Here is a 57,671-nt window from a genome sequence, read left to right on the forward strand (position 1 = left end):
AGAACCTATAATGCGACGACGCGGCATAAATACTCCAATATACTAAAAATAATATTAATTATTAAAAAATATTCATAAAACAATTCTAAATATCATATATTATACTTTCGGTTTTTTTACCCCGTATTTAGAACGACTTTTTTTTCTTTCTTTTACTCCTGCACAATCCAAAGCACCTCTGACAATATGATAACGAACTCCTGGTAAATCTTTTACTCGACCACCACGTATTAAAATAACAGAATGCTCTTGTAAATTATGCCCTTCACCACCAATATATGCAGTAACTTCAAATCCATTAGTCAGTCTTACACGACATACTTTACGCAATGCTGAGTTTGGTTTTTTAGGGGTAGTCGTATATACTCTAATACAAACACCACGCTTTTGAGGGCTACCAGTAAGAGCAGGAACATTACTTTTTACTATTTTATGTGAACGAGGTTTACGGACCAATTGATTTATTGTGGCCATAAAAACTCCTATTTTATAATTAATTATTTTGAATAAATATCAGTATAGTCAGACAAGCATTGATTATATTGAATTTTAAGATTGGACTTATCACTATGAAAATAGACAGAGAAAATATTGATTACCACGTCATCTGTTGCTTGTTTTTCACTGTTAATGAAACAAAATATATATAATCTATTAATCGAAAATGACTAGAAATATGATTATATAATCCACGAGCATAAACGTCTTCTTTAATTACATAGAGAGCACAATCAGAAGATATTATTCTTTTTAAGAAAATGTTATCAGTTAATGCAATTAATACTCCGTCTTGTAATGCTAAAAAATCATCTTGGCTCTCTAACATATCAAGCAATAATGAAACATTTGTTTTGAAAGGAGATTGTATTAAAGTGTGTAACATTTTTTATACCTTAAAAATTAATAATAGCATCACAATTGTTTAATTTAACACGTAAAACATCTATTTCTACAGTTTTTATTTTTAATATAAAATTAATATTGTCATATATGCCTCTTTCTTTTAGAGATTTTTTACAACAATAAAAATTGTTTATATCGTATAAAGATAAAATAGAAAAGGCAGAATTGTAATTACGTGCTAAAATATTTTCTGTTTTATGATTCTTTATTAATTGAAACACTCCATCTCCAATAAAAAATACATTAATCTTAGTAATAAGAGCGGAAACACCTAAAATAGCATCTAACCCCTCTCTACCAAAACTTGTACCATGTGGAGAATAAGAAAAGACAAAAGCAATCAATTTCATAAAGATATACGCTTTTTTTAAAATTAAAATTGTATAATACGATCACATTTTTGCATAGAATCTGCTAATTCTAAAAGTCCACTTAATTGAAAAAAAATTGCTAAATTACCTTTTTGAATATTTTTTTTTGAAATGCTTTCATCTTCTATTACACCTCTTCTTAAAGCAGCACTTGTACATACATATAATTTTACTTGGTATTTTTTATGTAATGATTGCCATGCTTGTATTAAATTAAATTCATCAACAGCAGGAGTGGTCATGCTATTCGCATTATACACACCATCACAATAAAAAAAAACACTATGTAGTATTTGATTTAATGCAAGAAGAGATTTACAGAACAAAAATGCACTACTTGCATTTTGTGTTCCATAAGCAGCACCATGAACTAATATTGTATAATTTATTTTAGACATATTACGCCTGTATTACATATAAAAATTTCAAAAATAAAATACAATATCTTATAAAATAAATAATATATTTATAATTTTATGCTGGATTAACCGCATTTAATACTTCAATTTCAAAAATTATAGTAGAATTTCTTGGTATTCCATTCATTCCTTGTATTCCGTATGCTAATTTTGGTGGCACAACTAATTTTATCTTACCACCTTTTTGAACATATTTTAAACCTTCTTGCCAACCTAATATAACGTCTTTTAATAAAAATGAAACCGGTTCATTTTTAATATGAGAATTATAAAATTCTACACCGTTAACCAGAGCAGCTTTATAATGTACTGTAACTTTGGTATTATTTGTTAAATGTATTCCAGACCCTTGTTTCTCTATTAAATATAATAGCCCTGTTGATGTTTTTTGAACATCTTTAATAGCAGAAAATTTCTTCATATAGTTCTGACCCTGAACCATATTTTTTTCAGCTTCTTTTTCAATTTGTATCTGTGTAAAATTCTTTATTTTTTTTTCTATCTCTTGAAGATGAAAAGCAATATCATTATTAGATAATTTTAATTTATTCAAAATAAAATCTTGAACCCCTGATAAAAGTTTTAACTTATCTATATTGATACCGATTTGTTTTTGTTTTTCAAAAGATTGATTGATGTAATCACCTAATGAAACACCTAGTGAATAACTTAATTTTTCATCATCATTTTTAAAGAAATTATTTATTGTGATATTATTTTCTAATGGTGTATGTGATAAAGAAGATGAACCAGAAAATGATTGTGGAATATATAATACGATAAACAGAAACATTATTCGCTTTAATAATAAAGTCATCATCACTCCGATTATTGAAAAAAAAATATTCTATAATATTTATTTTTTAATGCGTTACTATATCATTCTAAGCATTTTTAATAAAATAAATAAATTTTTGTAAAAATAAAAAATACGGACAATAATTGAATATGTGTATTAAACTAAAAAAAATAATCATTTTTATAATAATATGATATGTATCAGATAACAAAAAATTTTTTAATTGATTCTATTTATCTATAACATTTTATAAAAAATTTTATAAATTAAATGATCTTAAAAAATAAAAATTTTAAAAATATTTTAAATTTTTTAAATTATATTTTATATTATTTTATAAAAATTAAAATAAAAAAAATACTACTTCTCATATATAAAATATAATAATGTTTATTGTTATAATAATATAAAAAATTCGTAATAATATTTTATATACTATATCGAAAAATCATTTTTTTATACATATAAAAAACTAAAAAATTCAATTCATTTTAAAATAGTTGATTATTAAATACAGAATTTTTATTTTCATTTACAAGATATATTTCAAATATGAAGATAATTAAGTATATCAAAATGATATAAAATACTCCATTGATCTTAAATAAAAAAATAATGTTTTCATAAACATATTTAATTATTAATTTTATACTTAAATTTTTTAAAAAATAAATATTTTTTTTAATTAAATAAATGAATGACAAAAAATAAATTTATAATTTAAAAAAATATTTTCCATTCAACAAATTTAAAAAATAAATTAAAAATAAAATAATATATTTATCATTATCATGATATTAAAACATTTTATTTATACTAATATATAAAATTTTTTTAATTATTTTGTATTGATATATAATAATAAAAAATACAATGATATATTAATAAATTTAATATAATTTTTATATAAAATGTAAAATAATAATTATTTTAAAAAATTATATAAAACAACATGTTAAAAATAAAATTTTGCATATTTTAATCATTTTAACATATAAAATATATTTAAAAATCAGGTTATAAAATAATGAAAAATATTAATCAAACGGGACTTACATGGATTAGTTTTTTTTCATATGCTTTTACTGGAGCATTAATCGTTGTGACTGGTATGATTATGGGTAATATTGCAAATTATTTTCATATTTCTATATCAGAAATGAGCAATATATTTACATTTTTAAATGCAGGTATATTGATTTCTATTGTCTTTAATTCATGGTTAATGAAAATTGTATCATTAAAAATACAAATTATATTTGGATTCATACTTACTATCATAGCAATATTAGGCATATTATATTCCCATAGTATACTACTATTTTCTATAAATTTGTTTATACTTGGCATGGTCAGTGGAATGACTATGTCTATTGGAACATTTATTATAACGAATTTGTATTCGGGTTCAAAAAGAGGTTCAAAATTACTGATTACTGATTCCTTTTTCAGTATGTCTGGTATGATATTTCCAATTATTACGGCTTATTTATTAGAAAAAAATATATTATGGTATTGGATTTACGTTTTGATAGGTAGTATTTATGCATTTATTACTATTCTGGCTCTGAATTTAAAATTTCCAATATTAAAAAAAGAAAATCACCATGAATCTAAAAATACAGAAAAATGGGGACTCAATATATTTTTATTATCAATGGCAGCATTATTTTATATCCTAGGTCAATTAGGATTTATTTCCTGGATTCCTCAATATACAACTGAAATTATGAATATTAATATGCAACATGCCGCTCATTTAGTGAGTAATTTCTGGATGTCATATATGATTGGTATGTGGTTTTTTAGTTTTATAATTATGTTTTTTCATTTAAACCATATTTTTATATTTCTCACTGGAATGTCAACAATATTAATGTACTACTTTATTCAAAGCACTAGTTATTTAATATTAGAATATATGATTATTGGTTTGGGATTTTTTTCTAGTGCTATTTATACAATTATTATCACTTTAGCTTCTTTACAAACAGAAAAGCCTTCTCCTCCAATAATAAACACTATTTTAGTATGTGGAACCGTTGGTACATTACTTACATTTGTTATCACTAGTCCTATTGTACAAAAATATGGTTTATACATAACTTTAATGAGTACAAACGTATTTTATGCCATAGTATTTTTTCTATCTATATTAATTTATTTAAACAATTTACTATTAAGAAAAATGTAAAATATATTTTATATAAGTAATACAATAAAACCTATACAATAATAATTTTCTTTTAAATAAACTAGAAAAAATAAAAAATTTTAGTTTATTTAAAAGAAGAAAAAAAATTTAATTTTGAATATATTTTATGTAATGTTAAATCAGCTTGTAATCTTGCTTTTAAAGCTCCTTCATATGCTACTTTTTCCAAATAAGAAGTATTGTTACGATAATACAAAAACGACTCTTTTATAGGAGATAAAAAATTATATAATTCTTCTGCAATAATATTTTTGAATTCCGAATACATAATTCCGTCTAATTCTTTTTCTAAAAAAGTGATTTCTTTATTGGTAATAGCAGATAAAATTTCTAATAAATTAGAAATACCGGCTTTTTTCTGCAAATTATAGTATATTTTAGAAGGTTTTTCTGAATCGGTTACCGCATTTTTAATTTTTAAAAAAATTGATTTCTTTTGCTCTAATAAAAAAATAACATTATTTTTATTTAAATCTGATTTAGACATTTTTTTTGTTGGTTCCAATAAAGACATGATTTTAGAACCAGACTGATGAATACACGGTTTTGGGATAGTAAAAACATTTCCATATAAAAAATTACAACGTTTAGCTATATCACGCACTAACTCTAAATGTTGCTTTTGATCTTGCCCAATAGGAACAAAAGTTGTTTGATATAATAAAATATCTGATGCCATTAATATTGGATAAGTAAATAAACCTACATTTATTTTTTTTATATAATTTTTATCAATTTTTGTCTTAAATTGCGTCATTCTAGATAATTCACCAAAATGACTGAAACAATTAAGAATCCAATTAAGTTGACAATGTTGATGAACATGAGACTGAATAAATATAATACTTTTTTCAGGATCTATTCCACATGCTAAATATAAAGCTAAAGTATCTAGCACTGATTCTTTAAAAAAAATTTCTTTATTAAATGTAGTTAATGCATGCAAATCAGCAATACAATATAAACATTGATAATGATTCTGAAGATTCGACCAATGACGCATAGTTCCAATGTAATTGCCAATAGTTAATTGCCCAGAAGGTTGCACTGCACTAAATAATATAGGTTTCAATTTTATTATTTACCTTAATAAATATTAAAAATTAATGAACATCTCTATAACAAGAACACTGTAATTCTTGACGAATTTTATTAACAATTATTTTATAATTAGGATATTTAAAAAAACCTGATCCAATTACAAAAACATTTGCACCGGCATGAGCTATCGAAGAAATATTATCTATCTTTATTCCTCCATCTACTTCTAACAAAATATCAAATGCACTTGCATCAATACGCTTTCGAACTTCATGTAATTTATTTATAGTGGATGATAAAAAAATTTGATCACCGAATCCCGGACTAACAGACATTAATAAAATTAAATCTAAATTTTCTATTGTATAATCCAGAAAACACAAAGGAGTGGAAGGATTAAAAGCCATTCCTACTTTACATCCATGATCTTTAATCAAATTAATTGTGCGATTAATATCTTTAGTAGATTCAGGATGAAAAGTAATAAATGTGGCTCCGGCCTTAGCAAACGGCAGAATTAAATTATCTACAGGCTGCACCATTAAATGCACATCGATAGGAATAGTAATATTATAATTACGCAGTGCTTGCAAAATCATGGGGCCCATTGTTAAATTAGGCACGTAATGATTATCCATAACATCAAAATGTATTAAATCACTACCAGCATCTATTGCATTCTGTGTATCTTCTCCTAAGCGCGCAAAATCAGCTGATAAAATAGATGGAGCTAAAAAAAATTTTTTCATTATATTTTCCTATTGTGTTTCATCTAAAAAAATAAAATGATTATTTTATTATAATAAAAACATTAATATTATTAAATATAATAATTTATATACTTTTTACATAATTTTTTAGTAAATAATATATATTTTGAGATTATATTATTTTAATAAAATATATATTACTTATAAAAAGTATATATTAGGCATTTGAAACAAATATTATATCATGATATTGTGTTAAAAAATTTTATATCTAATATATAAAATAGTTATTATTTTATCATCAAATAAAATAAGTCATATATAATACGATTACTTATGAATTAAAAATATATATAATATTTTTATATATAAATTTTTTAACTTTTATAAAGCAGATCTTAAAATTTTTATTGCACATCTTTAATGGCAGTTAATATAATATTTTTATCTATACCAGAAAAAATATCGGCTTTACCAATAGATAATGGTAATACTAATCGAATATCACCTGAAATAACTTTTTTATCTCTTATCATATGAGGTAAATAAGACGCAGCAGACATATTTTTTGGACCTTTTACAGGCAATCCAGCTTTTTTTAATAAAGAAAAAATTCTTGTAAAATCATTTTTACTTAAATAACCTAATAGTTCAGAAGTGCGCGCAGCCATAATAATACCTGCTGATATTGCTTCTCCATGTAACCAACTACCATAACCGGTATGAACTTCAATAGCATGACCATATGTATGCCCAAGATTTAATAATGCTCTCAAATTATTTTCTCTTTCATCAGAAGTAATTAATTTAGCTTTCAATTCACAACATCTTTTTATACAATAAGACAAATGTTCATGATTTAATGTTAATAATTTTGTAATATTTCCTTCTAACCAACTAAAAAAATCTGCGTCTAAAATAATTGCATATTTAATAACTTCAGCGATACCAGAAGTTAATTCATTAAGCGGCAGTGTATTCAGACAATCAATGTCAATAATCACAGAAGACGGTTGCCAAAAAGATCCTATCATATTCTTACCAAGTAAATGATTTACAGCAGTTTTACCACCAACTGAAGCATCTACTTGCGACAATAGAGTTGTTGGAATTTGAATAAAACGAACTCCACGTTGATATACAGCAGCTGAAAATCCAGTTAAATCGCCTATTACCCCCCCTCCTAATGCAATTAAAGTAGTATCACGAGCATGCTTCTTTTCTAATAAAGAGGAAATAATTAATTCCATTTCATTGAGTGTTTTATATTGTTCACCATCAGATAAAATCACTTGATCAACTCTTATACCAGATTTTCTTAAATGATAAAAAATTTTATCCTTTAAAAGATTAGCTAATGTTTTGTTGGTAACTAGCATTGCTTGATCACCTGGTTTTAAAGGCCAAAAAATATTATCTTCTTGAAGAATTCCAGATCCTATACTAATAGGATAGCTCCGGTCTCCTAGAGCAACTTGAATTTTTTCCAAAATTTTATACCTCATTAATTATTTATTCTAAACTGTATTTTCAAATTTTTTCTAGTAACTGAATAATATGATAAGAAACGGATTTAGCACTTTTATTATCCGTTGTCACTTTAATATCAGCTATTTCTTCATATAATACATTACGTTCAGACGCTAAATTTTCTAATATTAAACGATTGGAAGTATTAAATTTTAGTAAAGGCCTGGTTTTATCTCGTTTAGTCCGTAATAATTGTTTTTCAATTGTGGTTTCTAAATATATAACAATACCACGAGATGATAAAACATTACGATTATCTTTAAATTTGACTGACCCCCCGCCTGTGGCTAAAACGATACCATTTTTTTGAGTTAATTCATGTATAACTTTTCGTTCTCTTTCACGAAAACCACTTTCGCCTTCTAGATCAAAAACCCAATTTATATCTGCGCCAGTGCGTTTTTCAATTTCTTGATCGGAATCATAAAATTCCATATGAAGTTGCTGAGATAACTGACGACCAATAGTACTTTTTCCAGCACCCATTGGTCCAATTAGAAAAATATTTCGTTTTTCTGCCATTTTTTTTATTACTAATTGCCAAGATAATATGTTAATAACACCAATGCTCAGCAATATATGCTGGCAGGACGTAAGAAAACAAAAAAACCTATTTTATTAATTTCTGATAAATATAAATTTTTATTCGCTTTTCTTATACAGAATTATCATAAATAAAAAAATAAAAAAAGTATACATCGATATTTTATAAAATAAAAAATTTTATATGAAAAAACTCTATAAGAGTTATTCTCATGATTTCTATATTTTTACTACTAAAGAAGTTATTATTGAATAACTACTTGACGTATTTTATTTTTTTATATTATTATATTATTTATTTTAAATATATATATTCATGGTGAGGTGTCCGAGAGGCTTAAGGAGCACGCCTGGAAAGCGTGTATATGGAAACGTATCAAGGGTTCGAATCCCTTTCTCACCGAAACTTCATAAAACATATTAAATTTTTAATATTCTAATAAAGTAGATTCTAAAGCAATTTTAATCATATTATCAAAACCTGATTCTCGGTCTTTTACTTCAACTGCCTCTTTTTTTATTATATGATCTGAAACAGTACAAATAGATAAAGCTTTTGCATTTAACTCCAAAGCTACTGCATAAATTCCTGCAGTTTCCATATCAATACCTAATATATTATACTTTTTTAAAATATTTAATACTTCTCTATCATCATTATAAAATAAGTCTGTTGTAAAAAAATTACCAACAGAACATTGTATGTTCATTTTTTTAGCAATAGATACCGCATTATTTAATATTTCAAAATTTGCAATAGCTGCAAAATCATAGTTATTAAAACTTATTCTATTTATATTTGAATCAGTACAAGCACCCATGCTAATTAAAATATCACGTAATTTAATATTATTACTTACAGCCCCACAAGTACCTACTCTAATAATATTTTTTACATTATATTCTAAAATTAATTCTCTCACATATAAGACTGCAGAGGGCATTCCTATGCCGTGACTCATAATAGAAACTTTTTTATTTTTAAAATATCCAGTGTAAGCCAACATTAAGCGAATATTGTTTATTTTTTTAGCATCATACAAATAATTTTCAGCGATATATCTAGCTCTGATTGGATCACCGCACATCAATACCGTTTCTGAAAAAGCATTTTTTTTACTATCAATATGAGGAGTAGACACTAATTGATTTCCTTTTATAAAAAACTATTCATTTTCAACTTCTTCAAGCATATTTGTTCCATATTCCATATCAGATAATCTAAAATATTTTGCAATAGTTTGCGCTATATCACAAAAAGTTTTTCGATGACCTAATGAACTAATTTTTATGTTTGGAGAGTATAATAATATGGGAACATATTCTCGAGTATGATCTGTGCCTTTCCAAGTTGGATCACAACCATGATCTGCAGTAATAATAAGTAAATCGTCTTTTTTAACATTTTTAATTATATCAGGCAATCTAGAATCAAAAAATTCTAAACCTTTAGCATAACCAGAAACGTCTCGACGATGCCCCCATAAAGAATCAAAATCTACAAAATTAGTGCAAACGATGGTATTATTTTGTGCCAATTTCATTTCATTTATAGTTGTATTACACAATTCTGCTAATCCATTCGCTTTTACTGATTTACTAATTCCTACATTCGCATAAATATCAGATATTTTTCCAATTCCTATAACTTGTCCTTTTTTTTCTTGAATCAATTTTTCCATAACCGTTTTTTGAAAAGGCTTAATAGATAAATCACGTCTATTGCCGGTGCGTTGAAAACTTAATTTAGTATCACCAATAAAAGGTCTGGCGATCACTCTTGCAATGTTATAATTATACTCATTTAAACGTGCACGAATCACATCACATAAATGATAAAGATTAGATAAACCAAATATATCTTCATGACAAGCTACTTGAAAAACAGAATCTGATGAAGTATATATAATCGGTTTTCTTGTTTGAATATGTTTTTCACCATAATCAATCAAAATATCTGTACCGGATGCATGACAATTTCCAAGAAAACCTGGCAACTGTAATTTAATTTGAATTTCTTTTAAAAATTTTGAAGGAAAACTATTATTTTTTTTTTGAAAATATAGCCACTCACTTAAAACCGGAACTCCTGCAATTTCCCAATGTCCTGAAGTGGTATCTTTACCAGAAGAAATTTCACTAGCATATCCATAACTGGCTATAATATTCTGGGGATGATTTATACCTAATGGCAATTGACCGGTTGATTGCTTAAAAGATTCTATTAAACCTAATTTTGATAAATTAGGAAGATATAAATTGCCTTGACGTTGATTATTAGCTTTTCCAAAAAAACATGCTTCCGCTATATGCCCTAAAGTATTAGATCCAACATCGTTAAATTTTTCAGCATCACTACTCGAACCTATACCAAAAGAATCTAAAATCATTAAAAAAACTCGTTTCATTTTTTATCTCATAACATGATATAAAATCAATTTTATTAATATATTTATTAAAATTATAAATTTTCTATTGTGCGATTAAAAAGAATCTCTGGATATTTTTCAATCATTATATTTAAATTAATTATACTAGGTGCAAGATATATAAAATTATTGGAGCTATCTAAAGCTACATAAAAACTATGTTGTTTAATAAATAAATCAATATTATCAGTATTTTTAGAAGAAATCCAACGCGCAAGAATAATATTCACTTTTTTATACATAGCATCTATTTTGTATTCTATTCGTAATCGTTCGATTACTACATCAAATTGCAATACACCAATAGCTCCTAAAATTATATCATTATTATTTAAAGGATAAAAAACTTGAACTGCTCCTTCTTCTGATAATTGAATCAATCCTTTTTTTAATTGTTTTTTTTGAAGTGGATTATATAAAATAATGGAACGAAACATTTCTGGAGCAAAACTAGGAATACCAAGAAACTTAATTTCTTCACCTTGTGTAAAAGTATCTCCAATTTTAATGGTTCCATGATTATGTAAGCCAATAACATCACCAGGATAAGCTTTTTCTATTAAAAATCTATCACCTGCTAAAAAAGAAAAGGCATCAGAAATAATAATATTTTTTTTTCTTCTAACATGTCTTAATTTAATGCCTTTTTTATACTGTCCTGATACTATTCTCATAAATGCTATACGATCGCGGTGTTTCAAATCCATATTTGCTTGAATTTTAAATATAAAACCAGTAAAATTTTTTTCTTTAGGATCAACTTTACGCATATTACTTTGGCGATACAAGGGAGGAGGGGCCCATTTAATTAAACTTGTTAAAACATGATTAATACCAAAATTTTTTAATGCACTACCAAAAAAAACAGGTGTCAGACTGCCTTGTAAAAAGCAATTTTTATCAAATGCAGGATATATTTGATGAATTAATTGTAATTCTTCACATATTTGTAATGATATATTTAGATCCATTTTTTTATTTAAAAAAATATCAGATAATTTTGAAAAATGTTCTACAGGAAGAATATTATTTTTTTTATTAATCATTTTGACATATAAATGCATCGCTTTATCATAAATATGATATACACCTTGAAAATTTTTACCACAACTAATAGGCCATGTAATAGGTAAACAAGTTAATTTTAATTCTTTTTCGATTTGATCTAAAAGATCTATAGCATTAAGACTATCACGATCTAATTTATTAATAAAAGTAATAATAGGAGTCTTATTTAACTGAGTAATACTAATTAACTTACGCGTTCTTTCTTCTATTCCTTTTGCAGCATCAATGACAACTAAACAACAATCTACAGCTGTAAGAATACGATATGTATCCTCTGAAAAATCTTCATGTCCAGGAGTATCTAATAAGTTTATTAAAATATTTTTATAAGTAAATTGCATAATAGAAGTAGTAACAGAGATACCTCGCGCTTTTTCAATGCTCATCCAATCCGATTTTGCAAATTTTTTATTACCTCGCCCTTTAATAGTCCCGGAAGTCCGAATCATTTTACCTAAAAAAAGCATTTTTTCAGTAATAGTGGTTTTTCCAGCATCAGGATGAGAAATAATCGCAAACGTACGTCTTCTATTTAATTCTATTTCATCATTTATATTAAACATATATACTCATTAAAAATATTTTAATATGACGTTTATTTATATATAGTATGTATAAATATTTTGATTAATATACGGATTAAAAAATTATATGATATAATTACACATAAAATTTTTTATTATTTGTTTTAAATAATTATATTAAAATATAAATATCGTATTATATTTTATAATAAAATATATGTCATATAAGAATAATATTTACAAAAATGTTATAATTAATATATTGTATTAAAGATAATAAATACAAGATAAAATAATTAAAAAATATCATATTAAAGATTGAAAAAAACTAACCGAATAATTTATTATACATAATAACAAATATAATTTTAAATCAATGATAAATATTAATAGAAAGAATGATTTCCATGAAAATGTTCTGTACTATCCACAATTTTTTTTAATTCAGGAAAATTTAACATTAATTTTTTTTCAATCATTTCTTTTAAGGTAATTTTACTCATCGAACAACCATTACAACCACCATAAAACCGTATAAACACAATATTATCTTGATCAATTTTTAATAATTCAACACGACCACGATGAGATAATAAATAAGGATTAATTTCTTTCTGTAAAAAATTTTCAACTTTTTTCTCTAATACAGAATATTTTTTTAAATTATTAGTTTTTGCATAAGGTGCTTTGAAAGTTAATTGCGACCCTAATTTATCGGTAATAAGGTCAATTTCGGCATTCTTGAAATATGGTGAAAGAGATCTGTCAACATAAATATAAAAATTTTTATATTTTAATTTAATATCTGATAACTCAACTTCATGCTGTAAACAATACGCAACACCACATTCAGCATAAGAAGTTCCAGGATTTGTAATAAATGCACGTATATGAGTTCCAATGGGTTCTGTTGATAAAAGTGATAAAAAATGATTTTGTGCATTCAAAGAAACAGTAATCATAATAAATTTATTTATATAATATGGATAAAAAAATAATTAATAATTTTACTTATATATTAAAGTAAATACAAGTAGAAGATTACATTTTAAAAAATAAAAAATATGAAAAATTTTTCTTGGAAAATTACAGGAACTGGCAAAATTAATTTAATTCTATTACATGGCTGGGGAATAAACTCAAAAATATGGTATTATATTGTACAAGAATTAAAAATTTTTTTTAAAATACATTTAATTGATTTTCCTGGATTCGGAAAAAACAAAAATTTACACCCCTTGCATATTGACGATATTATCAATTTATTACATACTTATATGCCAAAAAATGCTATCTGGATAGGATGGTCTATAGGTGGTCTCATTGCAAGTCAATACGCATTGAAATACCCTATGAATATTTTAGGAATTATTACTGTATCTTCTTCACCTTGTTTTTTATCAAAGAAAAATTGGCCTGGGATAAAAAAAAATTTTTTAGATATTTTATGTAAAAATCTGATAACAAATTATTATAAAACAATAAACAATTTTTTATCTTATAATACTATTCATACATTGCAATCGACGCAAGAAATAAATATATTAAAAAATATATTGCTTTCACAACCAAAACCTTCTTTAAATACAATAAAATATGGTTTAAACACATTATGTACAAGTGATTTGTGTTTACAAATAAGATATATTAAAAAACCTTTTTTACGAATATATGGCAATCTTGATGTTTTGGTACCTATAAAAATAGCATATATATTAAATAATCAATGTTTATATTCCAGCTCTATTATCATAAATAATGCCAGTCATTTACCTTTTATTTCACATAAAAAAATTTTTTGTTTATATTTGTTAAAATTTGTAAAAAAAATTACTGACTAACATCGTAATATGGCCCCAAACAATATTGGGGCTTGTAAAATCATAAAATTAAAAAAATAATTTTAAAATGGAATGTCGTCATCAAAATCTATTTCCGAAGATGTATTTAATAATGATTTATCATCTTTATATTGCTCTTCATGTTTTAACGTATTATTTTTTTCTAATTTTTTAGATTTCAATCTTTTAGTTTGACTATCATTGGATGCAAAAGAATTTGAACTGGTATTTCGATTACCAAGCATTTGCATTGTACCTCCAATATTAACAATTACTTCTGTAGTATATCGTTCTAAGCCATTTTGATCTTGCCACTTTCTTGTTTGCAAAGATCCTTCAATATAAACTTGAGAACCTTTTCGAAGATATTCGCCAGCGATTTCGGCTAATTTTCCAAATAAAACAATCCTATGCCACTCAGTTTTTTCTTTGTTCTCCCCAGAATTTTTGTCTTTCCAATTTTCGGAAGTAGCTAGCGTCATATTAACAACGGCATTTCCATTTGGCATATAACGCACTTCAGGATCTTGTCCCAAGTGACCGATTAAAATAACTTTATTTACACCTCGACTCGCCATAATACAAACTCCATTTCTAAAACTTTAATATTTATATATTGACAATAAAATTTTAAAATTAATTAATATACAAAAAACATCAATATATAATATATACTAAAATAGTTTTTATAATAAAACATTAAATTTTACATTATGAGAATATTTTATTTAAAATATTTCACATTTCTATTATATGAATTCTATAAATAAATTTTATAATCATGAATACACTAAAAAAAAAGTAAATACAAATTATCACCGTTTTTCTATTGCACCTATGTTGAATTATACAGATAAAGACTGTCGGTATTTTTATCGTCAAATGACAAAAAAATCTTTACTATATACTGAAATGATTACTACTAATTCTATTTTAAATAAAAAAATAGAAAAATTAATATATAATCGTCCTGTTGAAAACCCAATTTCCATACAGTTGGCCGGTAGAAATCCTATAGATTTTGCAAAATGCGCTCAAATTGCTAGCATGATGGGATATAATGAAATAAATTTAAATATTGGTTGTCCTTCTATAAATATGCAAAAAGCCGGCTATGGTGTATGTTTAATGAAAGAACCACATGTAGTTATAAGCTGTATCAATGCCATTGATAATACTGTTAACCTTCCTATTAGCATTAAAATTCGAACTGGTGTTGATGATAAAATCAGTTATTTTTTTCTTAAAGACTTTATTAACAAAATTTCTACAAATACTAATTGTAAAATTTTTATTATTCATGCTCGTGCAGCATGGTTATTAGGAATAAATACAAGACAAAATAGAAATTTACCCAAATTGCAATATCATTTTGTATATCAAATTAAACAGGATTTTCCACATTTAAAAATTGTTATCAATGGAGGAATCAATTCTCTAAAAGAAGCAATAATGCATTTATCCCATGTTGACGGAGTTATGCTTGGACGTGCAATTTACAAAAATCCCTCCATTTTAACAACTGTAGATCAAAAAATATTTTATTGTAAAAATAAAAATTACGATATTATTCAATCTATAAAAAATATGCTTCCTTATATTGAAAAAAATATACTTATAAAAAAGTTTAATAAAAAAATTTTTAAACATATGTCAGGCGCATTTTATAACTCACCAGGCTCACAGATATGGAAAAAAAAAATAAACGCACTACAAAAAGAAAATAACATAAAATCAGAAATCAATAAAACACTAGCATTAATATCTATTTTATACAATTAATTACACTATTTAAATTAGTATTATTAAAAATAATATTACAAGATATAGAAATCAATATAAATGCTGTTTACAAAATATAACGGTTGTAATGTTACGATGTAATTTCAAGATCATTTAATAAATACTGGTATATGCAATAAATATGGCTAAAAATAAATTATATATAAATCAAATTAACAGATTAAAAATTCCGCCTCATTCTTTAGAAGCTGAACAATCTGTTTTAGGTGGTTTAATGTTAGATAATGAACAATGGGATATTGTATCAGAGCATGTGGTTGCAGATGATTTTTTTAGCAAACCCCATCGTTTAATATTTCAAGAAATGCAAAAATTATTAGATCTTGGACATCCTATTGATTTAATTACACTTTCTGAATCTTTAGAACAAAAAGGCAAATTAGAAAGTGTAGGTCGATTTTCTTACTTGGCTGAATTATCAAAAAATACTCCCAGCACAGCAAATATTACAGCATATGCGGATATAGTAAGAGAACGTGCAATAGTAAGAGAAATGATATCAGTGGCTAATAAAATAGCAAATGCAGGATATGATACAAAAGGTCGAAAAAGTGAGGAACTTTTAGATTATGCTGAATCTAGTGTTTTTAAAATTGCAGAAAAAAGATTTAAAAAAGATTCTGGACCAAAAAATGTTGAACAAATACTTGATCAAACAGTGGCTAGTATTGAAAAATTATTTTTATCACCTCATGATGGGGTTACAGGAATTAATACAGGTTACCATGATTTAAATAAAAAAACATCAGGCTTACAACCATCTGAATTAATTATCATTGCTGCTAGACCTTCTATGGGAAAAACAACATTTGCTATGAATTTATGTGAAAATGCTGCGATGATTTATGACAAACCCGTCTTAATTTTTAGTTTAGAAATGCCTGGAGAACAGATAATGATGCGTATGCTTGCATCTTTATCAAGAGTTAATCAAACACGCATTCGCACAGGAAAACTCAATGATGAAGATTGGTCACGTATGTCAGGTACAATTAATGTATTATTAAAAAAGAAAAATATTTATATTGATGATTCTTCCGCTTTAACTCCTAGTGAAGTGCGTTCTCGAGCCCGTCGTATCTATCGCGAACATAATGGATTGACTTTAATTATGGTTGATTATTTACAATTAATGAGAGTACCATCTCTATCCGATAATCGTACGTTAGAAATTGCGGAAATTTCAAGAATGTTAAAATCACTAGCTAAAGAATTGCAAGTTCCTGTCATCGCATTATCACAATTGAATCGTTCTTTAGAGCAAAGATCAGATAAAAGACCAGTTAATTCAGATTTAAGAGAGTCAGGTTCACTAGAACAAGATGCTGATTTAATTATGTTTATATATCGTGATGAGATTTATCATGAAAATAGCGATTTTAAAGGAGTGGCTGAAATTATTATAGGAAAACAAAGAAATGGACCTATTGGTACAGTATGCTTAACATTTAATGGGCATTGGTCTCGATTTGATAATTATTCAGGTTCTAAATATGATTAAAATCATATCACATATAAGAAATATTTTCGAATATTATAAAAGATAATAAATATAATTTTAGTTGACTAAAAAGTATTAGTTTTGAATAATAACATATATTAAATATCTATTGTTAATGATTATGATAATACAAAAAAATAAAAAAATGCGCTTAAAAATTGGTATAGTGATGGATTCTATTTCTTCCATTAATATTGAAAAAGACTCTAGTTTTGCCATTTTACTTGAAGCACAAAATAGAGGTCATGATATTTATTATATGGAGATAAATGATTTGTATTTATTCAATGAACAAGCTTTTTCTAAAGTACGTTTATTACAAATTAAAAAAAATAAAAATAAATGGTTTGAATTTACAAAACAGAAAGATATTAAACTAAATGATCTACATGCTATTTTTATGCGTAAAGATCCTCCATTTAATACTGAGTTTATTTATGCTACTTACATCCTTGAAAATGCTGAAAAAAATGGTGTTATGATTATTAATAAACCTCAAAGTTTACGAAACTATAATGAAAAAATATTTATATCATTCTTTCCCGAACTGATTCCTAATACTTTAGTTACAAGGAATATAAACAGAATACAAACATTTTGGCAAAAAAACAAAGACATTATTTTAAAACCACTTGATGCCATGGGAGGCAATAGCATTTTTCGGATTCAGAAAAATGATCCAAATTTTTCTGTTATCGCAGAAACTATGACTCATTACGAAAAAAAATACTGTATGGCACAAACTTATCTGCCAGATATTAAATATGGTGATAAAAGAATTTTAATCATTAATGGAAATCCTATACCTTGGTGTCTCAATAGAATTCCAAAAAAGGGTGAAACAAGAGCTAATCTAGCAGCTGGTGGATTGCCACAAATACAAAAATTAACTGAAAAAGATTGGGAAATTTCTCATCTTGTCTCCCCTTTTTTGAAAAAAAAAGGATTAATTTTTGTCGGATTAGATGTTATCGGGGATAAATTAACAGAAATAAATATTACTAGTCCTACAGGAATTTGTGAAATTGAATCAAAAAAAAATATTTCTATTACAGGTATGCTAATTGATTATATAGAAAAAAAAATACATAAAAGATAAAATTATGATAATATTAGCATTTGATTTTGGAACAAAAAAAATGGGAGTAGCTGTAGGAGAGCAAATAATTAAAAAAGCTCGCGCATTAAGTGTATTATCTATGAAAAATGGACAGCCCGATTGGATAATTATAAAAAAATTATTAAAATATTGGGATCCTAAAATAATTATTGTTGGTCTTCCGTTAAATATTAATGGTACAAAACAAAATATTACACAACAATCAGAAATATTTGCCTGTAAAATACAACACAAATTCAATATACCTGTAGAAATGCATGATGAACGCTTTACAACAGTTGAAGCAAGATCTATTATTTTTAAAAAAGGAGGGTTTAAAGCATTAAAAAAAAAACGAATAGATTCTACAGCAGCCGTTATTATATTAGAAAGTTGGTTAGAAAAATTTTCTTAATAATAATATATCATTATCTTTTTAACAACATGTAAATAAAATGAATAATATACAACATAATCTTAATACTTTAAAAAAAAAATTAAGAATATTATTATTAAAAACAATATCACACCTAAAAAAATTACAATTGTAGCAGTAAGTAAAAAACAAGATATTATTCAAATAAAAAAAGCTATTGCATTGGGACAGTATCAATTTGGAGAAAACTATATTCAAGAAAGTGTAGAAAAAATTCATCAATTAAAAGATAATAAAAAAATTGTTTGGCATTTTATTGGAAAATTACAATCTAATAAAACAAAAATAGTTGCTGAAAATTTTTCTTGGTGCCAGTCTATTGATCGAAAAAAAATAGCTGTTTTATTAAATAAGTATCGATCACACAATATGCCTCCTATTAATGTTTTAATACAAATCAATATTTCTAATGAATGCACAAAAAATGGTATTAATTCTGCGGACTGCTATTCTCTTGCTCAAATGATTTCATTGATGCCGAATTTAAAATTACGCGGCATTATGGCTCTTCCTTCAAAAAAAAAAAATATTATAGATAAAAAAATAGATTATACAAAAATTAGTATAATTTTTCACAAATTACAAAAAAAATATAGTTCAATAGATACTTTATCATTGGGTACTAGCTTTGATATAGAAGAATCATTAATAGCTAATAGTAATATGATAAGAATTGGACATGCTATTTTTAATCATAAAAAATAAAAGATATATTCTCGATAGGACAGTAAAACAAAAATATGTTTAAATTAATACCTATGAGTCTTTATATACATATTCCTTGGTGCTTAAAAAAATGTGAATACTGTGATTTTAATGTATATGTGAAAAAAAATGATATTCCAGAGCATGAATATATACAACATTTGTTACAAGATTTAGAAATAGATTTAAAATTAATTGATAATAGAGAAATACAAACTATTTTCATAGGTGGAGGTACACCAAGTTTGTTTCAAAATAAATTTATACAAAAATTAATTCAGGGCATTAAAAAAAGAGCATTACTATCTAATTCCATTGAAATTAGTATAGAAGCGAATCCAAAAAAAATTGAAACAAAAAATTTTATTCATTATCGAGAATCGGGAATTAATCGATTATCTTTGGGTATACAAACATTTAATGAAAAATATCTTAAAGTACTTGGAAGAGCATATAATACAGAAGAAGCAATTGACTCTCTAGAAATAGCGCAAAAAGTGTTCAATAATGTCAACATAGATATTATGTATGGATTACCATCACAATCCTTTAATGATGCATTGTTAGATGTACATCATGCTATTCATTATAATCCATCACATATATCTTGGTATCAACTTATGATAGAACCCAATACAATTTTTTACGCAAAAAAAATATCTGTACCTAAAGAAAATATGATACTAAAAACGTGTTATCAGGGAGATAAATTACTTAAAAAATCAGGTTATAAAAAATATGAAATATCATCTTATTCAAAACCTAATTATATATGTAAACATAATCTAAATTACTGGAGTTTTGGAGATTATATAGGAATAGGGTGTGGTGCTCACGGCAAAATTACAACAAAAAATGGTACAATTATTAGAACAGTAAAAAATAAAAACCCCTATGGTTTTATGCAAGGTAATTATACGGTCTCTGCACATACAGTTTCTCGTAAAGATATTATATTTGAATATTTTATGAATACTTTTAGATTATATAATCCCATCTCAAAAAAAAAATTTACAGAGCAAACAAAAATATGCGAAAAAAAAATAAAAAAATATATTGATATAGCCATTCAAGAAGGGTATTTAATTGATACATTAAAGTATTGGAATACAACAAAAAAGGGGAAAAAATTTCTTAACTCACTACTAGAAATTTTTTTATCTTAAATGATTCATTTTAATCAGTCAAAATTTTAAACATTAAATCAAAAATTGTATTACCTAAAAGAAATCCTTTTTTCTCAAATTTAGTCACAGGTCGATAAGCAGGACGATGAATAAAATCATTAGTATCTGATATATTAATACATTCAGGAAAATTTTGCATCATCCTTAATATGTCATCAGCATATGATTTTGAATCAGTTGCAATATGTAAAAAACCACCATTTTTAATTTTTTTTAAAATCAATATTAAAAATGTTGTTTGTATCATTCTTCTTTTTCGATGACGCATTTTTGGCCAAGGATCAGGAAAAAAAATTTGAATCGTATGTAATGTATGATCAAAAATCATTCTACTTAAAACTTCAATAGCATCATAATAAATAATTTTTAAATTAGTGAGATTAGCAGAAAAAGAATAATTTAAACACGAACCTATACCTGGTTTATGAACTTCAATACCTAAAAAATTAATATTAGGATAATTTATGGCAGTGTCTACTAAAGATTTACCTGTACCAAATCCAATTTCTAATATAATTGGATGATAGTTATTATATATAGAATTCAAATTTAATGGTTCAGATTGAAAATCTATACCAAAAAATGACCAATATTTTTTTATAGATTTTAATTGAGAAGAGGTTATGCGACCTTTTCGGCATACAAAACTGCGAATTTGACGCAAAAATTTACCATTATTATTATATTGAGGAGTTATAATATTATTTTTCATATGTAATAAAATTTGATTGAAAGTAAAATATGTCTATATAATGTTTTATTTAAAAATAGAGCTATATTATAATGACAAAATATGTTTTTTCACAGTTAATTTTAAATTGGTATCATATCAATGGAAGAAAAAATCTTCCATGGCAAAAAAATAAAACATTATATACAGTATGGATATCAGAAGTAATGTTACAGCAGACTACTGTTAATGCTGTTATTCCATATTTTAAAAAATTCATGTCAAGATTTCCTAATATTAAAAATTTAAGTAAAAGTTCATTAGATGACATATTATATTTATGGAGTGGATTAGGATACTATGCTAGAGCCATCAACATATACAAATCAGCAAAAATAATTAAAAATAAATATAACAATAAATTTCCTGAACAGTTTTCAGAAGTTATAAAATTACCAGGAATAGGAAAAACAACAGCCGGCGCTATTTTATCATTATCATTAAATTTTTTTTTTCCTATTTTAGATGGAAACATAAAAAGAATTATAAGACGATACTATGGCATAGAAACACTTTTAAGCAATGCAGAAACAGAAAAAAAACTATGGAAAATTATTCAATCCATTACACCTATACATCATACTAATAAATTTAACCAAGGTATGATGGACATAGGATCTTTACTATGCAAACCTATATCACCAAAATGTGATATTTGTCCATTAAATAGATTTTGTATCGCATTTAAAAAGAAAAATTGGAGACAGTATACTATTCATAAAAAAAAAAACAACAATAATAAAAAAAAATCTTGGTTTGTTATCATTAAAAATGATCATTATATATGGCTAGAAAGAAATATAAAAAACAACATTTGGAAAAATCTTTTTTGCTTTCCAAATTTTGAAAAAAAAAATAAAGCGATACAATGGTTAAAAGAAAATAATATAAAACAAACACATAAAAGGATAGAATCTTTTTTTCATGAGTTTAGTCATTTTAAATTGCATATTCAAGGTCTTATAATTGAATTATCTTTCAAAAAAAACATTTTCTATAATAATCAAGGTATTTGGTATAATATAAAAAAACCTCAACATATAGGATTATCTCATCCTATACAAAAAATTATTAACAATATGAAAATATAAAGGATAAAAAATGAACCGCATTATTTTTTGTGAATTTTTGCAAAAAGAATCTGAAGGACAAGATTTTCAATGTTATCCAGGATCTATCGGAAAAAAAATTTATGAAACCATTTCCAAACATGCTTGGAAACAATGGTTATCTCATCAAACCATTCTAATCAATGAAAATAAACTAAATATGTTTAATATCGAAGATCGTAAAAAAATAGAAAAAAAAATGGAATTATTTTTATTTAAAAAAAAATAAAAATTTTATGTATTAAAAATTTTTGTAATAAAAAGATTATATAATATTCTAATTCATTACTTGAAAAATATTTATTTATTTTTCAGGATAATTTTTAGTAATATAAAAAAAATAATTTAATATTTCTTGCAGTAATAAAATTTTATTTTTATCATGCAAATATTCTTGATATAAAAGATTTATTTTGTTTTTGTATTCTTTTAAAAATTGATTATTAAATATGTTTCGACAATGATCAAACCATAACTTTTTTTCATTATCACATAAAGAATAAAAAAAATTACGCGCACGATAACGAAAAAAAATTTCTTTTAAACGACTGTCATGAAAATTAATAAAACTGTTTTTTAAAGAATTAACATGAGTATTTCTTATTTGATTAATTAAAATTTTATCATAAGAATCAAAAAAAGCATTATATATTTGAGTATCCACATTTACAGAAAGTTCATTTTTATTTTTTTTAGATAAAAATGCTTGAATTTTTTTAAAAATATTAATATTTTTTTTTAATAAATTAATATTTTTCTTATATATTGAATAATTCCAATTTAACCGATCGAAATCTATTATACGCAATACTTGAATAGGTGCTAACATTGGGCAACGATTAAAATATAATAACTTTATTCCTAAGTTAAATAATTTTTTTAATATATCCACTTCTAATTTAGTATTGTTAACTAGAATAATTAACTCTTGAACGTTTGCAAATAAATCAATAGAAATTAATATATTAGAATTATTTTTATCCCAAATAATAGGCATAATACAACTAATATTATTACGTACTGCACCAAAAACAGATGAAATATAAACTAAAGGTGTTAATTCCGGAATATTGATTAATGTGTATAATTTTTTTTTTACTCTATGTGTAAAAAAAAAATTAAACAATTTAGGTTGTTTTTTTTTTACTAATTTTGCTATTTCAATGGTAGCATAAACATCTGAAATAGCATTATGAGCATTAAGGTGCGTAATATCATTTAATCTAGTAAGATCAGATAACTTAAAACTAGGTAATCCTAACTTATTTTTAGGCCATTGAATACCATTAGGCCTTAATGCATAACATGCTCGTAATAAACTCAATATATCCCATCGAGTATTATTATTTTTCCAACTCCATTCATAAGGATCAAAAAAATTTCGATAAAATATATTACGAGTAATTTCATCATCAAAATTAATATTATTATAACCTAATATGCACGTATTAGATTGCATAAAAATTTTATAGATTTTTTTAGAAAAATAATATTCATTAACACCGTTTTTTTTTGTATACTGAGGAGTAATTTGAGTAATAAGAATAGATTCCGGATCAGGTAAATAATCATCTGGAGGAAAACAGTAAAAACAATTTGGATTATCAATGATATTTAAGTTCATATCTGTTCTAATACATGCAAATTGAGCTGGTTTATCTAAATATGGATTTGTTCCAAATGTTTCATAATCATAAAATAAAAAAGTTTGTAAATTATTGAATTTCATTTATTATTGTTTATGTCTGAATAATATTTACGCATAAAATTAATTATTTATTTCTTTAAAATACACTATATCGTATATTAAATATAAAGGTATTTCTAAAATATGACTGATATCAAAAAATCATTTAAAAACGTATTAGATTTTGTGCATAAATTTAGAAGAAAAAATAAAATAAAAAGAGAAATTTGTGACATCGAAAAAAAAATTAGAGATAATCAGACTAGAATTTTGCTTTTACATAATATGAATCAATATATCACTCTAGATATGAATCCTGAAGAAATCAAAAAAATCATTTTTACTATGAAAAATGATTATGAAGATAGAGTAGATGACTATATTATTAAAATTGCTGAATTATCGACAGAAAAAAAGATTTTATCAAAAGATTTAAAATTAATGATTAAGTAAATATTTTTTCTCCTCCGACTGGATTCGAACCAGTGACATACGGATTAACAGTCCGCCGTTCTACCAACTGAACTACAGAGGAATATAAATAGATATAGCAAAAATTTGTTCATATGTCAATTATATATAAATATAATTTTATTAAAATAAAAAACAAAAGAGTACTAGATTATTAGAAGAAATTGTTCTATAGTAAACATAGAAAAAAAATTAACGGCCCCTTAGCTCAGTGGTAAGAGCAAGCGACTCATAATCGCTGGGTCGCTGGTTCAAATCCAGCAGGGGCCAATAAAACATTTAAAAATTTTTATTTAACAAATATTTTACGGATAAAAATGGACGATAAAGAAAAATGTATTGAATTTTCTTTAAAAAAGAAAGCTTTAACATTTGGAAAATTTAAACTTAAATCAGGGAGAATTAGTCCGTATTTTTTTAATTCCGGTTTAATATCTAATGGAAAAAATATTTTAAAGATAGGATTATTTTATGCCAATATTATAATACATTCAAAAATAAAATTTGATATCTTATTTGGTACAGCATATAAGGGAATTCCCATAGTCATAGCCACTTCTATCGCATTGAGCCATTATTATAACATTAATATTCCATATGCTTTTAATAGAAAAGAAAAAAAAATATACGGCGAAAAAGGCATATTGATAGGAAAAAAAATAAAAAATAAAAAAGTGATTATATTAGATGATGTCATAACATCAGGGGTATCTATATATCAATCTTGTAATATTATAGAAGAACAAGGTGGAAAAATTTCTTCCATATTTGTTTTATTAGATCGAAAAGAAAAAAGAGACAGAATACCATGTAACAATACAAAAAATTATAATAATTATAAAATTCATTCGATCATGACAATAGAAGAAATAATATCACATCTTATAAAAAATAAAAAAATGATACAACATATACCAGATTTAAAAAAATATATTCAACAATATGGTATAAATGAAAAATTTATAATATAATTATATTTTAGACTCCAGAATGACCAAATCCTTTATTAGCACGTATACTTTCTTTAAAATCCTCTACTATATTAAAATTAGGACGTATTATTGGCACAAATACTATTTGAGCTATTCTATCACCTGGCATAATACAAAAATCTTTTATACTACGATTCCACATAGATATCATAATTTCACCCTGATAATCTGAATCTACTAAACCGACTAAATTACCTAATACAATACCTTTTTTATGCCCTAAGCCAGATCTCGGTAAAATTAATGCTGTAATATATGGATTCGAAATATGTATAGCTATTCCTGTAGGAACTAAAATAGTTTTTTTTGATTTTAATTTAATCTTCTGTTTAATACAAGCTCGTAAATCTAAACCAGATGAACCGGTTGTTGCATATGTCGGCAATAAAGAGAAATTTTTTATACATGAATTTATAATTTTTATTTCAATTGTATTCATAATAATATTTTTATTTTCTTAAAATCATATAAAATTTATTGTGCACGTGCACAAAAACCAGGATTAATAAAAGAAGAAGATAATTTATAAGTTAATTCTTTTTCTGTCCATGTTTTTACTATACCACCAGAAGCAATGACGATAGCATGACCAGCCGCTGTATCCCAAATACTTGTATTTCCAAATCGAGGATATATTTGAGCTTGACCATCTGCTATATAACAAAATTTTAATGAAGAACCTATTTTTTTAACAGTATGTTTACCTAGATTATTTAAATAATTATCTGTTTTTTTATCAAAATGTGAACGACTAACAACTACTAATGGTGGTGTAGAATTAACAGCTTGAATTTTTTTTCTAATACCATGTATTTCTTTCCACGCTTTTTGATACATAGAAAAATATAAAAAATCAAAAAAAGGAGCATATATTACACCAATTACTGGAATATTATTTTTTACTAAGCTAATATTGACTGTAAAATCTCCATTATTATTCAAAAACTCTTTTGTTCCATCTAATGGATCAATCAACCAATAATCTTGATAATTATAATATGATGAAATATTATCTGAATCTTCTTCTGATATGATAGGAATATTAGGTGTTATTAATAAAAGCGTTTTTTTAATGATATTATTTGCTTCATAATCTACATTCGTTACTGGAGTATTATCAGTTTTATAAAAAATTTTTATTAATTTTTTATGCAGATAAAAATTCATAATTAGATGACCAGTATCACGAGCTAATTTGCAAATTTTTTCTAATATTATCATTTTTATATTATCCATATATATATATATTACTTAAGAAATAATATAAAATTAATTTTTTGATATAATTCGAACGATAAATGTTTCAAATATTTTAAGGTGAGGTTGAAATATTACTTCATGCTCTCCAATTGTTCGTAAAGTACCACGAGGTAATTTAATCTCTTTTTTATTAAGTTTAAAACCTAATAATGTTAATTCTTTAATAATACTTTTAGAACCTATTGAACCAAAAATTTTTCCTTTATTACCCGCTTTGGATAATATCGTAATAGATTGTATATTTTTAATCTTTTCAGCTCTTTCTTTAGCTATTATCAATTTATTAATCTTCTCTTTTTCTAAAGCTAAACGTTGTGCTTCAAAAGACTCAATATTTTTTTTATTAGCTAAAATAGCTTTTCCTTGAGGAATTAAAAAATTTCTTGCATAACCAGATTTGACTTTTACACGAGAACCTGGATGTCCTAATTTATTTATTTTGGATAGAAGAATGATATCCATTATTATTCTCTTTTTTTAGTATTATATTGATATAATTTAATGATGTTGATCAGTATATGGAATTAAAGAGAGATATCGCGCTCTTTTAATAGCTTTGGCTAATTGCCTTTGATATTTTGCTCTTGTACCTGTAATACGACTAGGAACAATTTTCCCATTTTCTGTGATATAATTCTTTAATATTGTAATATCTTTATAATCTATTTCTTTAATTCCCTCTGCAGTGAAACGACAAAATTTACGACGACGAAAATAGCGTGCCATTAATTTTTCTCCGATATTAAAATTATAGAAGTAAGAAATGTAATAAATTTTATGTTAAATAATATATTATTTTTTAATACAGGAAAATTACTATTCACTATGGATTGGACTTTTATCCTTTTTATCATCTTTATTTTTCATCATGGGTGAAGATTCTACTATAGCTTTTTTAACATACATTATCATATTTCGGATAATAGCATTGTTAAAACGAAAATCTCTTTCCAATTGATGAATAATTTCAGGAAATACTTCTATATTCATTAAAATATAATGTGCTTTATGTAATTTATTAATCGAATAAGATAACTGACGTCTTCCCCAATCTTCTAATCGATGTATAATTCCGGAATTATCATGAATAATTTTTTTATAATTTTCAATTATTATTGGAACTTTTTCACTTTGATCGGGATGAACCATAAAAATGATTTCGTAATGACGCATAAAACAAGATCCTTATAACATATATTTTTTAAAATAGTTGCTCATAAAATATTTAAAAAAATTTTTAAAAATATCTTAAGTATTATATATGGTATTTTAATTTTCATAAAAAATCAATATAATTTCATATGTTTACAGGTAAACTTTAATAAGATATGCATAAAGATAATTCTATTTTACGCTCATGCGAATTTATTGCTATTACCTTAACGTCTAATGAATCGCCAAGGCGATAAGTTTTTTTATGAGACTTACCAATTAATCTTAAACGAAGAGAATCAAAATAATAATAATCATCACTTAATGTTTTAATATGTACTAATCCATCAATAAATAATGAATTTAAACGCACAAATAATCCAAATGAAGTAACATTAGAAATCACACCTTTTAATATATGACCAATTTTTTTCTGCATAAAATCGCATTTTAACCAATCAATTACATCACGAACGGCATTATCCGCACGTCTTTCTGTCATAGAACAATGAATACCTAATCTTTCAGCTTCTTTCAAATTAATTAAATTAATATTATAGATATGATTTTTATTAAAAAATATTTTTTTTTCTTTTAAAATTAAAAATTTAATAACTCTATGTACTAAAAGATCTGGATATCGTCTTATTGGAGAAGTAAAGTGCACATAACTTGATAAACATAATCCAAAATGTCCGCGATTTTCTGGAGAATATACAGCTTGCTTCATAGATCGTAATAACATATTTTGAATTATCTCATAATCAGAGCGATAAGATGATTTTTTCAACAAATTAGAATAATGAATAGATTCTGGTATATCGCCGCCACATAATTTTAATCCTAATTCTTTTAAAAAAAAACGAAAACTAATAATGTTATTATTACTTGGTTTATCATGATTACGAAATAAAACAGGATATTTATATTTTTTTACTAAGAATGATGAAGCAATATTCGCTAATATCATACAAGATTCAATAAATTTATGTACATCATGGCGAATATTTTGATAAATTTTATGAATTCGTAAATTAGAATCTAAAATAAATTTTGGTTCTATATTTTCAAAATCAATATTTTTTTTATCAAATTTATACATATTAAATACTTTTTGTAAATGAAAAAGATTTATAATATATTTTAATTCTTTTTTATACTTTGTGCAGAGTAATACATCACCATTCCATATTTTTAAAATCTGATTATAAGTGAATCGTCCATGGGAAGATATTATTGCTTCATAATGTTTATAACTTATTAACGCGCCTTTAGAAGATAAATGCATTTGACACACCAAGCATAAACGTTCTACATGAGGATTCAAAGAGCATAAATCTATTGATATTTTTTCGGGTAACATGGGAATTACTCGTGAGGGAAAATATATAGAATTTCCTCTCTCTGATGCTATTTTATCTAATGCAGTGTTTGGTTTCACATAAGCGCTAACATCTGCAATAGCCACCCATAAATCCCATTCTTCTTCGGTATTAATTTTTTTTTTACAAAAAATAGCATCGTCAAAATCGCGAGCATCTTCATCATCAATAGTAAAAAATGGAAGATGTCTTAAGTCTGCACGATTTTTTCTATCATTATGACTAATAGTATTTTTTATATTTAATAATTGATTCCTAACTTCTAAGGACCATTGATCTGGAATAGAATGTGTACGTAATGCTATTTCTATAGCTAAATTCGTACCCATTTTTTCTCCTAATATTTCTACTATTAATCCCTCCGCTTGATACTTATTGCGAGGATATTTTTTTAATTGTACTACCACAATAGATCCATCGAGAATATCTTTTTTCACATTAGTTATAACATAAATTTTAAAATTAAAACGAACGTCATCTGGAATAACAAAATTTTTTTTATTATTGACATAATATCTACCCACTATTAAATTATTATTGGGTTTTAATATTTTTAATATTTTTGCTGAACTACGCCCTTTTCTGTCAGTATCAATAATATAAGCTGACACAACATCACCATGAATACATAGTTTCATTTGTTCTACTGATAACCAAAGATCATCTTGCAATGTTTCTGTTCGTAGAAAACCATAACCATCTCTATGACCTATTACTGTTCCATGTATAATTTGTAGTTTTTCTGGAATGGTATAACATTTGTTACTAATATAAACAATTTGTCTATCTCTTTCCATAGCTCTTAACCTTCGACGCAACGCTTTTCGTCCTTCTTTATTATTTATATTAAAAATGTTTTCTAATTTTTTTAGAGTAATAAAATCTATATTTTTTTTTAACCAGGATATAATATATTCACGACTCGGGATGGGATTTTTATATTTTTTAGCTTCTCTTTTTTGGTAGGGATCTACTACCATACGCACTTCTCCATTAATATTATTATATAATATATATATAAAAGACATTATGAAATAATAAGAGCAATTTCGATTTCTATTACAAATAGTAATAAAATGAATATTTTATTTGCAATATTTAATATTGCATTTTTATAAATACTTTATAAATAAAATTATTATAAATATATCTTGAAAATTTTAAATAGGAGTAAAATCTTTAATAAAAATAGTATGCAAACGATCAGGACCAGTCGAAATGATACTAATAGGAGTATTTGTTAATTCTTCTATACGATGTATGTACCTTTGAGCTTCATTAGGAAGATCTTTTAACTTTGTGACACCTTTTGTTTTTTGCATCCATCCTGGATGTGTTTCATATATTGGACGCATATTTTGCAAATGATACATAGAAGGATATTTAATAACTTCTAAAGTTTGAATATTTTTATATGCTATACAAATTTTTATTTCTTTTAATCCATCCAATACATCTAATTTAGTTAAACATAAAGATGATAAAGAATTTAAATATATTGCACGACATAATAGAACTATATCCAACCAACCGGTACGTCTCTTACGTCCAGTCGTAGAGCCAAATTCGTGACCGTAATAAGATAAATGTTTGTCAACATCATCAAATAATTCTGTAGGAAATGGACCATTTCCTACTCGAGTAGAGTATGCTTTTGTTATTCCTAATATATAATCTAAATGTTTTGGACCCACCCCTGTTCCGGTCATAATTCCACCTACAGTACTATTAGATGAAGTAACATATGGATATGTTCCATGATCTACATCTAAAAAACTACCTTGAGCTCCTTCAAAAATAATATTTTTTCTATTTTTAACTGTATTGTGAAGCATATCTGTAGTATCTTGAATCATATCATGACAAAAATCTATTACCGGTAATAATTCTTTAATAATATCTTTATAATACATCATAGGCTGATTATAAAAGGATATAAATTGATGATTATAATAATCTAATATTTTTTCTAATTTGACAGATAGTATTTTTATATCCTTCAAATCACCACATAGTATAGAACAACGTGATATTTTATCTTCATATGCCGGGCCAATTCCTCGCCCAGTTGTACCTAATGCATTCAATCCTAATTTTTTTTCGCGAGCTATATCCATCGCGACATGATATTTTAATATTAAAGGTGACATATCAGAAATAAAAAGACGATTTTTTATATGAAAACCAAGGTTTTCTAACATATCTACTTCTTGAAACAATGCGAAAGGAGATAATACTACACCATGAGCAATAATACCAATAACATCATCACGTAATAATCCCGATGGAACTAAATGAAGAACAATTTTTTTTCCATCTATTACCAATGTATGACCTGCATTATGTCCACCTTGATATCTTACCACATATGAATTTTTTGAAGTTAAAACATCAACTATTTTACCTTTTCCTTCATCACCCCATTGCGTGCCTAATATAACTATATTTTTATTCATCTTATATACCTATTATACTACAATTATATTTTTAAAAATTAATTTATAATGTTCGTTATTGTTGTCATATGTTGAAAAAATTCATTATTTAAATTAATAAACATGACATTTTCATTATTCTTAAAACTATTTTCATATGCGCGTAAACTACGTATAAAAAAATAAAAATCAGGCTCTTTATTAAAATTTTCTGCAAATAATTGCATTACTTTTGCTTCAGCAGCACCTTTAATGAAAAAAGCTTGTTTTTGTGCTTCTGACAAAATTATAGACATTTTATGATCTATTATTACATGTAATTTTTTTATATGTTCTTTGTTTTGAATTTTTTTGTTCAGTGCTATTGCTTTTTGTTTGGAGTACATATGACTATATATAAATTTATACATTATATCCGGTAGGTTGATTTTTTGAATTCGTATATCAACTAATTTAATCCCAATTTCTTTTATATTATGTATAGAAATTGGCAAAAATTTATCAGAATCAAGTAATTTATTATTAAATGCATTAATAATATATTTATTTAATTGTTGTTCAGAATTAGAAATCACTTCTTTCATACTTAAAGAGCTCACATAAGATTGTAATTGATTATTAATTTGTCGTTTTAAAAATAATTCTATTTGCGAAGAATTTTTTTCTTTAATATTATTATAATAACGACTAAAATCAACAATTCTCCATTTTATATAATAATTTAAAATTAATTCTTTTTTTTCTTTAGTAATAAAATGTTCTTTTTGATTATCAATAGTATGAATACGTGCATCTAATATCTTAATTGTATCTAAAATTGGCCATTTAAAATGTAATCCAGGCGTATATACAATATTTTCACTAGAATAATTTTGTATAATATTATTAAATGGTAATACAATACCGCGTTCACCTTCTTGTACAATAAAAAAAGAAAAATATAATAAAAATAATAACAAACTAGACAGGCTAACGAAAATTTTACTCATATTCATTTTTTCTCTAATTTTCCAATATCACTACGTATAGAATTTATACGACGTTGTTCTACAATATTATTAGACGGCAGCGGAGAAAAATGATGATGATGTTTATTTTTTACAAAAAAATTCACATCTACTTTATTAGGGTTTGTATAATATCTGATAGGCTTGTTAATAGATTTTGTATTATTGAAAAATTGATCCAAAGACAACAATAATACTGGATTATTTTTTTGATCGATAAAAATTTTTTTGGTGTTGCTTAATATTCTTTCCATAGATTCTAAGTAAAGACGCTTTAAAGTAATATTTTTAGCTTTTTTATATTCAGGTAATATCTGAGAAAAATGTGATACTTCTTTTTCTGCTTCTAATATGATATGTGCTGAATATGTTTTCGCATCTTCTAAAATATGTTTAACTTGCGCATTGGTTTGTAATTCTATTTTTTGATAGTATGTTTTTGCTTCATGTATATACTGGTTATGATTTTCATAGGCAACTATAACATCATTAAAAGAAGATTTTAAAAATTTGGGAGGCTCAATAACTTGCGTATTCACATCTAATATTCTTATCCCCATTTTATAGGGTTTTATTATTTCTTCAATGTTTTTTTGTATATTATTTTTTATCCACACTCGGTCTTCAGTTAAAATTTGATTCATAGTAGTATGACTAATAACGTTACGAATTGCACTCTCAGTTGCTTGACGTAAACTATTATCTGGATACAATACAGAAAAAAAATAATCTTCTGGATTAATGATTTTATATTTAATATTCATTTCTGTATAAACAACATTATCATCAGCCGTTAATATAGAGCTTTTAGTTATTAATTCACGTATAATAGTTGTATCAACAATTTTTACATTTTTTATAAATATAGGTCTCCAATGCAATCCCGGTTGAACTATATTACTAAATTTTCCTAAAGTAGTAATTACACCTCGTTCATTATCTTTAATAATATAAAAACCATAAAAACACCAAATAAAAAAAATAATAAATAACATTATCCCAATTGGATTACCATTTTTTTTTGAAGATTGCAAAGAATTATTGGTATTAATAATAGTACCACTAATTTTATATAAAAAACTTTTCATATCTGATAAATGAGTTTTTTTAACTATTTTTTTTTCGTCAGTACGATTAGAAGATTTTTTATTACTACTATTATTTTGACCCCACGGATCAATATCAGACTTACAATTATTTGGTTTTTTCCAGGCCATCTTATGCCTCATATAAAATTAGTTTTTGTAAAACTATCATTAATTTATTTTTTTAATATATAATATATTGTCTATTTATTGACAATATTAAAAAATATAAATAATAAATATATAGTTTATTAAAAATTTTTAAAAATATTTTTTTAAATTCATTCATAAAAAATTATGAATAACACTTGATAATTTTTTTGTTAAAAATGTTTAAAAATTTTTTAATAGATAAATCAAAATTTTGATTATCTAATATATAAATATTTTTCCATTTTTTCAGCCAAGTCAATTGATGTTTAGCCAATTTCCGTGTAGATCTTATAATTTCGTAAACCATTTCTTGATGACTGATTTTATATTCTAAATATTGCCACATTTGACGATAACCTATACATCGAATAGATTGTAATTTTATATGCAAATCTCCTCTATAAAATAATAACTCGACTTCTTTTTGAAAACCTGTAAATAACATTTGATCTAAACGAAAATTAATTTGCTTATACAACCACTCTTTACTTGGTGGCATAAGAGCAAATTGTAAAACAGTATATGGTAATATATAACTATTATTTTGTGTTAATTCAGTAATAGTTTTTCCAGTAATAAAAAATACCTCTAATGCTCTTAATAATCTCTGAATATCATTATGATGAATACGCACAGCAGAAATAGGATCAATTAACTTTAACTGTTTGTGTAAACAATCTTTATTTTTAACTATATGCAAAATATGTTCACGAATTTTTTGATTAGATTTAGGTAGAGCAGATAATCCGTATAACAATGCTTGATAATAAAACATTGTTCCACCGACAAGACAAGGTATTTTCCCAGATTGAATAATTTTTATAATGATTTTTAAAACATCTTTTTGAAATTCTGCAACAGAATAACTTTCAATAGGATCTTTAATATTTAATAAATGATGAGGGTGTTTCAATAAATCAGAATCATTTGGTTTTGATGTTCCAATATTCATATCGCGATAAATTAAAGCTGAATCGACACTTATTAATTCTATTGGTAAATATGATCTAAGATTAATAGCAAATTTACTTTTTCCACAAGCCGTTGGTCCCATCAAAAAAAAATTATGGGCTTAATATTTTTTTGTATTATATTCATATATTTTAAATACGTTATATTAAATTATTAAAAAATATTTTCATTAATAAAAATATTTTATCTAATAGAAAAAATTCATGCTTAAAAAAAATTGGAAAACTGGAACAGTATTGTTAATACACATTACAATACGTATTTTAACTATGTAATATAGATATATCTTTTCAGCGTATAAAATTATTAATTTTTTATTAATATCTATGATGTACAAAATAAATTCATTGTTTAAAAAGTATTTTATACTGCATTATTCAAAATAATTTACCAGTATATTATAGATAAAATAATATAATATGGTTATAATTTTATCATGAAAAAAAATATTGATATTCTGTCAGAATAGAATCTACTACATAACTATATTGTTTTAATTGACAAATGTTTAAAATCGTTTTTTGTATTCCGTCTTTTTTTATTAAAAAATTTATTTTCATTGATTCTCTATCATTCTTATTATGATAATGAAAAACGCTTGCAATACCTTTGATTAAATTTTTATAAGGTAAATTATATTCTATAGCACCTAAAAGAGGTTTTATTAACCTCTCTTGTTTTTCTAATTTTTGCAATGGATTACGTCCTATGCGTTCTAATGAATCTATCAAAAATGCATTTTCAAAACGACAAAAAATTGTATTAATATAAGAAAGATGATCATTTTTATTAAAATGATACCGATTAATTAAGACATTACCACTTTCTTGCATTGCGCTTTTAACAATATTTCGAATATCGTGATCTGATATAGCCTCTTTTATTGTTTTATATTTTTTTAATAATCCTAAATATGCAGCTATAGCATGTCCCGTATTCAAAGTAAATAATTTTCTTTCTATATATGCAATTAAATTATTACTAAATTTCATATTAATAATATCAGGTATCTTTCCTTTAAATTGATTAGGATTTACTATCCATTCTTGAAAATTCTCCGCCATTAAAAACAAAATATCTTTTTCTTTATGTTGAACAGAAGGTATAATACTATCGATACTACAATCTACAAAACCAATATATTTTTGTATATAGGCATGATATTCTATGGGTATATTTGAAAGAATCATTTTTTTTAAATAAGAGCTCGATAGTGCTTTATTTTCACAAGCAATGATATTCAATGGCATTTGAGATGATGTATTAATTTTATATATTATACCCTGCGTAATTATCATAGAAATTTTTTCTAAAATATTAAAACCCACTGCGGTTGTAATTAAATTCGTATTAGCAATAATTTTATAAATATCAGGATTTTCTACATGAATTGCGCTAATTTTTTTAACACATTGTATTTCATCTTTATATTTATCTACGATTCTAATATTATACTGTTTATAATAATTAATTGCATCTACTAACTCTAAATTAACATCAGCAAAAATTACATTAAAACCAGATTCCGATAACAATTTACCAATTAAACCACGCCCAATATTTCCCGCTCCAAAATGAAGTGATTGCATAAAAAACCTTAATTAGATTTAAAATTAATAAAATAAAATTTTTTTATAAAGTCAAATAAGATAAGACTTCTTCTATATTTTGCGTTTTAGATAATTGTTTAATAATTTTTGCGTTATCTAAAGCATTAGTAATTTTACTCACAACCGTAATATGCTCATTGTTTCTAGCTGCAATTCCAATTACAATATAAGCAACATCATCAATTTCATCTCCAAAATGAACTCCTTGTGGAAATTGACAAAAAATAATTCCTGTTTTTAAAATAGAATCTTTTGACTGAATAGTACCATGTGGTAATGCTATAGATTCTCCAATCCATGTAGAAGAAATTTTTTCACGCTCCAACATAGCATTAATATAATTTTCTTGAACATAACCTTGTTCAAATAAATACCTACCTACTAATGTAATAGCCTCTTCTTTATTATTAGCATATTGATTTAAAAAAATATTTTTTTTGCTAATTGTAAAAAGGAATTTCGGTTTAACTAAATCAAGTATATTATCTGTGTTGTCTGCATTATTAAATATAGGCTTGTTTTTTAATAATATTTGAATCAAGCTATCATAAAAATCGTGATTAAGAAAATTTTTTAAAGATAAGTGTTGAGCATCTGGTGCGTATATTTTAGCACGTTGAGTTAAATGATAATGTGTAATTATTAAATCTGCCGTCTTAGGTAATAAATTAATAGCTGTATTAGATACAGAAATATAAGTCAAATTTGCCTCATAAATCTTTTTTCGTAGGATACTAGCACCTAAAGCACTTGAACCCATACCAGCATCGCAAGCTACAATAATTTTTTTAATATTTTTACATAAAATATTTTCAAAAGAATTATGATCTATATATTTTTTTATATTTATATGGCTACTGCAAGACGTATTCAGATTTTTGTTTTTATTAAACTGTATTTGTAATAATATTACAGAACTAATATAAGATACTAAAAAAGAACAAAAAATAGATATTATATTAACTAAATATAATCCTTTAGGAGTCATTGCTAAGATAGATAAAATAGATCCAGGAGAAACTGCTGAAATCAAACCACCTTGTAAAGTCACCAGAGAGAAGACTCCTGTAACACCACCTAAAATAAGAGCAATAATTAATTTTGGTTTAATTAAGACATAAGGAAAATAAATTTCGTGGACTCCACCTAAAAATTCTATAAAAGCTGCTCCTCCAGCAGTTTTTGATAAGTCTCCTTTGCCATAAAAAAACCATGCCATCAATATTCCCAATCCCGGCCCTGGATTAGATTCAATTAAGAAAAAGATAGAACTATTTTTTTCTATTACCTCTTGAATACCTAAAGGTGAAAGAACTCCGTGATTAATAGCATTATTTAAAAAAAATATTTTTGCGGGTTCTATAATAATTGAAATAATAGGTAAAAAGTGATAATCTGTAAAAATTTTAATTGCTAAACTTAAAAAATGAGCAATAAATTCAATAAAAGGTCCTACAAAAAAAAACGAAAGAATGGATATTATTATAGAGATAATAGCAAGAGAAAAATTATTGACTAACATTTCAAAACCATTTTTAATTTTATTCTCTATTAACTTGTCAAAATATTTTACACTCCAACCTGATAATGGTCCTACTATCATGGCACCTAATAACATAGGCATATTTGTACTAGTAATAGCTCCGATAACACCTATACTACCAGCTAATCCCCCTCTGTCACCAGCGATTAATCGCCCTCCAGTATAACTGATAGATAAAGGTAAAAGGTAGGTCATAATAGGAGATATTAAATGCGATAACGATGAATTTGGAAACCATCCTAAAGGTAAAAATAAAGATGTCATAACACCCCATGCAATAAACACACTTATATTAGGCATTATCATATTACTTAAAAAACGACCAAATATTTGAATTTTTAATGTAATTAATTTAAACATAAGAAGCACTCAGATTTTCAATATAATTGAATTATAAAAATAATTTCAACTGGAAAATAAATATTAATTAATTATTAAAGTATTGCTTGTATAAACAATTTATTGCTAAATATTGTCAATAAAGTTTTTATTTTAAATTAATATAAAAAATTATATTTATGCAAAATATTTATAAAAATTAATTAATCCTTGAGTAGAAGAATCATAATGTATTGTATTTTTATTATAATACAAACTAGAGTAAATATTCTGCGCTATTTTTTTTCCTATTTCAACACCCCATTGATCAAAACTAAAAATGTTTAGAATATAACCTTGAACAAAAATTTTATGTTCATATAAAGCTATTAGTGAACCTAAATTATATGGTGTAATTTTTCGTACTAAAATTGAATTAGTAGGTTGATTACCCGGACATATTTGAAAAGGTAATATTTTTTTTATATTATGATTTGAATCTTTTAATAATTTCTGTTCTTTTATTATTTCTTCTTTTGTTTGTCCGAAAGCTAAAGTTTGAGTCTGTGCGAAAAAATTAGATATCAATTTCAGATGATGTTGCCCTAATATATTATGTGATATTATTGGCGCAATAAAATCACAAGGAATTAATTGAGTACCTTGATGTATTAATTGATAAAAAGCATGCTGACCATTAGTACCTGGCTCACCCCAAATGATTGGGCTAGTATGATAAAGTATTTTTTTTCCATTTCTATCTATAGACTTACCATTCGACTCCATATTCGCTTGCTGAAAATAAGCAGGAAAACGATGCATATATTGATCATATGGCAATATAGCTTCTGTTTTCGAATGAAAAAAATTTGTATACCAAATACTAATTAAAGCTAATAATATTGGAATATTCTTTCGAAAATCTGCTTCATAAAAATGATTATCCATAGCATGAGCGCCGTCTAAAAATTTCTCAAAATTGTGAAATCCAATTGATAATATAATAGATAATCCTACTGAAGACCATAAGGAAAACCGACCACCAACCCATTCCCAAAACGGGAAGATATTATTTATATGAACACCAAACTTTAAAGCATTATCTACATTAGTTGACAATGCAATAAAATGTTTATCTAATGAAGATATACTTTTAGAATAATGTAATATCCATTTTTTTGCACTATTCGCATTAGTCATTGTTTCATCAGTAGTAAAAGTTTTTGAGGAAATTAAAAATAATGTTTTTTGTGGATTGATTTTTTTTAATACTTCGTTTAGATGAGTTCCATCCACATTAGACACATAATGCATATTTAAATGATTTTTATAAGGACGTAAAGCTTCGGTCACCATGTATGGTCCTAAATCAGATCCTCCAATACCAATGTTAACAATATCAGAAATGGATTCTCCAGTATAACTTTTCCAAATACCATCGATGACTAATTGTGAAAACTGTTTCATTCTTTGCAGTGTAGAATTAATGTCTGTCATAATATTACAATGGTTAATTAAAATCTTTTTATTAGTGCGATTACGCAATGCAATATGCAATACTGATCGATCTTCTGTATAATTGATTTTAGCACCAGAAAACATTAATTTTATTCCATCTTGCAAATCAGTTTCTTCAGCTAAGATAATTAGTTTTTGAACTGTCTCTTCTGTAATGCGATTTTTTGAAAAATCAACTAACATCTCATTGCCAAATTTAATAGAAAATTTTTTAAAGCGATTTTTATCGCTAGAAAATAAAGACTTTAAATGAATATTTTTTATTTCTTGAAAATGATTTTTTAAATTATGCCATGCTTTAGTTTGAGTGCAGTTAATATTTTTCATAAACAGTGTGATCTCATTAAAATAGAATAATATTGTTTTAATTGCTTAATTATTAATTTCACTATGACAAAAATTTTATAATAGATTTATTTCAATTAAACAAATATATCGTATAATGAAAAAATGATAATATTTTAATATAGAAAAAAATGAAAAAAAATAAAAATAATCTTATTTGGATAGATTTAGAAATGACCGGACTAGATCCAAACATTCACCGCATTATTGAAATTGCAACATTAATAACAGACATTAATTTAAATATCATATCAGAAGGTCCGGTTATTTCTATATATCAAAAAAAAAAATACCTTTTATTAATGAACCAATGGAATCAAAAAATACATACTGAAACAGGTTTAATACAGCGCGTTCAAAATAGTGTTTATAATGAAACACAAGCGGAATTGAAAACTATATCTTTTTTAAAAAAATGGGTTCCTATAAAATCCTCGCCTATTTGCGGGAATAGTATTGCACAAGATAGAAGATTTTTATTTCAATATATGCCTAAATTAGAAGCATATTTTCATTATCGTCATATTGATGTTAGTACGGTTAAAGAATTGGCTCACCGTTGGAATCCATCTATTATAAAAAAAATAAAAAAAAAAAATACCCATAATGCCTTAGAAGATATTCGAGATTCAGTAATGGAATTAAATGTTTATAAAAAAAACTTTATGCGTCTTGCATAATAATGATATCAAATAAAATTTTTTAAAAGAAAGCTTGAAAAATATATTATATATATATAAAATATATATCATAGAAAGATTTTTTCATATGCGGAAATAGCTCAGTTGGTAGAGTACAACCTTGCCAAGGTTGGGGTCGCGAGTTCGAATCTCGTTTTCCGCTCCATTTTAAAAAAAATTATAAAAAATATGCATATATAAAAATTTTTTTAAAATATTCAATACTCCTCAAAAAATAAAATAAAATCCAAAAAACAATATTTATGCACATCAGATATTAAGAAAATATATAAATATTATCGATCCTTTCATATGTAAAAAAATGCTTTTTTATTTATATTAAAAAAATTAAAAAAATTTGAAAAAATAAATAACATTTTAGATATTGATTCATATGTTGATATTAAATATTTTTATGAAAATATTATTATATAGATTATTTTGGCGAAAAAAAAGATTAGGAAATTAATTATTTTTTATTTACAAAAAATATTAAAAATCTAAATTTTAGGTTGTTTAAAGAATTGAAAACTAAAATTTTATACGAGATCATATAAACTATATTTGAGTGATAAAATTATAAAAATATTTGATATTATTAATATAATATTTAAATATTAGACATAAATGTTATTAGTAATTTAAAAAAATCTAAAAATGACTACTATCAAAATAAAAAATATATATTTTTTGAATAAGATAATTTAATAACATGTTATTAAATTATCTTATTAAAGCATATAAGACATATTTAAAGATAATTGAAAAAATTTCATATCGAAGAGAATTAATTTATTTATATTTTATTATTTTTAATAAGATTAAAGCGTTTTTTAAATCTTTCAACACGACCTCCGGTATCAATAACTCTTTTCTTACCTGTATAAAATGGATGGCATTTAGCACAAATATCTAAATTAAGATTATAATTAAGAGTTGAAAAAATTTCAATTATATTTCCACAAGAACATATAGCATTTATTTTTGAATAGTTTGGATGAATGTTTTTTTTCATTAAAATACTTCCTTTATCTTAAGTATATGTTTTAAAACATGAAAATTAATATGATAACACCAATGTAATTTATTATAGAGATATAATAAATCATAGCTTAAAGATATATACAATATATAAAATATAATTACTCTTTTTTTATAATAATATTTTTTAAAAATATTATTGTAATCTTGCTAACTATATTTAATTTGCTATTTTCAATAGTATTGTAAGAATAATTATTATTTACTTTACTTATAATAATATAGTATAGAACATTCAAAAAAAATATATTATTTTACAAATATGAATGTTATTTATATAAGATTTTTATATAAAAACAAGTCTTCTATAAGTATATAATCTAATATATCTAAGAGGTTTTTCTAGTGACTACAATATTAAGCGTTAGATTAAAGAACAAAGTAGTAATTGGAGGTGATGGACAAGCTACGTTGGGTAACACCATTATGAAAAGTAATGTAAAAAAAATTCGATCTCTTTATCATGAAAAAGTTATTGCGGGATTTGCCGGCGGAACAGCTGATTCTTTTACTCTGTTTGAATTATTTGAAAAAAAATTAGCTATGTATCAAGGTCAATTACAACGCTCTGCCATTGAATTAGCAAAAGATTGGAGATCTGATAGAATATTACGTAAACTAGAGGCTTTATTAGCAGTTGCTGATAAAAATACTTCATTAATTATTACAGGTAACGGCGATGTAATACAACCTGAAGATGACTTAATTGCTATTGGATCAGGAGGTTCATACGCTCAATCTGCTGCGCGGGCATTATTAGATAATACAAAACTTAATGCTTATAATATTGTAGAAAAGTCACTTAAAATTGCTGCAAATATTTGTATATATACTAATCACACTTTTACTATAAAAGAATTATTTTCAGAAAAGTAAGGATTTTCTATGTCTGAAATGACCCCCCCTCAAATTGTTGCAGAACTTGATAAATTTATTATTGGTCAAGAAAAAGCGAAACGAGCTGTATCTATTGCACTTAGAAATCGTTGGCGTCGTATGCAACTTCATAGCGAATTGCGTAATGAAATAACACCGAAAAATATTCTAATGATAGGCCCTACTGGAGTAGGTAAAACCGAAATTGCAAGAAGATTAGCAAAGTTAGCTAACTCTCCATTTATTAAAGTTGAAGCTACTAAATTCACAGAAGTAGGATATGTTGGAAAAGAAGTTGATTCTATCATACGGGATTTAACCGACGCCGCAATTAAAATGATTCGAATTGAAAATATAAAAAAAAATAAATTACGTGTAACAGAAATAGTTGAAGAAAGAATATTAAATGTCTTGATTCCTACACCAAAAAATAATTGGACGGAAAATGAACGAAAAGAAAGTCTTTCTAAAACTATTCAAATATTTCGAAAAAAATTAAGAGAAGGTGTATTAGACGAAAAAGAAATTGAAATTAGTTTATTGGCAACAACTATGGGGGTGGAAATTATGGCACCCCCAGGCATGGAAGAGTTAACCAATCAATTACAATCTTTATTTCAGAATTTAGGTAATAATAAAAAAAACGTTAGGCGTCTAAAAATAAAAGACGCTATTATACTATTAACAGAAGAAGAAGCAGCTAAATTAGTCAATCAGGAAGAGATAAAAAAAGAAGCAATTCATTCTGTCGAACAAAATGGTATTGTTTTTATTGATGAAATTGATAAAATATGTAAACGAGATAATATTTCAGGTCCAGATATTTCTAGAGAAGGCGTGCAAAGAGATTTATTACCTTTAATTGAAGGTTGTACTGTATCAACAAAATATGGGATGGTAAAAACAAATCATATTTTATTTATCGCCTCTGGCGCTTTTCAAACTTCGACTCCTTCTGATTTAATTCCGGAATTACAAGGTAGATTACCTATTAGAGTAGAGTTACAAGCATTAACTATTGATGATTTTGAAAGAATTTTAACAGAGCCAACCGCTTCTATTACTACTCAATATAAAGCATTAATGGAAACAGAAAACGTTAATATACATTTTACACAAGAAGGTATACGAAATATTGCAGAAGCTGCATGGAAAGTAAATGAATCAATGGAAAATATTGGCGCTCGCCGATTACATACTATATTAGAAAAATTAATGGAAGATATATCTTTTAATGCAAATAAAAATCAAGGTAAATTAATAAAAATTGATGCAAATTATGTTGGAGAACATTTAGATCAATTAATATCAAATGAAGATCTTAGTCGTTTTATTTTATAATTTCTTGCAATATTTATCCATTTTAGATCGCTTCTAAAATGGATAAAATATTTTATTAAACTGTATTGTGTAAAGGTTAGATAGTACTAATATTATTTAAAAAAACATCTTCTATACAAAAAATTAAATTAGAAACATGTAATAAATATTTACAATTAATAAAAAAATAATATAATATTTATGTATACAAATAAGATTTTTCATCAAAAAGAATAGAATAAAATGAATCCATGGATCAACGGAACTGTTTTAATGATAAAAAAATGGACTAATAACTTATTTAGTCTATTTTTAGATGCAGATATTTCACCTTTTTACGCGGGACAATTTACTCAATTAGCTCTCTATAATGAAAAAAATGAAAAAATTCAAAGAGCATATTCATTTGTTAATGCTCCAGGCAATAAAAGTATAGAAATTTATATTAATCGTGTACTAAATGGAAAATTTAGTAATTATTTATATAATTTAAAAATAGGAGATACTATTCTAATTAAAAAAAAATCATTTGGATTCTTTACTATGAATGAAGTACCTACGTCTAAACAATTATGGATGTTTGCAACAGGTACAGCGATAGGGCCTTATTGTTCAATACTGCAAGACAATAAAAATATTGATAGGTTTCAAGATATTATCTTGATACATGCTGTAAGATATCAACACGAATTAATTTATTTACCCCTTATTAAAAAAATATGTATAAAGATGCATGGAAAATTAAAAATTCAAACTATTATTAGTAGAGAAAATCATCATAGCTCTTTACATGGTAGAATTCCTTATCTATTACAAAATGAACAATTAGAAAAAACAATCGGATATACAATCAATAAAAAGAATTCCCATGTTATGTTATGTGGAAATCCCAATATGGTAAAAGAGACATTTTTATTTTTAAAAAATATTAAACATATGAGAAAAAATTTACGAAAAATCCCTGGACATATTACTATGGAAAATTATTGGTAATAAGAAATGATTTTTTCACAAAAATATAATTAAAAAAAAAAAATATATTATATCGATAATGTTATTTTTTTAATTTAATTACTACTAAGTAATGTAATTCATAATAATAGCGAGAAAAAATCGGTCAAGTGTGAAAAATATACAAACTACCGGTTATTACCTTAGTTAAAAAAAAATATTTTTGTTATAATTATTTAATTCTTTAAAAAATATATTTTTTAGATATTATTTAAAATAATTAATTTAATATTATAAATAAAAATATTTTGTTAAAATAATTTTTTATTTTTTAACTAAAAAAATAATATTTTCATAAAAATATACGAGTTATTTTAAAATAAAAAATTAATTATTTATACCTATTTAATTGATACTTTTGTGATGTAATGATTTAATACAATTTAATCATCGATCTGCATCTACATATTTTCTAAACAGTTCTTGATAATATACTCAATCTAATTTATTACCATGTAATATTTCCAAATAAATATTCAGTGCAGAAATAAGTTGCTATAGAGTAAAAAAATTATATTATTCTATTCTCATATAATTTATTTTAGATATTGATCTCTAACTTAATTTTTTACTATGAAAATATAAAATATCCAATAAAAAACTTAACTATTAGATAAAAAATACTTCATATAACATAATGGACTAGTTTATAAATAAATAAATAGAGAAAAAATAATATTGGTATTAAGATTTATAAAACAGTTTTTAAAAAATATTTTTCGATCAAATATATAATGTTGTAATAAAAAAAATAATATAGAGTCTTTTTGATATTTTTGTACACAAAAAAATTTTTATTGAGAATGCAATATTTTATATTATTTTTAATAAAAAAACACTGAGTGACTTATTAGATATAAGTATATTTATTTTTCTATTATGAGTTTTGAACATATTTTTGAAATTATTATATATAAAAATATTATTAAGATAGAGATGATAATAGACAATATTTTTTCTATTTTTTAATACTATCTTACAATTTGTTACTGAATTATAAAAACTTTTATGATTTCATTATGACTAGATAAAGAATTTATTGGATATGATTTAAAAAATTTTAACTGAATTATCTGTAATACATTTAAATATAGATATACAAATATTTATCAAATGTATAATTATAAAAAAAATGTTTTTAAAAAAACAATAAATATAAATATATTATCAAAAATTTTTTCGACAATAAAATTTGAAATTCTATTGTCTTCATGAATATCTTTTTCTTTTTTATTCTGATTAATTTTATGGTGATCATTTAGTTCTTCTGAACTCATATCTTCTTGAATAGGATTAGGAGGATACTCTGGTGGTATTTCCTGAATAGGATTAGGAGGATACTCTGGTGGTATTTCCTGAATAGGATCGATTACATCATCGTCATTATCTAAAATTAATTTTTTAATAGAAAAAGTAGAATGCTCTGAATTATTTTTATCAATATTACTTCGTATACTATTTTTTTTTTCTTTGTCTAAAGATAAAAAGACAGTATAGCTTTTCATTTCTATTTTTTTTTCTTTGATTAATAAAATATCATTTTTTTTTTAACACTACTTCGATGATAATCTAAAATTTTGTTTTTGTTATTTTTATTTATCATCATAATAGATAAGATCATTTGGTCCTCTGGAATTTTTGAAATATCTCATTAATAAGATGTATGAAAATTATAAAAATATTTTTATATATTATTTAAGTTTTTAAATTTTTTCTTTCTAATAAATATTAGAAATATTGTCATATAAGACAGCAGGAAATATAAAGAAATTTTATTATATATTATATAATCAAAAAAACAATAAAAATAAAATATATTTATCTTGATATGATAAAAACTTATTTACTATAAATTATTTAAACGATAATATAACTAAATATTATTGTTAATAATGCGTAATTATTTTGTTTAATTTATATAATTATTAAAATTTTATTCAATAAATGATAAAAATTGACTTTCTTTCCGAAAAAAATAATTATCGATGCTTTCATGCTAATACTCATAATGAAATGCTCGCTAAAGCTGTAGGTATAAAAAAAAATTATTTTCCTTGTGTTTTAGACTTAACAGCAGGTTTGGGTCGTGATGCCTTTGTATTATCTTTCTTGGGTTGTTATGTAATTATGATAGAACGTCATCCAGTGATTGTAGAATTATTAAAAGATGGCTTAAAAAGAGCATATGCAGACAAAAAAATTGGATCATGGTTAAAAGAACGATTAAAACTAATATATCATGATAGCATTCATATGCTATCATTACCAATTCCTCAACCAGATGTTATTTATTTAGATCCAATGTATCCTAATAGAAAAAAAAAATCTTTATCTCAAAAAGATATGCAATTTCTCCAAGGATTAATAGGTCAAGATAATGATGCAAATAAACTATTAAATATTTCTAGACGATTTGCAAAAAAAAGAATAATTGTTAAAAGACCTTATTTTTCTGAACCATTAAACAAAGAAAAACCTGATTTTATAATTAAAAGTAAAAAACATAGATTTGATATATATCTTCCTTTTAAAAAATAAAATAAATATTTATTTTCATATTTCTACAAGAAGTATCATACAATTAATAATATATATAAAATTATACCAATAAAATATTTTATTTTTTAATAAAATCGTAATTAATAAAAATAATTTTTTTAAAAATATAATAAAAAAATTTTTCTATATTTAAGATATAATAATTATTTTAATATTATATAAAACAATATTCTTAAATATTTAATATATATATGATTATCGTATATGATAAAATTTTTCTTATTCTTTTATGGATATCAATTAATAATAAAATATTCTATATTTAAAACAACAATTTCTTATTCATAATTGTATTTTTTATAATCCTTTATAGAGATAGGAATTAAAAAAATAAATGCTATTTATTTAATAAAAAAAATCATAATACAATTATTTATATTAATAAATATATAAATATTATTTAATAAAAAAGATTTTCAAAAAATATATTTTTGAATACGTACTTAATTGAAAATACAAAAAAATAAAAAATTAAATTCTATAAAAACACAATATGTATAGATTTTATAATTATTATTCTCAAATTATATAAAAATATAAAATAATAATAATGTAAAAGTCTAATAATAATTAATAGATATCAATCATTATTGAAAGTAATATTATTTCATCTAAAATATATTTAAAATAATAAAAATATAGCATTAAAAAATATAATATTTTATCTATATTAAAATAATATAAGTTTAAAATTGATACTACGTATTCTGTATTATAAAAGCATTCATAATTTTATATAAAAATAAAACAATTTTAAAATAAGGTATACATCTTAATTAAGATATTAATTGCATATTAATATAAAATTTTTTTATTATTTTTCTTTATATTTTATACGACAAGATAAAAATATTCCTATTAACAACATGGTTATAATAAAAACAGAAATGCCGAACCATTGAGAGAAATGCCAAAATAAGCCACCAATAGTACCAAAAATACTAGAACCTAAATAATAAAAAAACAAATATAAAGATGTTGCTTGTACTTTAGCAATATGTGCGCAAGAGCTTATCCAACTACTGACGACAGAATGAGACGCAAAAAAACCACCAGAAAATATTATTAAACCTAGAATAATGATAAATAAATTATCTTTTTGTGTCATTAAAATACCAATCATCATAAGCAATAATGCAAATGTTAAAATATTATTATAATTATATTTTTGCATTAATATACCGGCTTTCGGTGAACTGTATACCCCTGTTAAATAAATCATCGATAATAAACCTATGCTAGAAGGGTATAAAAAAAAAGGCTGTAACATTAAGCGATAACTAATATAATTAAAAATTGTTACAAAACTTCCCATGATTATAAATCCTATTATAAATAATACAAATAATATAGGATTAGTCAGATGAAAATAAAAATTTTTTAAAAATACACGTAAATTAATTGAAATAGAATGAAAATTACGAGAAGAAGGTAGTAAATACAAAAAAAAACAAGAAGATATTAAAGACGACAATCCAATAATCATTAAAGCAGTATGCCAAGAAAATTTTTCTGATAAAATACTACTTAATAATCTTCCAGAACAACCACCAATAGTATTACCACTAATATATAAACCCATAGACAAAGATAAAGCACTAGGATCAATTTCTTCACTAATATATGCCATAGCGACTGCTACAACTCCACTTAAAGAAAGCCCAGTTAAAGCTCTTAATAAAACGATTTCAGACCAATTATTCATGCAAGAACATAATATAGTCAGTGCTGATGCAATAAAAAGAGAAGAAAACATAATCGATTTTCGGCCAAGGACATCAGATAATGGCCCGGTAAAAATCATTCCTATCGCCATCATTACTGTTGCTGCTGAAAGTGAAAAACTACTTTCAGCGGGTGTTAAATAGAATTGTTTTGAAAATATGGGCAAAATTGATTGTACACAATATAAAATAGAAAATGTTGAAAAACCTCCTAAAAAAAGAGCTAAAATTACTTTATAAAAATGTTTTGTATTTTTTTGAATATATTCTTTTTTTTTAAGTTTTATTCTTTTTTTTTTAGAGACATTATCAAAAACCTTTTTAAAATTTGATCATATTAATGTTAAAAATAATATATTTATATATATAAATAACCATCGTAAACATGTTCAGCAGGACCAATCATATATAAAGGCGATCCAATTCCGGCCCATTGAACTGTTAAAGCACCTCCTAATAAATCTACTTTTACTTTATTATTCAGTTTTTTTTGCACAATACCCATTGCAACGGCTGCACAGGCTGCACTTCCACAAGCTTTTGTTTCCCCGACATCACGTTCATATACTCTTAATTTAATATAATTTTTATTAATAATTTGCATAAAACTTACATTAATTCCATTAGGAAATATAATATTTTTTTGTAATTGAATACCAATTTTCTGAACAGGGGCATAATCAATACAGTTTATTTGAATAATACAATGTGGATTTCCCATCGATACAACACCACATCGTAAGCTAATATTGATGAAATCAAGAAAGAAATTATGATCTACTATATTTTTTAGATAAGAGATATTATTTGAACTGAATACAGGCTCATCCATGTTTACTTGAATTAAGTTGTTCGACATTAAAGTAATAATTAATTTTTTTGAGTGAGCACTAACAGAAATATTCTTTTTTTTAGTTAATTTTTTTTTTGTTACAAATAATCCAAAACAACGAGCACCATTTCCACATTGCTCTACTTCATTTCCATTGGCATTAAAAATTCGATAGTTAAAATCAAAAATAGTATTATAAGATTTTTCTACTAGTAACAACTGATCAAAACCAATACCTCTATGTCGATCAGATAATCTTTGAATATCAAAAGGGGATAAAAAAATATTTCTATGAATAGAATTAATAACAACAAAATCATTACCTAAACCATGCATTTTAGAGAAATTTATTTTTTTCTTGTGTTTATATTTTAGTAGCATTTATTTTACCAAAAATATTTTAATTATTTTTATAAGGAAAAATTAGAATTATGTCAAAATACAATAAATATTGTAATTATAAAGTGTCAAATACAAAAATATATTATCATTATATAATGAATTATATAAAATATAAATATTACTTTTAAGGTATAAAGATGAAAAAAAATAATATCAATATGATAAAAAATAATCAATTTTATAAACTAGTAGATGATTTATTTTTTAAGATAGAAGACAATTTAAACATATACAGTAAAACAATAGATATTGATTATGAAATACAAAATTATGTATTTACAATAAAATTTTTAAACAAAACAGTGATTATTATTAATAAACAAGAATCCTTGAAACAAATTTGGCTGGCTACATCAATTAGTGGTTATCACTTTAATTATAAAAATAACTTGTGGATTTGCAATCGTACTTGTAAAGATTTTTGGAAAATATTTCAAAAAGCATGCTCGATTCAATCGAATACAAATTTAGATTTTATAAAATATTCTTCTCTAAAAACATAAAAAATAATTGTATCAATAAAATTATTTATTAATAATTTTGTATAGATAAAAATATAATTTACATTACTCTAATACTAATATAAATTTTCATATGATAAATAAAATACTAAGAATTGCAACAAGAAAAAGTCCTTTAGCTTTACAACAAACTAAATATGTTCAAAAAAAATTGCTATCTTTATATCCTAACTTAAATATTAAATTAGTGCCAATCGTCACACATGGAGATAATATTTTAAATAAATCTTTATCAAAAATTGGAGGTAAAGGATTATTTATTAAAGAATTAGAAATAGCACTCTTAGAAAATAAAGCGGATATTGCTATACATTCTATGAAAGATTTACCGGTAACAATAACAAAAGAATTATGCTTAATTAGTATATGTGAGAGAGGTAATCCATTTGATACTTTAGTATCTAATAATTATAAATCCATCAATCATTTACCAAAAGGCGCCATTATTGGAACATCAAGTTTAAGAAGACAGTGTCAACTTATTACTTATAGACCGGATTTAATTATTGTTCCTCTAAGAGGAAATGTAGAAACTAGAATAGCTAAACTAGATCAAGGAAAATATGATGCTATTATTCTTGCTGCGGAGGGATTAAATAGATTAGGTTTAAAAAACCGAATTACTCAAATTATACCTGCTGAATTATCTTTACCTTCATGTGGTCAGGGAGCTATTGGTATTCAATCTAGATTACACGACAAAAAAATGTTATTTTTTTTATCTCGCCTTAATCATTTAAATACTGTTATAGAAATTAATGCAGAACGCGCTTTCTGTAAAAAATTACAAGCGGGATGTCAAATTCCAATCGGCAGTTACGCTATTCTTAGAAAAAATAAAATTTGGTTACGAGGATTAGTAGGATCACCAAATGGAAAAATTATATTACGAGGTGAAAGAATAGGTTTATACAATACAGGTGAAAAAATGGGACATTCGTTAGCTAATGAATTGCTCAGTAACGGTGCCAAAAAAATACTTCAACATCTTCACATTAATAACTCTTATTACATATGAAAATACTAATTACAAGACCTTCTCCTATGGGAGAAGAGTTAGTAGATGGTTTAAAGAATATAGGTATTTTTGCTTATCATTTTTCTTTATTGGATTTTATTTTTAGTGATGGATTAAAGGGATTAACAAAAAATATAAAATCATTATATAAATCAGATAAAATTATTATTTTTTCTCCTAAGGCTGTTCATTATACTAATTGGTATTTAAAACAAAATACTCTTAATTGGCCTTCTAACCCACAGTATTATGCAATTGGTCAAAGTACAGCTAGATTGTTACAACAATATATTAAAAAAAAATTTTAATACCTAAAAAAAAAGAGAATAGCGAATCTTTATTAGACATTTTATATAAAAATGATATAAAAAACAAAAAAATTATACTTCTACAAGGAGAAAATGGTAGACAATTAATACAAAAAGAACTAAGAAAAAAAAATATTGATGTCTCGGTTATTGAATGCTATAAAAGATTTTTTAAAAAATTAGATGGAATAAAAGAAGGTAAAAAATGGCGTAGTTATGAAATAAATAGTTTATTAGTAACTAGCTCTGAAATAATTTATAAATTAAATACTTTATTTTCTGATGATGATCGCCAGAAATGGTTGTTTAAATGCAAAATATTAGTAATTGGAGAAAGATTAGCTTATTTAGCTAGAAATATAGGATGGACTAATATAATGTCTTGTCAATATGCTAATAATAAGTATTTGTTAAATTTTATTGACAAAATAAGAAATTTTAAATAGACTTTTTTCGGCGAAAGAGGATTTGAACCTCTGACCTACTGGTCCCAAACCAGTTGCGCTACCAAACTGCGCTATTCGCCGAAATTATATCTGGGTGGCTAATGGGATTTGAACCCATGACCACTGGAATCACAATCCAGAGCTCTACCAACTGAGCTATAGCCACCAATAACAATATTTATATAACTTTTTTAGAAATAAATCACCAGTGCGCCCGACAGGATTTGAACCTGACACCTCTACCTTCGGAGGGTAGCGCTCTATCCAAATGAGCTACGAGCGCATAAGTATAAAATATATTTGATTTTAAAATTAATAACATGAATTGTCCAGCTTTTTTTTAAATATTTTTATGAACGTTTCATCATATCAAAAAATTCATCATTTGTTTTTGTCATAGACAGTTTGTTGAGTAAAAACTCCATGGCATCAATTTCACTCATAGGATGAATAATTTTTCTTAAAATCCACATTTTCTGTAATTCATCAGGCAATGTTAATAGTTCTTCTTTTCGAGTTCCTGAACGATTGTAATCAATAGCCGGAAAAACACGCTTTTCTGCAATTTTTCTAGATAAAGGCAATTCCATATTACCTGTTCCTTTAAATTCTTCATAAATCACTTCATCCATTTTAGATCCTGTATCGACCAGAGCGGTTGCAATAATAGTTAAACTACCTCCTTCTTCTACATTACGAGCTGCACCAAAAAAACGCTTTGGCCTGTGCAAAGCATTTGCATCAACACCTCCTGTTAATACTTTCCCTGATGCAGGCACTACAGTGTTGTAAGCTCGAGCCAATCGGGTGATAGAATCAAGTAAAATAATTACATCTTTTTTATGTTCGACTAATCTTTTAGCTTTTTCAATCACCATTTCCGCTACTTGCACATGTCTTGATGCCGGTTCATCAAAAGTAGAAGCAACTACTTCGCCTTTAACTAATCTTTGCATTTCTGTTACTTCTTCTGGTCTTTCATCAATGAGTAATACCATTAAAACACAGTCAGGATGATTATAAGCAATACTTTGTGCGATATTCTGAAGTAATATTGTTTTTCCAGCTTTAGGAGGTGCAACTATTAAACCTCTTTGACCTCGTCCAATAGGTGATGCTAAATCTAAAACTCTCGCTGTTAAGTCTTCAGTTGAACCATTACCCCTTTCCATTCGCAATCTAGAATTAGCATGTAATGGTGTTAGATTTTCAAATAAAATTTTACTTCTTGCATTTTCAGGTTTATCATAATTTACTGCATTCACTTTCAGTAAAGCAAAATATCGCTCACCTTCTTTAGGTGGTCTTATTTTACCTGCAATTGTATCACCTGTGCGCAAATTAAATCTGCGGATTTGACTAGGTGAAACATATATATCATCAGGACCAGCTAAATAAGAGCTGTCTGCAGAGCGTAAAAAACCAAATCCGTCTTGTAATATCTCTAAAACACCGTCTCCAAATATATCTTCTCCGCTTTTTGCGTGTTGTTTTAGGATGGCAAAAATAATATCTTGTTTACGCATGCGCGCTAAATTTTCCAACCCCATTTTTTCACCAAGAGTAATTAATTCAGAAACTGGCATATTTTTAAGTGCGGTAAGATTCATAATGGTGGGTTCTTAGTAAAATCGGGGTCAATCTTGAAATAAAAATTGTGACATAATAGATAATATTTTATGTCCACTGATATTAATATATAAAAAATTAATAAATTACTTTAATGAATATTTTTATCTAGAAAATCTTTTAGCTGTATTTTTGATACAGCACCTACTTTTGTAGCAATAACGGATTGATTTGAAAATAATAACAGTGTTGGAATGCTTCTGATGGAATATATGGGAGGAGTATTGGGATTATTTTCGATATTCAGCTTTCCAACTATTATTTTTTCATTATATTCTTGAGCAATTTCATCCAGTATTATAGAAATCATTTTACAAGGATTGCACCATTCCGCCCAAAAATCCACTAAAACAAAAGTGTTTGATTGTAATACTTTTTTTTCAAAATTGTGATCAGTTAATTCAATTATTTTGTTCATTTTATTGACTAGCTCATTAATTATAAATTAAGTGATATCTTAATGTATATATTGTAAAATATTAATAAAACAATAATATCATTTTTAAGAATTGATTTAAACTAAAATTAAAAAATTTTATTTTCATTTTTATTGATATTTTTTTTTAAAATTTTGTAAAATTTTTTTAAATGTTTTTATTTTATTTTTTTGAATATTTATTGTATTATATTTTTTGTTTAATGATAAATTTTCTTCAAAATATAAATCTTCTCTAGGTAATTCGAATAAAAAACGACTTGGTTCAGCATCTAGCCACTTGCCATATTCGTTACGTTTACGACATAAAGACAAAAATAATTTATTTTTTGCTCTAGTGATTCCTACATATGTTAAACGGCGCTCTTCTTCTATTTTATTATCGTTAATACTTCGATAATTTGGCAAAATACCATCTATCATACCAATAATAAAAACAAAAGAAAATTCTAATCCTTTTGATGCATGTAATGTCATTAATTTCACAGTATCATTAATATCACTTTCTTTATTTTCCTCAACAATATCCCGAAGAGTCATTTTAGCGATAATTTGAGATAATGTCATCGGTATTTCAATTTCACTTCCTTTTAACATACTTTTACACCATTTTAATAAAACATAAATATTATTCATACTAATTTTTATTTTTTCAGGTTCTTTTAAAGTTTTTGATAACCATGATTCGTATTCAATATCTTCTATAATTGTATTCAATATCTTTAAAGGATTCGAAGAAGATATTAAATATTTTTTTTCTATCCAGGAAGAAAAAGAATTTAATTTTTTTAGTGTGTTTGTATTAAATAAATGATGCTCTTTTAAATTTTTGATAACTGTGAATAAACTTATATTTTTTTCAAGAGCAATTTTTTTTATTTTTTGTAAAGTAATGACACCCATTTTCCGTGAAGGAATATTTAATATTCTTATAAATGCATAATCATCATTAGGATTAATAATAATACGTAAATAAGAAAGTATATCTTTTATTTCTGGACGGGAAAAAAATGATGTACTTATGGATATATTATAAGGAATATTTTTTTTAATAAATATTTTTTCAAAAATTTGTGCTTGATAATTTCCGCGATATAAAATAGCGCAATCTTTATAATGCATTTTTTTTTTGGATTTTTCATAAATAATTTTTTCTACTATTTTTTCTGCTTCTTGTTCTTCATTGTCACCAATTATGATAGTAATTTTTTTACCATAATCCAAATTAGAAAACAATTTTTTTTGAAAATAATTGACATTGTTTGAAATTAAACTATTAGCCACTTTAATGATTCTTTTAGAAGAGCGATAATTTTGTTCCATTTTAATTATTCTTAAATTAGGATAATCTTTTTGTAATGATAATATGTTCTCTAATTTAGCACCGCGCCAAGAATATATTGATTGATCATCATCTCCAACTAATGTAAAATTGGAATTTTCATTAGTTAAAATTTTTAATAAAGCATACTGACTATTATTTGTATCTTGATATTCATCTACTAAAAAATAAGAAATCTTTTTTTTCCAATCATTGCGTATTTTTTTATTATTTTTTAATAATAATACTGGAATACAAATTAAATCATCAAAATCGAGTGCATTTGATTGACGTAAATGCCAATTGTATTTCTTGTAAAGCAATGCACATTCTTGTTCTAATGTAGATTTTGCTGATATTTTTGCTGCTTCAGGTGTAAAAAAATTATTTTTCCAATATGAAATCATAAATAAAATTTTTTTTAAAAATTTCTTATTATATTCTATTTTTTTATCAATAATTGTTTTTAATAAAGATAATTGATCTTTTTCATCAAAAATACAAAAATTTATATCTAAATCAAATGATTTAATTTCTTTTCTAATAATTTCTAAACCTAATGAATGAAAAGTAGAAATAATCATATTTTTAATATGTATAGCATTCAAATATTTTGCAAGTCGTATTTTTATTTCATGAGCTGCTTTGTTAGTA

57 protein-coding genes, 7 tRNA genes and 1 pseudogene (2 of these 65 running past the window's edge) are annotated in these 57,671 nt (G+C 24.7%); 24 read left to right on the plus strand and 41 right to left on the minus strand.

The window, feature by feature from the left end:
* The 6 genes from rpsG to fkpA form a co-directional block, all read right to left on the minus strand.
* Positions 1-27: the 5' end (the start) of a 30S ribosomal protein S7 gene (gene rpsG, locus AB4W59_RS02365; protein WP_367673049.1), read on the minus strand. The gene continues 444 nt to the left of window position 1, outside the view; the window shows 27 of its 471 coding nt (coding positions 1-27); its start codon is at positions 25-27; its stop codon lies off the left edge, out of view.
* 72 nt (positions 28-99) lie between these two features.
* Positions 100-474, minus strand: a complete 375-nt coding sequence (rpsL, locus tag AB4W59_RS02370; RefSeq protein ID WP_367673050.1) for a 30S ribosomal protein S12 — start codon at positions 472-474, stop codon at positions 100-102.
* 121 nt (positions 475-595) lie between these two features.
* Positions 596-883 carry a sulfurtransferase complex subunit TusB gene (gene tusB, locus AB4W59_RS02375; RefSeq protein WP_367673051.1) on the minus strand — a complete coding sequence of 96 codons (288 nt, stop codon included), beginning with the start codon at positions 881-883 and terminating at the stop codon, positions 596-598.
* Between the two features lie 10 nt (positions 884-893).
* Positions 894-1,253 (minus strand): sulfurtransferase complex subunit TusC, encoded by a 360-nt coding sequence (tusC, locus tag AB4W59_RS02380; RefSeq protein ID WP_367673052.1) that lies wholly within the window; start codon positions 1,251-1,253, stop codon positions 894-896.
* A gap of 23 nt (positions 1,254-1,276) precedes the next feature.
* Entirely contained in the window at positions 1,277-1,663 is a 387-nt protein-coding gene (tusD, locus tag AB4W59_RS02385) for a sulfurtransferase complex subunit TusD (RefSeq protein ID WP_367673349.1), read from the minus strand.
* 85 nt (positions 1,664-1,748) lie between these two features.
* Positions 1,749-2,486: an FKBP-type peptidyl-prolyl cis-trans isomerase gene (gene fkpA / locus AB4W59_RS02390; protein WP_367673053.1), complete on the minus strand. Its 738-nt coding sequence runs from the start codon at positions 2,484-2,486 to the stop codon at positions 1,749-1,751.
* Between the two features lie 1,033 nt (positions 2,487-3,519).
* Between fkpA and tsgA the strand changes: the two genes are divergently transcribed.
* The gene (tsgA, locus tag AB4W59_RS02395; RefSeq protein ID WP_367673054.1) at positions 3,520-4,686 is read left to right on the plus strand and encodes an MFS transporter TsgA; all 1,167 of its coding nucleotides are present in this window, start codon (positions 3,520-3,522) and stop codon (positions 4,684-4,686) included.
* An 85-nt stretch (positions 4,687-4,771) separates the two neighbouring features.
* Here tsgA and trpS read toward each other — a convergent pair whose 3' ends face one another.
* The 4 genes from trpS to aroK all read right to left on the minus strand — a co-directional run bounded on the left by trpS (position 4,772) and on the right by aroK (position 8,510).
* The gene (gene trpS, locus AB4W59_RS02400) at positions 4,772-5,788 is read right to left on the minus strand and encodes a tryptophan--tRNA ligase (protein WP_367673350.1); all 1,017 of its coding nucleotides are present in this window, start codon (positions 5,786-5,788) and stop codon (positions 4,772-4,774) included.
* 22 nt (positions 5,789-5,810) lie between these two features.
* Positions 5,811-6,497, minus strand: a complete 687-nt coding sequence (rpe, locus tag AB4W59_RS02405) for a ribulose-phosphate 3-epimerase (RefSeq protein ID WP_367673055.1) — start codon at positions 6,495-6,497, stop codon at positions 5,811-5,813.
* Positions 6,498-6,865: 368 nt separating this feature from the next.
* Complete coding sequence (gene aroB, locus AB4W59_RS02410; protein WP_367673056.1) at positions 6,866-7,948, minus strand: 3-dehydroquinate synthase; 1,083 nt, start codon at positions 7,946-7,948, stop codon at positions 6,866-6,868.
* A gap of 40 nt (positions 7,949-7,988) precedes the next feature.
* Positions 7,989-8,510, minus strand: coding sequence for a shikimate kinase AroK (gene aroK, locus AB4W59_RS02415; RefSeq protein ID WP_367673351.1), 522 nt, complete (start codon positions 8,508-8,510; stop codon positions 7,989-7,991).
* 339 nt (positions 8,511-8,849) lie between these two features.
* On the opposite strand from aroK, the gene AB4W59_RS02420 reads away from it, so the two are divergent.
* Positions 8,850-8,934: transfer RNA gene (locus AB4W59_RS02420), tRNA-Ser, on the plus strand.
* A 25-nt stretch (positions 8,935-8,959) separates the two neighbouring features.
* Here AB4W59_RS02420 and deoD read toward each other — a convergent pair.
* From deoD to AB4W59_RS02440, 4 genes are all read right to left on the minus strand, one after another.
* A complete protein-coding gene (gene deoD / locus AB4W59_RS02425) occupies positions 8,960-9,673 on the minus strand; it encodes a purine-nucleoside phosphorylase (protein ID WP_367673057.1) in 714 nt (237 codons plus the stop codon).
* A 24-nt stretch (positions 9,674-9,697) separates the two neighbouring features.
* On the minus strand, positions 9,698-10,939 hold the full coding sequence (locus AB4W59_RS02430; RefSeq protein WP_367673058.1) for a phosphopentomutase: 1,242 nt from the start codon (positions 10,937-10,939) through the stop codon (positions 9,698-9,700).
* Positions 10,940-10,992: 53 nt separating this feature from the next.
* Complete coding sequence (locus AB4W59_RS02435) at positions 10,993-12,591, minus strand: peptide chain release factor 3 (RefSeq protein WP_367673059.1); 1,599 nt, start codon at positions 12,589-12,591, stop codon at positions 10,993-10,995.
* Between the two features lie 347 nt (positions 12,592-12,938).
* Positions 12,939-13,514, minus strand: coding sequence for an NfuA family Fe-S biogenesis protein (locus AB4W59_RS02440; protein ID WP_367673060.1), 576 nt, complete (start codon positions 13,512-13,514; stop codon positions 12,939-12,941).
* 102 nt (positions 13,515-13,616) lie between these two features.
* Here AB4W59_RS02440 and bioH point away from each other — a divergent pair, with 102 nt between their 5' ends.
* A complete protein-coding gene (gene bioH, locus AB4W59_RS02445) occupies positions 13,617-14,393 on the plus strand; it encodes a pimeloyl-ACP methyl ester esterase BioH (protein ID WP_367673061.1) in 777 nt (258 codons plus the stop codon).
* Between the two features lie 62 nt (positions 14,394-14,455).
* Here bioH and AB4W59_RS02450 read toward each other — a convergent pair whose 3' ends face one another.
* The gene (locus AB4W59_RS02450) at positions 14,456-14,971 is read right to left on the minus strand and encodes a single-stranded DNA-binding protein (protein ID WP_367673062.1); all 516 of its coding nucleotides are present in this window, start codon (positions 14,969-14,971) and stop codon (positions 14,456-14,458) included.
* A 175-nt stretch (positions 14,972-15,146) separates the two neighbouring features.
* On the opposite strand from AB4W59_RS02450, the gene dusA reads away from it, so the two are divergent.
* The 6 genes from dusA to hemW all read left to right on the plus strand — a co-directional run bounded on the left by dusA (position 15,147) and on the right by hemW (position 21,103).
* Complete coding sequence (dusA, locus tag AB4W59_RS02455) at positions 15,147-16,175, plus strand: tRNA dihydrouridine(20/20a) synthase DusA (protein ID WP_367673063.1); 1,029 nt, start codon at positions 15,147-15,149, stop codon at positions 16,173-16,175.
* Positions 16,176-16,317: 142 nt separating this feature from the next.
* Positions 16,318-17,697, plus strand: coding sequence for a replicative DNA helicase (gene dnaB / locus AB4W59_RS02460; RefSeq protein ID WP_367673064.1), 1,380 nt, complete (start codon positions 16,318-16,320; stop codon positions 17,695-17,697).
* A gap of 121 nt (positions 17,698-17,818) precedes the next feature.
* Entirely contained in the window at positions 17,819-18,796 is a 978-nt protein-coding gene (gene gshB, locus AB4W59_RS02465; protein ID WP_367673065.1) for a glutathione synthase, read from the plus strand.
* Between the two features lie 4 nt (positions 18,797-18,800).
* A complete protein-coding gene (gene ruvX, locus AB4W59_RS02470; protein ID WP_367673066.1) occupies positions 18,801-19,211 on the plus strand; it encodes a Holliday junction resolvase RuvX in 411 nt (136 codons plus the stop codon).
* Between the two features lie 129 nt (positions 19,212-19,340).
* Positions 19,341-19,937, plus strand: a complete 597-nt coding sequence (locus AB4W59_RS02475) for a YggS family pyridoxal phosphate-dependent enzyme (RefSeq protein ID WP_367673352.1) — start codon at positions 19,341-19,343, stop codon at positions 19,935-19,937.
* Between the two features lie 35 nt (positions 19,938-19,972).
* Positions 19,973-21,103, plus strand: a complete 1,131-nt coding sequence (gene hemW / locus AB4W59_RS02480) for a radical SAM family heme chaperone HemW (protein ID WP_367673067.1) — start codon at positions 19,973-19,975, stop codon at positions 21,101-21,103.
* 10 nt (positions 21,104-21,113) lie between these two features.
* Here the strand turns inward: hemW and trmB are convergent, their stop codons facing one another.
* Positions 21,114-21,836, minus strand: a complete 723-nt coding sequence (gene trmB, locus AB4W59_RS02485) for a tRNA (guanosine(46)-N7)-methyltransferase TrmB (protein WP_367673068.1) — start codon at positions 21,834-21,836, stop codon at positions 21,114-21,116.
* 71 nt (positions 21,837-21,907) lie between these two features.
* Between trmB and mutY the strand changes: the two genes are divergently transcribed.
* Positions 21,908-22,945, plus strand: coding sequence for an A/G-specific adenine glycosylase (gene mutY / locus AB4W59_RS02490; RefSeq protein ID WP_367673069.1), 1,038 nt, complete (start codon positions 21,908-21,910; stop codon positions 22,943-22,945).
* Between the two features lie 10 nt (positions 22,946-22,955).
* Complete coding sequence (locus tag AB4W59_RS02495) at positions 22,956-23,192, plus strand: oxidative damage protection protein (protein WP_367673070.1); 237 nt, start codon at positions 22,956-22,958, stop codon at positions 23,190-23,192.
* Between the two features lie 75 nt (positions 23,193-23,267).
* On the opposite strand, the gene sbcB is transcribed toward AB4W59_RS02495, so the two are convergent.
* Positions 23,268-24,692: an exodeoxyribonuclease I gene (sbcB, locus tag AB4W59_RS02500; protein WP_367673071.1), complete on the minus strand. Its 1,425-nt coding sequence runs from the start codon at positions 24,690-24,692 to the stop codon at positions 23,268-23,270.
* A gap of 102 nt (positions 24,693-24,794) precedes the next feature.
* Here sbcB and AB4W59_RS02505 point away from each other — a divergent pair, with 102 nt between their 5' ends.
* Positions 24,795-25,103, plus strand: a complete 309-nt coding sequence (locus AB4W59_RS02505) for a DUF496 family protein (protein ID WP_367673072.1) — start codon at positions 24,795-24,797, stop codon at positions 25,101-25,103.
* 9 nt (positions 25,104-25,112) lie between these two features.
* On the opposite strand, the gene AB4W59_RS02510 is transcribed toward AB4W59_RS02505, so the two are convergent.
* A tRNA-Asn gene (locus AB4W59_RS02510) sits at positions 25,113-25,185 on the minus strand.
* Between the two features lie 133 nt (positions 25,186-25,318).
* On the opposite strand from AB4W59_RS02510, the gene AB4W59_RS02515 reads away from it, so the two are divergent.
* Positions 25,319-25,391: transfer RNA gene (locus AB4W59_RS02515), tRNA-Ile, on the plus strand.
* A 47-nt stretch (positions 25,392-25,438) separates the two neighbouring features.
* Positions 25,439-26,092, plus strand: coding sequence for an orotate phosphoribosyltransferase (gene pyrE, locus AB4W59_RS02520; RefSeq protein WP_367673073.1), 654 nt, complete (start codon positions 25,439-25,441; stop codon positions 26,090-26,092).
* A gap of 7 nt (positions 26,093-26,099) precedes the next feature.
* On the opposite strand, the gene dut is transcribed toward pyrE, so the two are convergent.
* From dut to pgi, 13 genes are all read right to left on the minus strand, one after another.
* Positions 26,100-26,555 carry a dUTP diphosphatase gene (gene dut / locus AB4W59_RS02525; protein WP_367673353.1) on the minus strand — a complete coding sequence of 152 codons (456 nt, stop codon included), beginning with the start codon at positions 26,553-26,555 and terminating at the stop codon, positions 26,100-26,102.
* 32 nt (positions 26,556-26,587) lie between these two features.
* Entirely contained in the window at positions 26,588-27,328 is a 741-nt protein-coding gene (cysQ, locus tag AB4W59_RS02530; RefSeq protein WP_367673354.1) for a 3'(2'),5'-bisphosphate nucleotidase CysQ, read from the minus strand.
* A gap of 54 nt (positions 27,329-27,382) precedes the next feature.
* The gene (gene rplI, locus AB4W59_RS02535; RefSeq protein ID WP_367673074.1) at positions 27,383-27,835 is read right to left on the minus strand and encodes a 50S ribosomal protein L9; all 453 of its coding nucleotides are present in this window, start codon (positions 27,833-27,835) and stop codon (positions 27,383-27,385) included.
* Between the two features lie 36 nt (positions 27,836-27,871).
* Entirely contained in the window at positions 27,872-28,099 is a 228-nt protein-coding gene (gene rpsR, locus AB4W59_RS02540) for a 30S ribosomal protein S18 (RefSeq protein WP_367673075.1), read from the minus strand.
* Positions 28,100-28,189: 90 nt separating this feature from the next.
* Positions 28,190-28,546 carry a 30S ribosomal protein S6 gene (gene rpsF / locus AB4W59_RS02545; RefSeq protein ID WP_367673076.1) on the minus strand — a complete coding sequence of 119 codons (357 nt, stop codon included), beginning with the start codon at positions 28,544-28,546 and terminating at the stop codon, positions 28,190-28,192.
* A gap of 145 nt (positions 28,547-28,691) precedes the next feature.
* A complete protein-coding gene (rnr, locus tag AB4W59_RS02550; RefSeq protein WP_367673355.1) occupies positions 28,692-30,887 on the minus strand; it encodes a ribonuclease R in 2,196 nt (731 codons plus the stop codon).
* Positions 30,888-31,067: 180 nt separating this feature from the next.
* Positions 31,068-32,363: an adenylosuccinate synthase gene (locus AB4W59_RS02555; RefSeq protein WP_367673077.1), complete on the minus strand. Its 1,296-nt coding sequence runs from the start codon at positions 32,361-32,363 to the stop codon at positions 31,068-31,070.
* Positions 32,364-32,401: 38 nt separating this feature from the next.
* On the minus strand, positions 32,402-33,337 hold the full coding sequence (gene hflC, locus AB4W59_RS02560; protein ID WP_367673078.1) for a protease modulator HflC: 936 nt from the start codon (positions 33,335-33,337) through the stop codon (positions 32,402-32,404).
* Positions 33,334-34,566: an FtsH protease activity modulator HflK gene (gene hflK / locus AB4W59_RS02565; RefSeq protein WP_367673079.1), complete on the minus strand. Its 1,233-nt coding sequence runs from the start codon at positions 34,564-34,566 to the stop codon at positions 33,334-33,336. The genes hflC and hflK overlap by 4 nt, the downstream gene beginning before the upstream one ends.
* 163 nt (positions 34,567-34,729) lie before the next feature.
* Positions 34,730-35,641, minus strand: a complete 912-nt coding sequence (gene miaA, locus AB4W59_RS02570; protein ID WP_367673080.1) for a tRNA (adenosine(37)-N6)-dimethylallyltransferase MiaA — start codon at positions 35,639-35,641, stop codon at positions 34,730-34,732.
* Between the two features lie 352 nt (positions 35,642-35,993).
* Complete coding sequence (locus AB4W59_RS02575) at positions 35,994-37,148, minus strand: mannitol-1-phosphate 5-dehydrogenase (protein WP_367673081.1); 1,155 nt, start codon at positions 37,146-37,148, stop codon at positions 35,994-35,996.
* 43 nt (positions 37,149-37,191) lie between these two features.
* Complete coding sequence (locus AB4W59_RS02580; protein WP_367673082.1) at positions 37,192-39,072, minus strand: PTS mannitol transporter subunit IICBA; 1,881 nt, start codon at positions 39,070-39,072, stop codon at positions 37,192-37,194.
* 156 nt (positions 39,073-39,228) lie between these two features.
* Positions 39,229-40,875, minus strand: coding sequence for a glucose-6-phosphate isomerase (pgi, locus tag AB4W59_RS02585; protein ID WP_367673083.1), 1,647 nt, complete (start codon positions 40,873-40,875; stop codon positions 39,229-39,231).
* A gap of 149 nt (positions 40,876-41,024) precedes the next feature.
* Between pgi and orn the strand changes: the two genes are divergently transcribed.
* Positions 41,025-41,573 carry an oligoribonuclease gene (gene orn / locus AB4W59_RS02590; RefSeq protein WP_367673084.1) on the plus strand — a complete coding sequence of 183 codons (549 nt, stop codon included), beginning with the start codon at positions 41,025-41,027 and terminating at the stop codon, positions 41,571-41,573.
* 90 nt (positions 41,574-41,663) lie between these two features.
* Positions 41,664-41,739: transfer RNA gene (locus AB4W59_RS02595), tRNA-Gly, on the plus strand.
* Positions 41,740-42,369: 630 nt separating this feature from the next.
* Here AB4W59_RS02595 and rpmE read toward each other — a convergent pair.
* Positions 42,370-42,588 (minus strand): 50S ribosomal protein L31, encoded by a 219-nt coding sequence (gene rpmE / locus AB4W59_RS02600; protein WP_367673085.1) that lies wholly within the window; start codon positions 42,586-42,588, stop codon positions 42,370-42,372.
* A 371-nt stretch (positions 42,589-42,959) separates the two neighbouring features.
* On the opposite strand from rpmE, the gene hslV reads away from it, so the two are divergent.
* The 3 genes from hslV to AB4W59_RS02615 all read left to right on the plus strand — a co-directional run bounded on the left by hslV (position 42,960) and on the right by AB4W59_RS02615 (position 45,803).
* Complete coding sequence (hslV, locus tag AB4W59_RS02605) at positions 42,960-43,490, plus strand: ATP-dependent protease subunit HslV (RefSeq protein ID WP_367673086.1); 531 nt, start codon at positions 42,960-42,962, stop codon at positions 43,488-43,490.
* Between the two features lie 9 nt (positions 43,491-43,499).
* Positions 43,500-44,831, plus strand: coding sequence for an HslU--HslV peptidase ATPase subunit (gene hslU, locus AB4W59_RS02610; RefSeq protein WP_367673087.1), 1,332 nt, complete (start codon positions 43,500-43,502; stop codon positions 44,829-44,831).
* Positions 44,832-45,053: 222 nt separating this feature from the next.
* On the plus strand, positions 45,054-45,803 hold the full coding sequence (locus AB4W59_RS02615; RefSeq protein WP_367673088.1) for an FAD-binding oxidoreductase: 750 nt from the start codon (positions 45,054-45,056) through the stop codon (positions 45,801-45,803).
* 1,139 nt (positions 45,804-46,942) lie between these two features.
* Here AB4W59_RS02615 and AB4W59_RS02620 read toward each other — a convergent pair.
* Positions 46,943-47,326, minus strand: a complete 384-nt coding sequence (locus AB4W59_RS02620; RefSeq protein WP_367673089.1) for a hypothetical protein — start codon at positions 47,324-47,326, stop codon at positions 46,943-46,945.
* Positions 47,327-47,768: 442 nt separating this feature from the next.
* Here AB4W59_RS02620 and AB4W59_RS02625 point away from each other — a divergent pair.
* Positions 47,769-48,359 (plus strand): annotated as a pseudogene (locus AB4W59_RS02625) (class I SAM-dependent methyltransferase); the annotation flags it as partial.
* Positions 48,360-49,194: 835 nt separating this feature from the next.
* On the opposite strand, the gene AB4W59_RS02630 reads toward AB4W59_RS02625, so the two are convergent.
* Both AB4W59_RS02630 and dapF read right to left on the minus strand, forming a co-directional pair.
* Positions 49,195-50,271 (minus strand): MFS transporter, encoded by a 1,077-nt coding sequence (locus tag AB4W59_RS02630; protein ID WP_367673090.1) that lies wholly within the window; start codon positions 50,269-50,271, stop codon positions 49,195-49,197.
* A gap of 191 nt (positions 50,272-50,462) precedes the next feature.
* The gene (gene dapF, locus AB4W59_RS02635) at positions 50,463-51,287 is read right to left on the minus strand and encodes a diaminopimelate epimerase (protein ID WP_367673356.1); all 825 of its coding nucleotides are present in this window, start codon (positions 51,285-51,287) and stop codon (positions 50,463-50,465) included.
* Positions 51,288-51,475: 188 nt separating this feature from the next.
* Here dapF and cyaY point away from each other — a divergent pair, with 188 nt between their 5' ends.
* The 4 genes from cyaY to AB4W59_RS02655 all read left to right on the plus strand — a co-directional run bounded on the left by cyaY (position 51,476) and on the right by AB4W59_RS02655 (position 53,631).
* Positions 51,476-51,841: an iron donor protein CyaY gene (gene cyaY, locus AB4W59_RS02640; RefSeq protein ID WP_367673091.1), complete on the plus strand. Its 366-nt coding sequence runs from the start codon at positions 51,476-51,478 to the stop codon at positions 51,839-51,841.
* 91 nt (positions 51,842-51,932) lie between these two features.
* Positions 51,933-52,877: a hydroxymethylbilane synthase gene (gene hemC, locus AB4W59_RS02645; RefSeq protein ID WP_367673092.1), complete on the plus strand. Its 945-nt coding sequence runs from the start codon at positions 51,933-51,935 to the stop codon at positions 52,875-52,877.
* A complete protein-coding gene (locus AB4W59_RS02650) occupies positions 52,874-53,185 on the plus strand; it encodes a uroporphyrinogen-III synthase (protein WP_367673093.1) in 312 nt (103 codons plus the stop codon). The genes hemC and AB4W59_RS02650 overlap by 4 nt, the downstream gene beginning before the upstream one ends.
* A gap of 38 nt (positions 53,186-53,223) precedes the next feature.
* A complete protein-coding gene (locus AB4W59_RS02655; RefSeq protein WP_367673357.1) occupies positions 53,224-53,631 on the plus strand; it encodes a uroporphyrinogen-III synthase in 408 nt (135 codons plus the stop codon).
* A 7-nt stretch (positions 53,632-53,638) separates the two neighbouring features.
* On the opposite strand, the gene AB4W59_RS02660 is transcribed toward AB4W59_RS02655, so the two are convergent.
* The 6 genes from AB4W59_RS02660 to AB4W59_RS02685 all read right to left on the minus strand — a co-directional run.
* A tRNA-Pro gene (locus tag AB4W59_RS02660) sits at positions 53,639-53,712 on the minus strand.
* A 12-nt stretch (positions 53,713-53,724) separates the two neighbouring features.
* Positions 53,725-53,797: transfer RNA gene (locus tag AB4W59_RS02665), tRNA-His, on the minus strand.
* Between the two features lie 43 nt (positions 53,798-53,840).
* Positions 53,841-53,914 (minus strand) — tRNA-Arg (locus AB4W59_RS02670).
* 67 nt (positions 53,915-53,981) lie between these two features.
* Entirely contained in the window at positions 53,982-55,241 is a 1,260-nt protein-coding gene (gene rho, locus AB4W59_RS02675) for a transcription termination factor Rho (protein ID WP_367673094.1), read from the minus strand.
* Between the two features lie 110 nt (positions 55,242-55,351).
* Positions 55,352-55,678 carry a thioredoxin TrxA gene (trxA, locus tag AB4W59_RS02680; protein ID WP_367673095.1) on the minus strand — a complete coding sequence of 109 codons (327 nt, stop codon included), beginning with the start codon at positions 55,676-55,678 and terminating at the stop codon, positions 55,352-55,354.
* Positions 55,679-55,807: 129 nt separating this feature from the next.
* A protein-coding gene (locus AB4W59_RS02685; protein ID WP_367673096.1) for a UvrD-helicase domain-containing protein crosses the window boundary here: on the minus strand, positions 55,808-57,671 show its 3' portion. 164 nt of this gene lie beyond the right edge of the window; only the last 1,864 of its 2,028 coding nucleotides appear in the window; the start codon falls outside the window, past its right edge — the gene reads right to left on this strand; its stop codon occupies positions 55,808-55,810.

The sequence above is a fragment of the Buchnera aphidicola (Cavariella theobaldi) genome, assembly GCF_964059165.1.
GTDB classification, from domain to species: Bacteria; Pseudomonadota; Gammaproteobacteria; order Enterobacterales; family Enterobacteriaceae; genus Buchnera; species Buchnera aphidicola_BO.

Excerpts from the sequence above, each read along its gene's own strand:
- rpe (WP_367673055.1), bottom strand. The coding sequence starts at position 6,497 with ATGAAAAAATTTTTTTTAGCTCCATCTATTTTATCAGCTGATTTTGCG.
- orn (WP_367673084.1), top strand. The coding sequence starts at position 41,025 with ATGAAAAAAAATAAAAATAATCTTATTTGGATAGATTTAGAAATGACC.
- hemC (WP_367673092.1), top strand. The coding sequence starts at position 51,933 with ATGATAAATAAAATACTAAGAATTGCAACAAGAAAAAGTCCTTTAGCT.
- hslU (WP_367673087.1), top strand. The coding sequence starts at position 43,500 with ATGTCTGAAATGACCCCCCCTCAAATTGTTGCAGAACTTGATAAATTT.
- AB4W59_RS02495 (WP_367673070.1), top strand. The coding sequence starts at position 22,956 with ATGAACCGCATTATTTTTTGTGAATTTTTGCAAAAAGAATCTGAAGGA.
- AB4W59_RS02555 (WP_367673077.1), bottom strand. The coding sequence starts at position 32,363 with ATGAATAAAAATATAGTTATATTAGGCACGCAATGGGGTGATGAAGGA.
- cyaY (WP_367673091.1), top strand. The coding sequence starts at position 51,476 with ATGAAAAAAAATAATATCAATATGATAAAAAATAATCAATTTTATAAA.
- ruvX (WP_367673066.1), top strand. The coding sequence starts at position 18,801 with ATGATAATATTAGCATTTGATTTTGGAACAAAAAAAATGGGAGTAGCT.
- trmB (WP_367673068.1), bottom strand. The coding sequence starts at position 21,836 with ATGAAAAATAATATTATAACTCCTCAATATAATAATAATGGTAAATTT.
- dnaB (WP_367673064.1), top strand. The coding sequence starts at position 16,318 with ATGGCTAAAAATAAATTATATATAAATCAAATTAACAGATTAAAAATT.
- trxA (WP_367673095.1), bottom strand. The coding sequence starts at position 55,678 with ATGAACAAAATAATTGAATTAACTGATCACAATTTTGAAAAAAAAGTA.
- AB4W59_RS02435 (WP_367673059.1), bottom strand. The coding sequence starts at position 12,591 with ATGTTTAATATAAATGATGAAATAGAATTAAATAGAAGACGTACGTTT.
- gshB (WP_367673065.1), top strand. The coding sequence starts at position 17,819 with ATGATAATACAAAAAAATAAAAAAATGCGCTTAAAAATTGGTATAGTG.
- miaA (WP_367673080.1), bottom strand. The coding sequence starts at position 35,641 with ATGGGACCAACGGCTTGTGGAAAAAGTAAATTTGCTATTAATCTTAGA.
- AB4W59_RS02430 (WP_367673058.1), bottom strand. The coding sequence starts at position 10,939 with ATGAAACGAGTTTTTTTAATGATTTTAGATTCTTTTGGTATAGGTTCG.
- AB4W59_RS02440 (WP_367673060.1), bottom strand. The coding sequence starts at position 13,514 with ATGATTACTGTTTCTTTGAATGCACAAAATCATTTTTTATCACTTTTA.
- AB4W59_RS02575 (WP_367673081.1), bottom strand. The coding sequence starts at position 37,148 with ATGCAATCACTTCATTTTGGAGCGGGAAATATTGGGCGTGGTTTAATT.
- tusC (WP_367673052.1), bottom strand. The coding sequence starts at position 1,253 with ATGAAATTGATTGCTTTTGTCTTTTCTTATTCTCCACATGGTACAAGT.
- rho (WP_367673094.1), bottom strand. The coding sequence starts at position 55,241 with ATGAATCTTACCGCACTTAAAAATATGCCAGTTTCTGAATTAATTACT.
- AB4W59_RS02450 (WP_367673062.1), bottom strand. The coding sequence starts at position 14,971 with ATGGCGAGTCGAGGTGTAAATAAAGTTATTTTAATCGGTCACTTGGGA.
- AB4W59_RS02650 (WP_367673093.1), top strand. The coding sequence starts at position 52,874 with ATGAAAATACTAATTACAAGACCTTCTCCTATGGGAGAAGAGTTAGTA.
- fkpA (WP_367673053.1), bottom strand. The coding sequence starts at position 2,486 with ATGTTTCTGTTTATCGTATTATATATTCCACAATCATTTTCTGGTTCA.
- AB4W59_RS02505 (WP_367673072.1), top strand. The coding sequence starts at position 24,795 with ATGACTGATATCAAAAAATCATTTAAAAACGTATTAGATTTTGTGCAT.
- AB4W59_RS02615 (WP_367673088.1), top strand. The coding sequence starts at position 45,054 with ATGAATCCATGGATCAACGGAACTGTTTTAATGATAAAAAAATGGACT.
- pyrE (WP_367673073.1), top strand. The coding sequence starts at position 25,439 with ATGGACGATAAAGAAAAATGTATTGAATTTTCTTTAAAAAAGAAAGCT.
- AB4W59_RS02580 (WP_367673082.1), bottom strand. The coding sequence starts at position 39,072 with ATGTTTAAATTAATTACATTAAAAATTCAAATATTTGGTCGTTTTTTA.
- rpsR (WP_367673075.1), bottom strand. The coding sequence starts at position 28,099 with ATGGCACGCTATTTTCGTCGTCGTAAATTTTGTCGTTTCACTGCAGAG.
- tsgA (WP_367673054.1), top strand. The coding sequence starts at position 3,520 with ATGAAAAATATTAATCAAACGGGACTTACATGGATTAGTTTTTTTTCA.
- rpsF (WP_367673076.1), bottom strand. The coding sequence starts at position 28,546 with ATGCGTCATTACGAAATCATTTTTATGGTTCATCCCGATCAAAGTGAA.
- hflK (WP_367673079.1), bottom strand. The coding sequence starts at position 34,566 with ATGGCCTGGAAAAAACCAAATAATTGTAAGTCTGATATTGATCCGTGG.
- bioH (WP_367673061.1), top strand. The coding sequence starts at position 13,617 with ATGAAAAATTTTTCTTGGAAAATTACAGGAACTGGCAAAATTAATTTA.
- rpsL (WP_367673050.1), bottom strand. The coding sequence starts at position 474 with ATGGCCACAATAAATCAATTGGTCCGTAAACCTCGTTCACATAAAATA.
- sbcB (WP_367673071.1), bottom strand. The coding sequence starts at position 24,692 with ATGAAATTCAATAATTTACAAACTTTTTTATTTTATGATTATGAAACA.
- tusB (WP_367673051.1), bottom strand. The coding sequence starts at position 883 with ATGTTACACACTTTAATACAATCTCCTTTCAAAACAAATGTTTCATTA.
- hemW (WP_367673067.1), top strand. The coding sequence starts at position 19,973 with ATGTTTAAATTAATACCTATGAGTCTTTATATACATATTCCTTGGTGC.
- aroK (WP_367673351.1), bottom strand. The coding sequence starts at position 8,510 with ATGGCAGAAAAACGAAATATTTTTCTAATTGGACCAATGGGTGCTGGA.
- rplI (WP_367673074.1), bottom strand. The coding sequence starts at position 27,835 with ATGGATATCATTCTTCTATCCAAAATAAATAAATTAGGACATCCAGGT.
- pgi (WP_367673083.1), bottom strand. The coding sequence starts at position 40,875 with ATGAAAAATATTAACTGCACTCAAACTAAAGCATGGCATAATTTAAAA.
- mutY (WP_367673069.1), top strand. The coding sequence starts at position 21,908 with ATGACAAAATATGTTTTTTCACAGTTAATTTTAAATTGGTATCATATC.
- hflC (WP_367673078.1), bottom strand. The coding sequence starts at position 33,337 with ATGAATATGAGTAAAATTTTCGTTAGCCTGTCTAGTTTGTTATTATTT.
- dusA (WP_367673063.1), top strand. The coding sequence starts at position 15,147 with ATGAATTCTATAAATAAATTTTATAATCATGAATACACTAAAAAAAAA.
- AB4W59_RS02620 (WP_367673089.1), bottom strand. The coding sequence starts at position 47,326 with ATGAAAAGCTATACTGTCTTTTTATCTTTAGACAAAGAAAAAAAAAAT.
- rpmE (WP_367673085.1), bottom strand. The coding sequence starts at position 42,588 with ATGAAAAAAAACATTCATCCAAACTATTCAAAAATAAATGCTATATGT.
- rnr (WP_367673355.1), bottom strand. The coding sequence starts at position 30,887 with ATGGTAGTAGATCCCTACCAAAAAAGAGAAGCTAAAAAATATAAAAAT.